Annotated in this window: 48 protein-coding genes and 1 riboswitch (2 of these 49 only partly in view); of the genes, 18 read left to right on the top strand and 30 right to left on the bottom strand. The window is 69.9% G+C overall.

The window, feature by feature from the left end; all coding sequences use genetic code 11:
• Positions 1-540, top strand: partial view of a DUF4832 domain-containing protein gene (locus tag LVB77_RS05695; protein WP_232909226.1) — the final stretch only. The gene continues 930 nt to the left of window position 1, outside the view; 540 of the gene's 1470 nt are visible here — the last part of the coding sequence; its start codon lies beyond the left edge, outside the window; its stop codon occupies positions 538-540.
• Between the two features lie 207 nt (positions 541-747).
• Here the strand turns inward: LVB77_RS05695 and LVB77_RS05690 are convergent, their stop codons facing one another.
• Both LVB77_RS05690 and aspS read right to left on the bottom strand, forming a co-directional pair.
• Positions 748-1281 (bottom strand): GNAT family N-acetyltransferase, encoded by a 534-nt coding sequence (locus LVB77_RS05690; RefSeq protein ID WP_232909225.1) that lies wholly within the window; start codon positions 1279-1281, stop codon positions 748-750.
• 351 nt (positions 1282-1632) lie between these two features.
• Positions 1633-3399, bottom strand: coding sequence for an aspartate--tRNA ligase (aspS, locus tag LVB77_RS05685; RefSeq protein ID WP_232909224.1), 1767 nt, complete (start codon positions 3397-3399; stop codon positions 1633-1635).
• A 247-nt stretch (positions 3400-3646) separates the two neighbouring features.
• Here aspS and LVB77_RS05680 point away from each other — a divergent pair, with 247 nt between their 5' ends.
• The gene (locus LVB77_RS05680; RefSeq protein ID WP_232909223.1) at positions 3647-4558 is read left to right on the top strand and encodes a DUF3011 domain-containing protein; all 912 of its coding nucleotides are present in this window, start codon (positions 3647-3649) and stop codon (positions 4556-4558) included.
• 85 nt (positions 4559-4643) lie between these two features.
• Here LVB77_RS05680 and LVB77_RS05675 read toward each other — a convergent pair whose 3' ends face one another.
• A complete protein-coding gene (locus LVB77_RS05675) occupies positions 4644-4955 on the bottom strand; it encodes a zinc ribbon domain-containing protein (protein WP_232910174.1) in 312 nt (103 codons plus the stop codon).
• A 2401-nt stretch (positions 4956-7356) separates the two neighbouring features.
• Between LVB77_RS05675 and LVB77_RS05670 the strand changes: the two genes are divergently transcribed.
• The gene (locus LVB77_RS05670) at positions 7357-9453 is read left to right on the top strand and encodes an NHL repeat-containing protein (protein ID WP_232909222.1); all 2097 of its coding nucleotides are present in this window, start codon (positions 7357-7359) and stop codon (positions 9451-9453) included.
• An 834-nt stretch (positions 9454-10287) separates the two neighbouring features.
• Here LVB77_RS05670 and LVB77_RS05665 read toward each other — a convergent pair.
• Positions 10288-12156, bottom strand: coding sequence for an ABC-F family ATP-binding cassette domain-containing protein (locus tag LVB77_RS05665; protein ID WP_232909221.1), 1869 nt, complete (start codon positions 12154-12156; stop codon positions 10288-10290).
• A gap of 286 nt (positions 12157-12442) precedes the next feature.
• On the opposite strand from LVB77_RS05665, the gene ybaL reads away from it, so the two are divergent.
• Both ybaL and LVB77_RS05655 read left to right on the top strand, forming a co-directional pair.
• Positions 12443-14134, top strand: a complete 1692-nt coding sequence (ybaL, locus tag LVB77_RS05660; RefSeq protein ID WP_232909220.1) for a YbaL family putative K(+) efflux transporter — start codon at positions 12443-12445, stop codon at positions 14132-14134.
• Positions 14135-14162: 28 nt separating this feature from the next.
• Positions 14163-14840 (top strand): DUF480 domain-containing protein, encoded by a 678-nt coding sequence (locus tag LVB77_RS05655; protein ID WP_232909219.1) that lies wholly within the window; start codon positions 14163-14165, stop codon positions 14838-14840.
• Between the two features lie 616 nt (positions 14841-15456).
• Here the strand turns inward: LVB77_RS05655 and LVB77_RS05650 are convergent.
• From LVB77_RS05650 to btuB, 13 genes are all read right to left on the bottom strand, one after another.
• A complete protein-coding gene (locus LVB77_RS05650) occupies positions 15457-16398 on the bottom strand; it encodes an AraC family transcriptional regulator (RefSeq protein WP_232909218.1) in 942 nt (313 codons plus the stop codon).
• 84 nt (positions 16399-16482) lie between these two features.
• The gene (locus LVB77_RS05645) at positions 16483-17226 is read right to left on the bottom strand and encodes an adenosylcobinamide-GDP ribazoletransferase (RefSeq protein WP_232910172.1); all 744 of its coding nucleotides are present in this window, start codon (positions 17224-17226) and stop codon (positions 16483-16485) included.
• Positions 17223-17795 carry a histidine phosphatase family protein gene (locus LVB77_RS05640; RefSeq protein ID WP_232909217.1) on the bottom strand — a complete coding sequence of 191 codons (573 nt, stop codon included), beginning with the start codon at positions 17793-17795 and terminating at the stop codon, positions 17223-17225. Before LVB77_RS05640 ends, LVB77_RS05645 begins: the two co-directional genes overlap by 4 nt.
• Positions 17792-18838: a nicotinate-nucleotide--dimethylbenzimidazole phosphoribosyltransferase gene (gene cobT / locus LVB77_RS05635; protein WP_232910170.1), complete on the bottom strand. Its 1047-nt coding sequence runs from the start codon at positions 18836-18838 to the stop codon at positions 17792-17794. The genes LVB77_RS05640 and cobT overlap by 4 nt, the downstream gene beginning before the upstream one ends.
• Before the next feature lie 23 nt (positions 18839-18861).
• On the bottom strand, positions 18862-19383 hold the full coding sequence (gene cobU / locus LVB77_RS05630) for a bifunctional adenosylcobinamide kinase/adenosylcobinamide-phosphate guanylyltransferase (RefSeq protein ID WP_232909216.1): 522 nt from the start codon (positions 19381-19383) through the stop codon (positions 18862-18864).
• Positions 19371-20861 carry a cobyric acid synthase gene (locus tag LVB77_RS05625; protein WP_232909215.1) on the bottom strand — a complete coding sequence of 497 codons (1491 nt, stop codon included), beginning with the start codon at positions 20859-20861 and terminating at the stop codon, positions 19371-19373. Before LVB77_RS05625 ends, cobU begins: the two co-directional genes overlap by 13 nt.
• Complete coding sequence (gene cobD, locus LVB77_RS05620) at positions 20858-21856, bottom strand: threonine-phosphate decarboxylase CobD (protein WP_232909214.1); 999 nt, start codon at positions 21854-21856, stop codon at positions 20858-20860. Before cobD ends, LVB77_RS05625 begins: the two co-directional genes overlap by 4 nt.
• A 44-nt stretch (positions 21857-21900) precedes the next feature.
• On the bottom strand, positions 21901-22839 hold the full coding sequence (gene cbiB, locus LVB77_RS05615; protein WP_232909213.1) for an adenosylcobinamide-phosphate synthase CbiB: 939 nt from the start codon (positions 22837-22839) through the stop codon (positions 21901-21903).
• Positions 22836-24134, bottom strand: coding sequence for a cobyrinate a,c-diamide synthase (locus tag LVB77_RS05610; protein WP_232909212.1), 1299 nt, complete (start codon positions 24132-24134; stop codon positions 22836-22838). The genes cbiB and LVB77_RS05610 overlap by 4 nt, the downstream gene beginning before the upstream one ends.
• A 4-nt stretch (positions 24135-24138) precedes the next feature.
• Positions 24139-24756: a cob(I)yrinic acid a,c-diamide adenosyltransferase gene (cobO, locus tag LVB77_RS05605; protein ID WP_232909211.1), complete on the bottom strand. Its 618-nt coding sequence runs from the start codon at positions 24754-24756 to the stop codon at positions 24139-24141.
• Positions 24753-25358, bottom strand: coding sequence for a hypothetical protein (locus LVB77_RS05600; protein WP_232909210.1), 606 nt, complete (start codon positions 25356-25358; stop codon positions 24753-24755). The genes cobO and LVB77_RS05600 overlap by 4 nt, the downstream gene beginning before the upstream one ends.
• Positions 25359-25370: 12 nt before the next feature.
• Positions 25371-25961 carry a hypothetical protein gene (locus tag LVB77_RS05595; protein WP_232909209.1) on the bottom strand — a complete coding sequence of 197 codons (591 nt, stop codon included), beginning with the start codon at positions 25959-25961 and terminating at the stop codon, positions 25371-25373.
• Positions 25962-26001: 40 nt separating this feature from the next.
• The gene (gene btuB / locus LVB77_RS05590) at positions 26002-27819 is read right to left on the bottom strand and encodes a TonB-dependent vitamin B12 receptor (RefSeq protein ID WP_232910168.1); all 1818 of its coding nucleotides are present in this window, start codon (positions 27817-27819) and stop codon (positions 26002-26004) included.
• A gap of 152 nt (positions 27820-27971) precedes the next feature.
• Positions 27972-28218, bottom strand: a riboswitch (cobalamin riboswitch).
• Between the two features lie 239 nt (positions 28219-28457).
• Here btuB and LVB77_RS05585 point away from each other — a divergent pair.
• The 4 genes from LVB77_RS05585 to LVB77_RS05570 all read left to right on the top strand — a co-directional run bounded on the left by LVB77_RS05585 (position 28458) and on the right by LVB77_RS05570 (position 34424).
• Positions 28458-30830, top strand: a complete 2373-nt coding sequence (locus tag LVB77_RS05585) for a TonB-dependent receptor (protein WP_232909208.1) — start codon at positions 28458-28460, stop codon at positions 30828-30830.
• Between the two features lie 203 nt (positions 30831-31033).
• Positions 31034-33088, top strand: coding sequence for an amidohydrolase family protein (locus tag LVB77_RS05580; RefSeq protein ID WP_232909207.1), 2055 nt, complete (start codon positions 31034-31036; stop codon positions 33086-33088).
• A complete protein-coding gene (locus LVB77_RS05575; RefSeq protein WP_232909206.1) occupies positions 33085-33402 on the top strand; it encodes a hypothetical protein in 318 nt (105 codons plus the stop codon). Before LVB77_RS05580 ends, LVB77_RS05575 begins: the two co-directional genes overlap by 4 nt.
• A gap of 263 nt (positions 33403-33665) precedes the next feature.
• The gene (locus LVB77_RS05570; protein WP_232909205.1) at positions 33666-34424 is read left to right on the top strand and encodes a carbonic anhydrase family protein; all 759 of its coding nucleotides are present in this window, start codon (positions 33666-33668) and stop codon (positions 34422-34424) included.
• Positions 34425-34475: 51 nt separating this feature from the next.
• Here LVB77_RS05570 and clpB read toward each other — a convergent pair whose 3' ends face one another.
• The 9 genes from clpB to rluD form a co-directional block, all read right to left on the bottom strand.
• Positions 34476-37061 (bottom strand): ATP-dependent chaperone ClpB, encoded by a 2586-nt coding sequence (clpB, locus tag LVB77_RS05565; RefSeq protein ID WP_232909204.1) that lies wholly within the window; start codon positions 37059-37061, stop codon positions 34476-34478.
• A gap of 468 nt (positions 37062-37529) precedes the next feature.
• Positions 37530-38060, bottom strand: a complete 531-nt coding sequence (gloA, locus tag LVB77_RS05560; RefSeq protein WP_232909203.1) for a lactoylglutathione lyase — start codon at positions 38058-38060, stop codon at positions 37530-37532.
• Between the two features lie 55 nt (positions 38061-38115).
• Positions 38116-39714, bottom strand: coding sequence for a hypothetical protein (locus tag LVB77_RS05555; protein ID WP_232909202.1), 1599 nt, complete (start codon positions 39712-39714; stop codon positions 38116-38118).
• An 88-nt stretch (positions 39715-39802) separates the two neighbouring features.
• Positions 39803-40246 carry a DUF3574 domain-containing protein gene (locus LVB77_RS05550; RefSeq protein WP_232909201.1) on the bottom strand — a complete coding sequence of 148 codons (444 nt, stop codon included), beginning with the start codon at positions 40244-40246 and terminating at the stop codon, positions 39803-39805.
• Positions 40247-40372: 126 nt separating this feature from the next.
• Positions 40373-40798, bottom strand: coding sequence for a thiol-disulfide oxidoreductase DCC family protein (locus LVB77_RS05545; RefSeq protein ID WP_232909200.1), 426 nt, complete (start codon positions 40796-40798; stop codon positions 40373-40375).
• On the bottom strand, positions 40788-41327 hold the full coding sequence (locus LVB77_RS05540) for a DUF4166 domain-containing protein (RefSeq protein ID WP_232909199.1): 540 nt from the start codon (positions 41325-41327) through the stop codon (positions 40788-40790). The genes LVB77_RS05545 and LVB77_RS05540 overlap by 11 nt, the downstream gene beginning before the upstream one ends.
• Positions 41328-41399: 72 nt before the next feature.
• The gene (locus tag LVB77_RS05535; RefSeq protein WP_232909198.1) at positions 41400-42221 is read right to left on the bottom strand and encodes a hypothetical protein; all 822 of its coding nucleotides are present in this window, start codon (positions 42219-42221) and stop codon (positions 41400-41402) included.
• Positions 42221-42994: a peptidoglycan editing factor PgeF gene (pgeF, locus tag LVB77_RS05530; protein WP_232909197.1), complete on the bottom strand. Its 774-nt coding sequence runs from the start codon at positions 42992-42994 to the stop codon at positions 42221-42223. Before pgeF ends, LVB77_RS05535 begins: the two co-directional genes overlap by 1 nt.
• Before the next feature lie 4 nt (positions 42995-42998).
• Entirely contained in the window at positions 42999-43973 is a 975-nt protein-coding gene (gene rluD, locus LVB77_RS05525) for a 23S rRNA pseudouridine(1911/1915/1917) synthase RluD (protein WP_232909196.1), read from the bottom strand.
• 80 nt (positions 43974-44053) lie between these two features.
• Here rluD and LVB77_RS05520 point away from each other — a divergent pair, with 80 nt between their 5' ends.
• On the top strand, positions 44054-44941 hold the full coding sequence (locus LVB77_RS05520) for an outer membrane protein assembly factor BamD (RefSeq protein ID WP_232909195.1): 888 nt from the start codon (positions 44054-44056) through the stop codon (positions 44939-44941).
• A gap of 269 nt (positions 44942-45210) precedes the next feature.
• On the opposite strand, the gene LVB77_RS05515 is transcribed toward LVB77_RS05520, so the two are convergent.
• From LVB77_RS05515 to LVB77_RS05500, 4 genes are all read right to left on the bottom strand, one after another.
• The gene (locus LVB77_RS05515; protein WP_232909194.1) at positions 45211-47394 is read right to left on the bottom strand and encodes a bifunctional (p)ppGpp synthetase/guanosine-3',5'-bis(diphosphate) 3'-pyrophosphohydrolase; all 2184 of its coding nucleotides are present in this window, start codon (positions 47392-47394) and stop codon (positions 45211-45213) included.
• Between the two features lie 373 nt (positions 47395-47767).
• A complete protein-coding gene (rpoZ, locus tag LVB77_RS05510; protein WP_055900332.1) occupies positions 47768-48067 on the bottom strand; it encodes a DNA-directed RNA polymerase subunit omega in 300 nt (99 codons plus the stop codon).
• Positions 48068-48324: 257 nt separating this feature from the next.
• The gene (gene gmk / locus LVB77_RS05505) at positions 48325-48945 is read right to left on the bottom strand and encodes a guanylate kinase (RefSeq protein WP_232909193.1); all 621 of its coding nucleotides are present in this window, start codon (positions 48943-48945) and stop codon (positions 48325-48327) included.
• 91 nt (positions 48946-49036) lie between these two features.
• Positions 49037-49912, bottom strand: a complete 876-nt coding sequence (locus LVB77_RS05500; protein ID WP_232909192.1) for a YicC/YloC family endoribonuclease — start codon at positions 49910-49912, stop codon at positions 49037-49039.
• Positions 49913-49980: 68 nt separating this feature from the next.
• Here LVB77_RS05500 and rph point away from each other — a divergent pair, with 68 nt between their 5' ends.
• From rph to LVB77_RS21255, 8 genes are all read left to right on the top strand, one after another.
• A complete protein-coding gene (gene rph, locus LVB77_RS05495; protein ID WP_232909191.1) occupies positions 49981-50733 on the top strand; it encodes a ribonuclease PH in 753 nt (250 codons plus the stop codon).
• Between the two features lie 11 nt (positions 50734-50744).
• A complete protein-coding gene (locus tag LVB77_RS05490) occupies positions 50745-51137 on the top strand; it encodes a VOC family protein (RefSeq protein WP_232910166.1) in 393 nt (130 codons plus the stop codon).
• Positions 51134-51739 carry an RdgB/HAM1 family non-canonical purine NTP pyrophosphatase gene (gene rdgB, locus LVB77_RS05485; protein ID WP_232909190.1) on the top strand — a complete coding sequence of 202 codons (606 nt, stop codon included), beginning with the start codon at positions 51134-51136 and terminating at the stop codon, positions 51737-51739. The genes LVB77_RS05490 and rdgB overlap by 4 nt, the downstream gene beginning before the upstream one ends.
• A gap of 116 nt (positions 51740-51855) precedes the next feature.
• Positions 51856-52401: a hypothetical protein gene (locus LVB77_RS05480; protein ID WP_232909189.1), complete on the top strand. Its 546-nt coding sequence runs from the start codon at positions 51856-51858 to the stop codon at positions 52399-52401.
• Between the two features lie 4 nt (positions 52402-52405).
• Positions 52406-53560 carry a radical SAM family heme chaperone HemW gene (gene hemW, locus LVB77_RS05475; RefSeq protein ID WP_232909188.1) on the top strand — a complete coding sequence of 385 codons (1155 nt, stop codon included), beginning with the start codon at positions 52406-52408 and terminating at the stop codon, positions 53558-53560.
• Positions 53561-53793: 233 nt separating this feature from the next.
• The gene (locus tag LVB77_RS05470) at positions 53794-56058 is read left to right on the top strand and encodes a DUF1631 domain-containing protein (protein WP_232909187.1); all 2265 of its coding nucleotides are present in this window, start codon (positions 53794-53796) and stop codon (positions 56056-56058) included.
• Positions 56055-56405 (top strand): PilZ domain-containing protein, encoded by a 351-nt coding sequence (locus LVB77_RS05465; protein WP_232909186.1) that lies wholly within the window; start codon positions 56055-56057, stop codon positions 56403-56405. Before LVB77_RS05470 ends, LVB77_RS05465 begins: the two co-directional genes overlap by 4 nt.
• Before the next feature lie 282 nt (positions 56406-56687).
• Positions 56688-56736, top strand: the 5' portion of a protein-coding gene (locus LVB77_RS21255) for a hypothetical protein (protein ID WP_255700566.1). The gene runs 80 nt beyond the window's last position; 49 of the gene's 129 nt are visible here — the first part of the coding sequence; its start codon is at positions 56688-56690; its stop codon lies off the right edge, out of view.

The following is a 56736-nucleotide window of genomic DNA, read 5'->3' as shown; positions in this document are numbered from 1 at the left end:
GATCAGAAGAAACTGTGGACCGATCGCACCGCCGACATCGTCAAGCTGGTGCGCGACTATCACTTCACCTGGCTGGGCCCGGCCGGGCAGCACGAAAACACCGGCACCGCCGCGTTTCGCAACAAACTGCTGAGCATCAAGCGCGCACTGGGCTACGAGTTCACCGTGCGGCGCGTGGCCTGGGCCGACCAGGCGACGGCGGGCACGGCCATGCCGCTGAGCCTGAGCATCGAGAACACCGGGGTGGCGCCGCTGTACCAGGTCTATCAGGCCGAACTGCATTGGCTGGACGCGGGCGGCGTGGTGCGCGCGAAGTCGGTGCTGGACTATCCGCTCACCGGGCTGCTGCCGGGCGCGGCGAACAGCCAGGAACTGCAGGCGAACGTCCCGGCGACGCTGACGCCCGGACGCTACACGCTGAAGCTGGCGCTGGCCGACAGCTGGCCGGGCCGGCGCGGCATCGCACCGCAGAACGCCGGCCGCGACAGCGCGGGGCGGCTGACGCTGGGCGCGGTGGACGTGGTGGCGGCGGCGCGCTGAGGCGGGCGCGATAGAGGCTGTTTCCTGTGGGAGCGGCGTAAGCCGCGATTGGGCGCCCCTATCGCAGCGTCTTCGCGCGTGGAGAAATCGCGGCTTACGCCGCTCCCACAGAAAGCGAGGCCGTGCGCGGGCGAACGAACTTACGATGCGTTCGCCGCATCGCGGTCGCGGCTTGCGCCGCTCCTACCCCAAGGCGTGGCGATGCGCTCAAGCCTGCGCCTGGCGTCGCAGGATGAACTCGTGGTCGCGGGTATCGCCGACCACGAATTCGTAGTCGCCGACATGGACGAAGCCATGGCGCGCATAGAAGCGCTGCGCGCCGTGGTTTTCCGACCACACGCCGATCCACAGCGTGCGCGGGCCGTCGCGTTCCAGCCAGGCCATCGCGGTATCGAACAAGCGCCCGCCCCAGCCCCCGTTCTGCGCTTCGCGCAACACGTACAGGCGCTTGAGTTCGCCATCGCCGGGCGCGACCTGCGCATGCGGCAGGCCGCAGGGACCGGCGGCGGCATGACCGATCGCGGTGCCGTCGCGTTCCAGCAACCAGACCGCGTAGTCCGGATGGCCCAGGATCGTGCGCTGCTTGTCCACCGCGTAGGCGTCGGCCAGGAAGGCGCGCAGGTCGGCGTCGGGGTAGAGGTGACCGAAGGTTTCGACGAAGGTGCGCTCGGCCAGGTTGGACAGCAACGCTGCGTCGGCGATGGTCGCGCGGCGGATGGCGTAAGCCGGGGTTTCACTCATCAGTGTGCTCCGAAGGTGGCGACTTGCCCGGGTCGTGGTCAGCCCGTCATTCCAGCGAAAGCCGGAACCCATTTTGCCTTTGCTCTGGGCGTCCAGGCTCCACGGCAGGCCGCTCGACCGGACTTAGGCTGTCACTCCACCCAATCCAGAACTCGCTCGCGCCGGTGTTGGATCGCCGATTTCAACTAGCGCCATCAACAGCCAATGGGTTCCGGCTTTCGCCGGAATGACGAACCTGGGGTTCGGCGATCACCGAGGTGGCCGCCCTCGTGGTTCCGGCCAGCGCCGGAATCACGACCTAGGATGTGCGCGGCGTTCGTCGGCCCTGGGACGAACGCCGCGGACCCGGCCTTAAGCCGGATCCTTCGGCCGCACCATCACGTGCACCTCGGCCAGTTGCGCGTCCGGAATCGGCGACGGTGCGCCGGTCATCAGGCACTGGGCGCTGGTGGTCTTGGGGAACGCGATCACGTCGCGGATCGATTCGGTGCCGGCCATCAGCGCGGCGATGCGGTCGATACCGAACGCGATGCCGCCGTGCGGCGGCGCGCCGTACTTCAGCGCGTCCAGCAGGAAGCCGAACTTGGCCTGCGCCTCTTCCGCGCCGATGCCCAGCAGCTCGAACACCGCCGACTGCATCTGCGGGCGGTGGATGCGGATCGAACCGCCGCCGATCTCGTTGCCGTTGAGCACCATGTCGTAGCCGCGCGACACCGCGGTCTTGGCGTTGGCGCGCAGGTCGGCGATGTCGTCCACCGCCGGCGCGGTGAAGGGGTGATGCAGGGCGACGTAGCGCTGCGCTTCCTCGTCCCACTCGAACATCGGGAAATCGGTGACCCACAGCGGCTTCCAGCCTTCGCCGACCAGGCCCAGGTCCTTGCCCAGCTTCAGGCGCAGCGCGCCCATGAAGTCGGAGGCGGTCTTGGTGTCGGCGGCGCCGAAGAAGATCGCGTCGCCGCTCTGCGCGCCGGCGGCCTCGACGATCCGCGCCAGCGTGGCGTCGTCGAAGAACTTGGCGATCGGCGAGTTGATGCCCTCGCGGCCCTTGGACGCGTCCTCGACCTTCATCCAGGCCAGGCCCTTGGCGCCGTACTTGGCCGCGTGCGCGCCGGCCTCGTCGATCTGCTTGCGCGACCAGCCCGCGGCACCCGGCGCGCGCAGCGCGATCACGCGGCCGTCGGCGTGGTTGGCCCAATCGGTGAACACCTTGAACTCGCAGGCCTTGACCAGTTCGGCGATGTCGACGAACTCCAGGTCGATGCGCAGGTCCGGCTTGTCCGAACCGTAGCGGCGCATCGCCTCGGCGTAGGTCATGCGCGGGAACTGCGCGTCCAGCTCGACGTCGATGGATTCCTTGAACACGACGCGGATCATGTCCTCGACCGTGTCCTGCACGTCGCGCTCGGAGACCCAGGCGAACTCCATGTCGAGCTGGGTGAACTCGAGCTGGCGGTCGGCGCGCAGGGCCTCGTCGCGGAAGCAGCGCGCGATCTGGTAGTAGCGGTCGAAGCCGGCCACCATCAGGATCTGCTTGAACAGCTGCGGCGACTGCGGCAGCGCGTAGAACTCGCCCGGGTGCATGCGCGCCGGCACCAGGAAGTCGCGCGCGCCCTCGGGCGTGGCCTTGGTCAGGATCGGCGTTTCGATGTCCTGGAAGCCGCGCGCGTCCAGCCAGCGGCGCAGCGACTGCACCAGGCGGATGCGCGTGCGCATCATCTTCTGCATTTCGGGACGGCGCAGGTCCAGGTAACGATAGGTGAGGCGGGTTTCCTCGCCGGCGTTCTCGTGGGCGTGGAACGGCAGCGGCTCGGCCTTGTTCAGCACCTCGATGGTCGCGGCCAGGATTTCGACGTTGCCGCTGCGGATCTTGTCGTTGGCGGCCTGGCGCGCGCGCACCGTGCCGGTCACGCGCACGCAGCTCTCCACGCTCAGATCGCTGGCGATCTTGAACAGCTCGGCCATGTCCGAATCGACCACGATCTGGACCACGCCCTCGTGGTCGCGCACATCGGTGAACACCACGTGGCTCTGGACGCGGTTGGTGTTGACCCAGCCGCACAAGGTGACGGTCTGGCCGATCAGCGCCTCATCGACGAGGCCGCAGAAGTGGGTACGCATGGAAACTCCGGGATCGAAACGGCGGCCGGCGGCGGGGCCGGCACGGTGGGGGGCGCCGGGCGGGGCCGGCGCGTCCGGGCCTGGGCCAGGAACACGCTATCTTAACGGCTCCGGCCGGTTACTTGTCCCGCTGCGAGGACGGCGGCTGGATTTCCGGCCTACGCAATGCGCCCATTCCGTCCGTCCCACCCGTCTTACCGGCCGCGGCCCGGTCCGCCGCGCGCTTCATCGGCTTAGGGGTCCGGCCATGCTGAAACTGCTCAAACCGCTGTCGCTGGCGTTGTGTCTGGCGGCGCTGGCCGCGCCCGTCCTGGTCCAGGCCCAGGTCCAGTCGCGCGCCTACGCGCCCGAAAATCTGCGCAGCCTCAACTACAACGACCAGGTCCGCGTGATCAGCCTGGAGTACTCCGAACAGTCCAACGGCCGCCGCATTCCCGACGACCAGCTGCGCTTCTACATCGACCAGGTCAACCGCTCCAACTGGACCTTCAGCCGCATCAAGGCCGACATTTCCCAGTCCCTGGCCGGTGGCGGCGGGATCGGCCCGCAGCCCGGCGGCAGCGTGCGCTGCGAAAGCACCGACGGCCGCCCGCGCACCTGCCGCGCCGGCTGGCCCGGCTATTCGCGGCTGATCCGGCAGCTGTCCAAGACGCCCTGCACCGAGGGCAGCACCTGGCAGTCGCGCGACGGCAACATCTACGTCAGCGGCGGTTGCCGTGGCGAATTCGGCCCCGGCCTGAACCCGCCGATGCCGCCGGTGGGCCAGGCCGTGCGCTGCGAAAGCACCGACAACCGCCCGCGCACCTGCGCCGTGCCCTGGTACGGGCCGAGCCGGCTGTCGCGCCAGCTGTCCAGCTCGGCCTGCGTGCAGGGACGGACCTGGCAGTCGCAGAACGGCCAGGTCTGGGTCAGCCAGGGTTGCCGCGCCGAATTCGTTTCCGGCGCCCAGATCCAGCCGCCGCAACCGGGCGCGCGCCGCGTGACCTGCTCCAGCGTGGACAACCGCACCACCACCTGCGCCTGGCCGCCGGGCTACGGCGTGCCGCGCCTGCTGCGGCAGATCTCCAAGCAGCCCTGCACCCAAGGCAATACCTGGGGCATCAGCTCGGCCACCGCGATCTGGGTCAGCCGCGGCTGCCGCGGCGAATTCGGTAACTGAGGGGCCGCGTGCCGGGCGCCGCTACGGCGCCCGTCGCGCTTCAAGCCTAAATCGACGCAGGCCCGGCCGACGCCGGGCGCCACGATCAATCCGAGGACGCCGCCGGCTTGGCGGCCGGCTTGGGCTCGCTCTTGACGGGCTCGGCCTTGGTTTCGGCGGGCTTGGCCGCGCCGGCCGTGCTGCCGCCGTCGACTAGGTTGCGCTTCTTGTCGCCGTCCTTTTTGAAGTCGGTCTCGTACCAGCCGCCGCCGGCCAGACGGAACTGCGGCGCGGTCAGCTGACGGCCGACCGCCTCGGCGCCGCAGGACGGGCAGACGGTGGGATCGGCGTCGGACAGTTTCTGCAGGCGGTCGAAGCTGTGCCCGCAGGCGCTGCATTGGAAGGCGTAGATGGGCATTGCGACTCGGGACGTTTTCGGACGGGCGATGGCAAACATGGGGATTTTAGCCGACGAATCAACCGTTGCCGGGGTCGCCAGCGGTTGAGGCGCCTGGATCGCGGGCAGACGCGCCGTCGGCGGCGCCGGCGGCGTCAGGCAAGCGCCGGCGGTGCAGCGGTAATGGTTGGGCCGCACGTCGATGCTGACGACATCGTAGGGGCCGGTGTAGCCGGGCGGCTTCTGCTCGAACTGGTAGTGCAGCTCTTCGATCCCGTACAGACCGTCGCCGACCCGCTTGAGCGGCCGGAAGTAGCGTACCCGCGAGGGCGCGCAGGTCTGCGCCCCGGCCGCGAACGCCGTGGCGCAATCGCGGACGCTGCGCTGGCCTTCCCTGCGATCGAACACGGCGCTGGTGAGGGTCTCGTAGACCCGGCCATCCACCGCCTCCCAGCGCAGGGTCGCGCTGCGCGGACCGCTGCCGTAGCCGTCCTCGCGCTGCTCGGCATCGCCACCGACGTCGCGCTGGACTTCCAGCGTGTAGTGCGGGTTCGGGTACATGGTCGCCGCGGTCCGCGCCGAGGCCGGGGTCCAGGTGCCGACGGCCTGCGCCGCCTCGAACGGCACGCTGTCGATCGCCAGCGACCCGCTCACGCCGGTCCAGGTCTGCCCGGCGGTGGCGCCGGAGTTACCGATGGCCAGGTAGACCACGGTGTCGACGGTGTCGTCGTCGCCGTCGATGCTCCAGTAGCGCAGCGTTGCCAGCGGCGTGCGCACCAGCAGTTGATCGCCCTCGACCGTCCAGTCGAAAGCGACGCCCGCGCCGGCGGCCTGGGGCCGCATATAACGGTCGACCTTGGGGCCGTGGTCCTGGGTCGCGCCGCTGCCGCCCGGGTCGAAGCGGTGCTGGACGAAATCGCAGGTTTCCAGTCGCTGGCGGCTACTGAAGGACGCGTACGACCTGGCGCAAGGCCAGGGCAAGGCGCGCCGGGTCGGCGCGGAGGTCCAAGCGCGGGTGCGCGTGACCTGCTGCAGATCGGACGCCGACCACAGACGGATCTCGACATAGGGCGCCAGCGTCGTTCCCGGGCGGTCGACGGAGGTTCGGCTCCACTGCTCGCGCGCCACCCACAATTCGTGACGGTCGCCGTCGAACAGGCGCCGCAGTACGACGCGATCCAGGCTCAAGCGCACGCGCTCGACCGCCTCGTAGCGCTCGAACACGCGCGGCGCCAGCGGCGACAGCAGCACATCCCCCGAGGCATCCAGTTCCACGCGATAGTTCACCGGCGCTTCCTCGGTCTCGCCCGTGTACCAGCGGTAGCTGCCATCGGTATTGCGCAGCAGCAGCTGCGGCGCGTTGGCGAACACCGGGTAGCTGTCGCGCTGGATCGTCGCCATCAGCAGCATTTGAGCCGGCAGCTCGGACAAGGCCGACAGCGGCGCGTGGCCGATCGGCTGGAACATCGCCTCGTCGCTGCCCGAGCGCCCGTTGAAACTGCGGATCCATTCGCTGTAAGCGGCTTCGTTCTCCAGCAGTTGCTGGCCGTCCGCATAGCCCTCGGGCAACACCGCCGCGCCGGACGCCGCACCGGCGAGCAAGGCACGCGCCTCGAACACGTCTTCTTGGAACAGGCTGCGGCTGACGTGCTCGAACTCCCGGTCGCTGACCGCGTCGCGGCCCTGCAGCGCGGTGCGCACCAGGAAGGCCAGCGCGCTGCTCAAGGGCGACACGCGCAAGGTTTGCAACTCGGCGGCGTCGACGCGGCGGTCGCCGCCGGCGTGCGCGATCAGTTTGCCGAAGCTGCCGACCACGCTGCGATAGCGCACGCGCTGGGAGGCGACCTCGACGCTGACCATCTCGGCGCGGTCCAGGGCATCGACCGTCGCCACATAGCCGCCGCCCTGGATCTGGCCGGCGAAGCTGCGGCCGCCGACGCGGATCAGGATCGAATCCGGCGCCGCGCCGGGCGCCAGGCCGACAATCTCGCCGGCGATCGTCAGGCTCACCGGCGTCAGCTTGGGCCGCGAACCTTGCATCTCGATCGGTTCGGCCGGATCGCCCGGTGCCGCCTGCGGCTGCATCTGCGGCGCCGTGACGCGGGCCAGCGCTAGTTGGAACGCCTGGCGAACTACCGGCGCCGCGAACGCCGCAACCACCGCCAACGCGGCGATCGCCGCGACCCAACCCTTGCTACGACTCATGCCCATCCCCTGTGGTGGCGCCGGCAGTTCCGGGCGCCGCGCGCGGCAATTTAAACCATGGAGCCCGACGGGGCGATGCGCCGTGGTGTACTCGCGCCCAACTTTGCGGTGAGAGACCGATCGCTGCGCCAAACCGGTCGGCTACGCGCGCGTCACCGCTAGAATTGCCGTTCATCAGATGCCGGCCGCAAGCACGCCGACGCAACCCAGGAACCGCATGTCCCGAAATCTCTGGCTCGGCCTGGCGATCGGCCTCACCGTCGCCGCGTTGGCCGCCACCTACGTCTACGAACCCAGCATCGTGCTGAAACCGGCCGCGCCCAAAGTCACGCCGCTGGGCTGGGCCGCGCAGGTGGAGCTGCGCGCCGGCGACGGCGTGCAGGGCTTGCGCGACGGCGCCGCCGCGCAGGCGCGCTTCGCCGATCCCTACGGGCTGGCGCTGGGCCGCGACGGCAGCTTGTACGTCGCCGATGCCGGCGACAACAACCGCATCCGCATCCTCCGCGCCGACGGCAGCGTGAGCACGTTGGCCGGTTCCGACGAAGGCTTCCGCGACGGCGTCGGCGCCGCGGCGGCGTTCGACACGCCGTCCGGACTGGCCCTGGACGCGGCCGGCAATCTCTACGTCGCCGACACCGGCAACCACGCGATCCGCAAGATCACGCCGCAGGGCGCGGTCAGCACCCTGGCCGGCGACGGCCAGGCGGGCTACCTCGACGGTCCGGGTGCGACCGCCCGCTTCAACGGCCCAACCGGCATCGCGGTAGACCCGCAGGGGCGGGTCTACATCGCCGACACCTACAACGACCGCATCCGCGTGATCGGCAACGACGGCCAGGTGCGCACGCTGGCCGGCGGCGACCGTCCCGGCTACCAGGACGGTCCCGGCGCGCTCGCGCGTTTCGATACCCCGACCGGGCTGGCGCTGGACCGCCACGGCCGCGTGCTGGTCGCCGACCTGCGCAACGACGCGATCCGGCGGATCGGCCTGGACGGCGCGGTCAGCACCCTGCTCGAAGGCACGCCCGAGGGTCCGCCGGATACCTTGCGACGTCCGCTGAGCGTGGCCGTCACCCACGACGGCGTGATCTACATCGGCGAAATGGCGCGCGGCCGCGTGCTGCAGCTGGGTATGGACCGCAGCGTGCACACCATAAACGGCGCGGGCACCTGGCAGCGTTTCGCGCGGCCGTCGGCGCTGGTGCTGGCGCCCGACGACAGCCTGTACGTGGCCGATGCGCTGGGCTACCGCGTGCACCGGCTGGCGCCGCTCAAGGCCGGCGTCGCGCCGGTCGCCAGCGCGGTCGGCCCGTCGCCGATGAACCCCCTGCCGCGCAGCGAAGGCCGCTGGCCGCTGGCGCCGCAGAACGCCTGGCACGAAGTGGTCGGCACCCTGGGCGAGGTGCGCGGCGACGGCAACGGCGAGGCGCGCCATCATCTGCACGACGGCCTCGACATCGCCGGCGACGTCGGCCAGCGCGTGCTGGCGATCGCCGACGCCAAGGTCAGCAGCCCGCACGCGACCTGGGGCCTGGGGCAGTTGGGCGAAGGCATGGGCCTGGACACGCTGAGCTACATCCACATGCGCGTCGGCCGCGACGCGCGCGGCGATTCGCTGGACCCGGTCCGCTTCCAGACCGTGATGCGCGAGGACGGCGAGCTGGGCCGCGTGCGGGTGTTGCGCGGCACGCGCTTCCGCGTCGGCGACGCCTTGGGCACGATCAACGCGATGGCCCATGTGCATTTGATCGTCGGCGTCAGCGGCTACCAGCGCAACGCGATCGGCCTGGGTTTCCTTGGCTATGCCGACCATCACGCGCCGCAGATCGAACGCGTCGCGCTGCTGGACGATGCGGCGCAACCGCTGGAACAGCGCGAGCAAGGCCGCGTGCTGGTATCGCGCGCCCTGCCCGGCGTGCAGATCGTGGTCGACGCCTGGGACCAGGTCGACCGCAACCAGGCGCGGCGCCGGCTAGGCCTGTACGCGCTGGGCTACCAATGGCTGGACGCGGCGGGCACGCCGATGCCGGGCTACGAAACGCCGCGCAGCAACATCCAGTTCGACCGCATGCCGTCCGAGGACGAGGCGACCAAGGTGGTCTACGCCGACGGCAGCGGCGTCACCGTGCACGGCAACGCGATCACCCGCTTCCGCTACGTGCTGACCAATACCGCGCGCGACGGCAAGCTCGCCACGGGCCTGTGGGTACCGACCGAGCTGCCGCCGGGGGATTACACGCTGCGCATCACCGCCAAGGATTACAGCGGCAATGTGGCGGGGGCAAAGCGCGATTTGGAAGTGCGTTTGCAGTGAGGGCCTAGGCTGCGAGACCGGAGCAGCTGCCCTTGCCCCGGCTGTCGCCGCTGCGGTTGCAGTTGCAGTTGCAGTTGCAGTTGCAGTTGCAGTTGCCACGGCATTCAAATCCAAAAGCCCCGCACTCACACGACCAACCGTAGACCCGGAGGGCGGCGCGCAGGACGCGCGCCGTTTTTCGATAGGACAGGGATGTCCTATCGAAAAATCCCGGCGCAAGCTCCGCGCTCGTACGGGAGGTTTGGTCACGCTAGCCCTTCTCTTTGGTTACTTTCTCTTGAGCTAGCAAGAGAAAGTGACCCGCATGCGCAGCAGGCGGAAGCCTTTGATATTCGACCAGAAGAGACGAAAGCAAAGCCAAAGCAAATCCTCCCCAACCCTCCTTTGATAAAGGAGGGAGCTAAAGGCGAAGGACCTGACTTACGTGCCGGAAGACGCTAAAGGCACTGGATCCCCGCCTTCGCGGGGATGACGGGCAACAGCAAGGGAAAGTGACCCGCATGCGCAGCAAGCGGAAGCCGTTGACCTTCGTGACAAGCTGGCGAAAGGAGAGCAACAGCAAATCCTCCCCAACCCTCCTTATAAAAAGGAGGGAGCTAAAGGCGAAGGACCTGACTTACGTGCCGGAAGACGCTAAAGGCACTGGATCCCCGCCTTCGCGGGGATGACGGGCAACAGCAAGGGAACGTGGCCCGCATTCGCAGCGCCGGTTTCCGGGTGGTTTGCGGGTGACGCTTCGCGGCTCACGCCGCTCCCACAGACAGCTACAGCATCGCCGCCGCCTTCTGTGGGAGCGGCGTAAGCCGCGATCGAATCAGCCGATCGCGGCGAAACTCAAGCCGCGTCGTACAGCGCCAACCACTCCGCCTCGGCCTGAGCCAACTCGGCCGCCACCGCCTCGCGCTTGCGCGCCAGCTCGGCGGCGTTGTCGCCGCCGCCGGCGTACTTGGTCGGATCGGCCAAGTCCATGTCCAGCGTGCGCAGCTTGGATTCCAACTCGGCCACGCGCGCCTCGGCCTGGGCCAGCTTGTGCGGATTGACCTTGGCGCGCGGCTTGCTCGGCGGCGTTTCCGGCACCACGTTGGCGGCCGCGGCGGCGATCGCCTTGGCCGCGGCCTTGCCGTCGTTGCTGCTGTCGCGGGTGCGCAGCCACACCGCGTAAGCGTCGAGGTCGCCGTCGAACGGCTGAGCGACGCCGTCGGCGACGCGCCAGAACGTGTCGCAGACCAGGCCGATCAGATGGCGGTCGTGCGAGACCAGCACGATCGCGCCATTGAAGCTGCTCAGCGCCTCGGCCAGCGCCTCGCGCATGTCCAGGTCGAGGTGGTTGGTGGGCTCGTCGAGCAACAGCACGTTCGGGCGGCGCCAGGCGATCAAGGCCAGCGCCAGGCGCGCGCGCTCGCCGCCGGAGAAGGAATCGACCTTCTCGAAGGCGCGATCGCCGGGGAAATTCCACTTGCCCAGGAAGTCGCGCAGCTGCTGCGTGGCCACGCCCGGCGCGATGTCGGCCAGATGGTCGATCGCGGTGGTGCCCTCGCGCAGCGATTCCACCGTGTGCTGGGCGAAGTAGCCGATACGCAGGTCCGGATGGCCGCCGCGCTCGCCGCTGAGCAACTCGATCTCGCCGACCAGCGACTTCACCAGGGTCGATTTGCCGGCGCCGTTCGGGCCCAGCAGGGCGACGCGGTCGCCGGCTTCCAGGATGAAGCCGACCTGGTCGAGCACGGTGTGGTCGCCATAGCCGCAGTCGGCATGCATCAGGCGCAGCAGCGCATGCGGCAGCTTCAGCGGCTCGGGGAAATCGATGCGCAGCACGCGTTCGGCGCGCACCGCCTCGGTGCCGGCCATCTTGGCCAGGCGCTTGACCCGCGACTGCGCCTGCTTGGCCTTGGCGGCGCTGGCGCTGAAGCGGTCGATGAAGCTCTGCAGGTGCGCGCGCTCGGCCTGCGCCTTTTCGTGGGTGATCTGCTGCAGGCGCAGATGTTCGGCGCGCTGGCGCTCGAACGCGGTGTAATCGCCGGTGTAGAGCTTGGCCTTGCCGTCGTGCAGGTGCAGGGTGTGGGTGGTGACCTCGTCGAGGAACTCGCGGTCGTGCGAGATCAGCATCAGGGTGCCCGGATACTTGAGCAGCCACTGCTCCAGCCACAGCACCGCGTCGAGGTCGAGGTGGTTGGTGGGCTCGTCCAGCAGCAACAGGTCCGACGGCGTCATCAGCGCGCGCGCCAGGTTCAGGCGCACGCGCCAGCCGCCGGAGAACTCCTTGACCGCGCGCTCGTGGGTGTCCGGCGAGAAGCCCAGGCCGTGCAGCAGCTTGCCGGCGCGCGCGGTGGCGTCGTAGCCGTTGAGCTCTTCCAGCCGGTGATGGGCCTCGGCCACGGCCTCCCAGTCCTCGCGCTCGACCGCGGCGCGTTCGGCCATCAACACCGAGTACACGTTGGCGTCGCCGGACAGGACGAAGTCCAGCGCCGGGTCGTCCAGGGCCGGGGTTTCCTGGGCCACGCTGGCCATGCGCACGCGCGCGGGCATGTCCAGGTTGCCCAGGTCGGACTCCAGCTCGCCCTGGATCGCCGCGAACAGCGAGGACTTGCCGGTGCCGTTACGGCCGATCACGCCGATGCGCCAACCCGCTTGCAGGGTCAGGTCGACTTTGGACAGGAGCAGGCGTTCGCCGCGCCGGAGGGCGAAATCACGGAAAGCAATCATGCGCATAGTGTAACGGGCCGGAGGCGCGTGCCGCCCGCGGCGATCGCATCCGATCCGCGCTCCGGGCCGAGCCGGCTGTCCGCGGGCGCTGTCGCGCCGCGGTCGCAGACCGCGGCCAGACTGTTCGCCGACAGGCGGCAAGGCATGCCGGATCGGCGTTCAGGCACGAAATTTCAGGCGATTTCGGCCACGCAATGCCGCTTGGAGCCCTTCGAACCGGACTCGGCGACTTGCATCGGCGGGGGGCGGCCCACATTCTTGGAGGCCGACACGACATGGAGATCCGATGCATCACACCTCCCTGATCGCGATCCTCGTCGCCGGTTTCGTGCTGGCGTTCGTCTTCGGCGCGCTGGCGCAACGCCTGCGGTTGTCGCCGCTGGTGGGCTATTTGATCGCGGGCATCATCGCCGGGCCGTTCACGCCCGGCTTCGTCGGCGACCAGACCCTGGCGCCGCAGCTGGCCGAGATCGGCGTGATCCTGCTGATGTTCGGCGTCGGCCTGCATTTCTCGATGCGCGACCTGCTGGCGGTGAAAGCCATCGCCCTGCCCGGCGCGGTGGTGCAGATCGGCGCCGCGGCGCTGATGGGCTGGGGCCTGGCGCGATTCCTGGGCTGGTCGCACGGCGCCGGCCTGGTGTTCGGCCTGGCCCTGTCGGTGGCCAGTACGGTGGTGCTGCTGCGCGCGCTGGAGGAACGGCGCCTGGTGGAAACCGCCAAGGGCCGGATCGCGGTGGGCTGGCTGATCGTCGAGGACCTGGCGATGGTGCTGGCGCTGGTGCTGCTGCCGGCGCTGGCCGGGCTGCTCAAGGGCGAGGCCGGCGACCCCAGCGAGGTCTGGGCGGCGCTGTTCAAGACCCTGGCCAAGGTCGGCGCCTTCGTCGCGGTGATGCTGATCGTCGGCCGCCGCGTCATTCCCTGGATCCTCGAACGCGTCGCCGGCACCGGCTCGCGCGAACTGTTCACCCTGTGCGTGCTGGCGATCGCGCTGGGCGTGGCGTTCGGCTCGGCCGAGCTGTTCGGCGTGTCGTTCGCGCTGGGCGCGTTCTTCGCCGGCATGCTGCTCAACGAATCCGAGTTCAGCCACCAGGCCGCCAACGAGACCCTGCCGCTGCGCGACGCGTTCGCGGTGCTGTTCTTCGTCTCGGTGGGCATGCTGTTCAACCCGATGATCCTGGTCGAGAAGCCGCTGGAAGTGGTGGCCACCTTCGCCATCATCGTGCTGGGCAAATCGATCGCCGCCTACGCCATCGTGCGCGCGTTCGGCAAACCCAATTCCACCGCGCTGATGATCTCGGCCAGCCTGGCCCAGATCGGCGAGTTCTCCTTCATCCTCGCCGGCCTCGGCCTGCAGTTGGAAATTCTGCCGCCGGAGGGCCAGGACCTGATCCTGGCCGGCGCGCTGCTGTCGATCGTGGTCAATCCGCTGCTGTTCGCCTGGCTGGACCGCAAGCAGGCGCGCGAAGCGGCCGCGCTGCAGGAAGCCAAGACCGATCCGGTGCAGCCGACCGTGCCGGCCGACATCGCCGGCCACGTGATCCTGATCGGCTACGGCCGCGTCGGCAGCGAGCTGGCGCGCCTGCTGACCGAACGCCAGGTGCCGGTGGTGGTCATCGACGGCGAGGACAGCCTGATCGCCAAGGCGCGCGCCGCCGGCCTGCCGGCGATCCTGGGCAACGCGGTCAACGAACGCGTGCTGCGCGAGGCCGTGCCCGAGCGCGCGACCACGGTGATGCTGGCGATCCCGCAGGCGCTGGAAGCCGGCGAGATCATCGCCAAGCTGCGCGCGATCAAGCCCGATCTGAGCATCGTCGCGCGCGCCCACAGCGACAACGAAGTGCGCCACCTGATCGAGCACGGCGCCGACGGCGCGGTGATGGCCGAGCGCGAGCTCGCGCACAGCCTGGCCGAAATGGTGCTGGCCGCGCCCGTCTATCGCGGCGCACGCCACCTGCCGCCCTCCACCGCGCTCACCTGAGCGCGGCCCGAACCCCCAGCGAGCGACCATGAGCGATACCGACCGCCCCACTCCCGCCAGCGACGCCGACGGCGCGCCCGAACCGCTGCTCAACGCGGTCGAGGCCCGCATCATCGGCTGCCTGATCGAGAAGGAAGCGACCACGCCCGACGTCTATCCGCTGACCCTCAACGCGATCGTCGTGGCCTGCAACCAGAAGACCGCGCGCGAGCCGACGATGCAGCTGGAGCAAGGCGAAGTCGGCAACGTGCTGCGCCGGCTGGAACCGCGCGGCTGGGTGAAGTCGCAACACACCGGCCGCTCGGAGCGCTATGCCCATCGTGCCGGCGCCCTGCTCGATCTGACCCGGCCGCAGACCGCGCTGCTGGCGCTGCTGATGCTGCGCGGCCCGCAGACCTTGAACGAACTGCTGACGCGCAGCGAGCGCATGGCCAAGTTCGACAACGTCGGCGACGTCCAGTACGCGCTGGAGCGCCTGGCCCAGCATTCGCCGCCGCTGGTGCGGCTGCTGGGCCGTCAGAGCGGCCAGCGCGAGGACCGCTATGGCCACCTGCTCAGCGGCGAGCCGGTCTGGAACGCCGTCGCCGGCGGCGACGCCGACGACGACCACCGCGGCAGCGCCGGCTCGCCCTTGAGCGAGCGCGTCGCCGCGCTGGAAGCGCGTATCGCCGAACTCGAAGCACGGCTGGACGCGGTCGGGGCCTGAGCCGACCGCTGCGCAGCGCCGCCTCCCAAGGCTGCAAGCCACCGACGGCAGCGCCAGCGTTGCCGCTGCGGTTGCGGTTGCGGTTGCGGTTGCGGTTGCGGTTGCGGTTGCGGTTGCGGTTGCCGCGGCATTGGAATCCAAAAGCACCGCACTCACACGACCAGTCGTAGACCCGAAGGGCGGCGCGCAGGACGCGCGCCGTTTTTCGATAGGACAGGGATGTCCTATCGAAAAATCCCGGCGCAAGCTCCGCGCTCGTACGGGAGGTTTGGTCACGCTAGCCCTTCTCTTTGGTTACTTTCTCTTGGGCTAGCAAGAGAAAGTGACCCGCATGCGCAGCAGGCGGAAGCCTTTGACCTTCGGTCAGAAGAAGCAGAAACAACAGCAAGAGCAAATCCTCCCCAACCCTCCTTTGTCAAAGGAGGGAGCTAGAGAGCGCGACGCCGGAATGTGGACGTCGTCAGAACCGAACTGACGCGGTCGCCGGGATTCACGGTCGCGGCTCCCGCCGCTCCTGCAGGTAGCGATTGCGTCGCATCGCTGCTCGGTCGCGAACCCATGTCGCAATTGAAGCTCGCGACCGCAACCCAGGCCGCCCCACACAAGTCGCCCTCGCCTACGCAACCTCGCGATCGCGCAACGGCAGAAAGATGTCGGTGCGCAGCAGCGCCGCCGGCGTTTCGTCGGGATCGTCCAGGTAGTGGTGATGCAGCGGCGCATCGCGCAGGCGCTCGCCGCTGTCGGGCAGCCACTGCGCGAGCAGCGCGTCGGTGAGCGCCTCCAGGCCGTCGAAGGGGCCGACATGGCGCAGCCGCGCATAGCGGCCGCCGCCGAGGATCTCGCGGCGGAATTCGTCGCCGTCGACTTCGAACGGCGCGTCCAAGGCGATCATGCAGTCGAAGGCGCAGTCCGGCGCGGGCACATCGCGGCGATCGTCCCAAGGCACGCCGTATAAGCCGCAGAGCTGTTCCATGCGTTCGCGCTCGGCCGCCCAGCCGAACAGGCGCACGTAGCCGTGGTTCTGCTGCGGGTAGCCACCGTTTACGCGCAAGGCCAGCACCTGCACCGGGTCGACATCGACCACCTCGACCTGCAGCGGCGCGCCGCTGTCCGCGGCGCCCGGCGGGCGCGCGAGACGCTCGATCTCGCGGCGCAGGCGTTCGGGCTCGGCGCGCAGTTCGCTGGGCGTTCCGCCCAGGCCCTGGCGGAACGCGCGGCTGAACGCCTGCGGCGTCTGATAGCCGACCGCGAGCGCGGTGTCGGTGATGCTGCCGGCGGCGCCCGCGAGCAGACGCAGGCTTTGCAGCAAGCGCAGCCGGGCCACGGTCTGGCCGCTGGTTTCGCCGGTCATGGCGCGATAGATGCGATGGAAATGGTACGGCGAGAACGCGGCCGCTTCGGCCAGGCGCGAAAGCTCGGGCGGTTCCTCGCCGTGCACGATCGCGCACTCGATCAAGGCCACCGCGCGTTCGATGCGGCGCCGATAGCTTTCGCGGGTGTCGGCGCGCACGCGATCGGCGGCAGGCGCGGGACGGTCGGAGTCGTCGACGAAGGCCATGGGGCGGGTCCTGGTTCGGGCGTCGTCGCCAGCATGTCGGTCGCCCGCGCCGGCGGCGGTTCCCATCTTGCGCTCTCGCGCCGCTCAGTGGCTCAGCGCCAGACTCACCAGCACCGCCGCTTCGACCATCTCGGCCAGGGCGCCGCAGGTGTCGCCGGTCATGCCCTGCAGGCGGCGCATGCAGGCGCGACGCCACAGCGCAAAGAGCGACAGCGCGACCACGACGGCCAAGCCGCCGCGCCAACCCGCGAGCGCACAGGCGGCGGCAGCGACCAGCAAACTGGCGATCGCCGCCGCGCGAGGTACCGCGACCAGGCCGCTGCCGAGGCCGCCGCTGCGCACGTAGGGCGTGCTGAGGAACGCCAGCGTCAGCGTCGCGCGCGCCAGCGTCGGCGCCAACAGCAGGGCCCACCAGGCCGGCGCGGGCAAGCTGGCCAGCGCGGCGAATTTCAGCAGCAGCGCCAGCACCAACGCGACCACGCCGGCCGGGCCGCTGCGCGGGTCTTTCATGATGTCCAAGGTGCGTTCGCGGCGCGCTTCCGGGGTCGCGCCCATGCCGCCGATCCAGGCATCGGCGCTGTCGGCCAGCCCGTCCAGGTGCAGCGCGCCGGTCAGCAGCACCCACGCCAGCAGCAGCAATGCCGCGGCCAGCAGCGGCGGCGCCGACTGCAGCGCCCAGGCCAGCGCGCACAGCAGCGCGCCGAGCAGCGCACCGACCCAGGGATACCAGACCAGCGAACGCGACTGCGCGCGCGCGTCGCCGAACGCCGAGGCCGGCACCGGCACGCGGGTCAGGAAACCGATCGCGTGCAGCAGCGCGCGCATCAGGCCAAGGCGGCGCGGCGCATGCCGCCGCTCCAATCCATGCGGTGCAGCGAGGCATGCGCGACGTCGATGCCGGCCATGTCGCCGTAGCCGCGTCCCTCGTACAGGCAGCGCAACAAGCGGATCGCGCCGCCGTGCGTGACCACCAGTACGCGTCGTGCCGGCCAGGCCGCGGCCGCCTCGTCCAGGGCCGCGATCAGACGCGCACCGAACGCGGCGAAAGTCTCCGCGCCCGGCGGCGGATGCGCAACCGGATCCGCCCAGAACCGACCCAGCGCCTCGCCCTGCTGCTCGGCCAAGGTCTCGATCGGCACGCCCTGCCACTGTCCGAAATCGTATTCGACCAGGCGCGCGTCGAAGTGCAGCGGCAGGCCACGCGCCTGCGCCAGCTCCTGGGCGAAATCGGCGCAGCGCCGCAACGGCGACGAGATCACCGCATCCCACTCGCGGCCGGCCACCGCGGCGCGCAGTTGCGCCCAGCCGACATCGAGCAGCGCATCGTCGAGCCGGCCGCGGTAGCTGCGCTGGCCGGTGTCGCCGTGCCGCAGCAGGTCGATGACCGTCGCCGTCATGCGCGTTCCGACACGCCGGCCTGGGCGAAGGTGGCCATGCCGCCGTGCAACGCGCAGGCCAGTCGCAGCAACGGCACCGCGGCGGCGGCGCCGCTGGCCTCGCCCAGGCGCATGCCCAAGTCCAGCAGCGGCTGCGCGTCCAGCGCCTGCAGCAATACGCCGTGACCGCGTTCGTGCGAGCGGTGCGCGAACAGCAGCCACTGACGCACGCCGGGATTGATCCGCACCGCGGCCAGCGCGGCGACGGTGGCGATGTAGCCGTCGACCAACACCGGCAGACCGGCCTGGGCCGCGGCGATGCAGGCACCGGTCAGTGCGGCGATCTCGAAACCGCCCAGGCGCCGCAGTTGTTCGCGCGCGTTGCCCGCGTCGGCGTGCAGGGCCAGGGCGCGTTCGATCACCGCGACTTTGTGGGCGATGCCGGCCGCGTCCAGTCCGGTGCCGGCACCGGCCAGTTCGGTGGGCGCGCGTGCGAGCAAGGCGCAGGCCAGCGCGGTCGCGGCGGTGGTGTTGGCGATGCCCATCTCGCCGCCGATGTAGAGCTGGGCGCCGTCGGCACGCGCCAGCCGCACGCTGTCGGCGCCGGCGTCCAGCGCCGCCTGCAGTTGCGCGGCGCTCATCGCCGCTTGTGCGCAGAAATTCGCGCTGCTGGGCGCGACGATCGCGCGGCGCACGCCGCCGATGTCGCCGGGATCGTTGACCGTGCCCAGGTTGACCACGTCCAGTTGCGCGTCCAAGGCGCGCGCGAGCACGCTGATCGCGGCGCCGCCGCCGGCGAAGTTGCGCACCATTTCGCCGGTCACCGCTTGCGGAAACGCCGACACGCCCTCCTCGGCCACGCCATGATCGGCCGCGAATACGCTGATCCAGACCCGGTCGACGCTGGGCAACGCGTTGCGCTGTAACGCCGCCAATCGCACCGCGATGGTCTCCAGCGCGCCCAGCGAACCCGGCGGCTTGGTCAGTTGCGCCTGGCGCGCCAGCGCCTGCGCTTCGCACTCCGCATCGGGGGCGACGCAAGCGTCCAGGGTCCAGTCGCGCAGCGGCGGCGCGGCGGCGGCATCGTTCAAGGCAGTTCTCCTTTGAGCGCCAGCGGCAGGCCCGCGGCGACGAACAGCACGCGCTCGCAGGGCGCGGCCAGGTGTTGGTGCAGGCGGCCGGCTTCGTCGACGAAGCGCCGCGTGAGTTCGCCCAGCGGCACCACGCCCAGGCCGACCTCGTTGCTGACCAGGACGATCTCGCCGGGCAACGTCGGCAGCGTGCGCAGCAGGTCGTCGCGTTCGCGCGGCCAATCCTCGACGGCGCGTTGTTCGTCCAGCAGATTGCTCAGCCAGAGCGTGAGACAGTCGACCAGCACGCAGCGGCCGTCGCGCGCGTGTTCGCGCAGCGCGGCGGCCAATGCCAGCGGCTCCTCGATCGTGCGCCACTGCGCGGGGCGGCGCTGGCGATGGTGGGCCACGCGCGCGGCCATCTCGCCGTCGCGCGCCTGCGCGGTGGCGATGTACACCACGTCCGCCTGGCGCGCGGCCAGCCGTTCGGCCAAGGCGCTCTTGCCCGAGCGCGCGCCGCCGAGGATCAGGGTACGCATGCCGAGACTCCGGTGGCGGCCGGCAGGCCGAGCAAGGCGGCCAGGCGGCCGGTGTCCAAATGAGCCTCGACGGCATCGGCGAGGCGGTCGATACCGGACTCACGCAACGCGTGCATGTCCAGCGTCTCGGCCCGATCCAGTCCGGCCCAGCGCAGCAAGGCGGCCAAGGCGGCGGGCTCGTCGAACAGGCCGTGCAGGTAGGTCGCGAACACCTGCCCGTCCTCGGAATACGCGCCGTCGTGGCGGCCGTCGTCCAACCGCGCGGTCGCACGCGCCAAGGCTGGGCCCTGGCTGAGGCCGCAGTGGATTTCGTAGCCGCGCACCGGCGCGTCGTCCAGCCTCAGCCGGCCGGCGACGTTGCGCAGTTGTTTGTCGGGTTCCAGCGTGGTCTCCAGGTCCAGCCAACCCAGGCCCGCGCTGGAACCGGGCGCGCCCTCGATGCCGAGCGGATCGTGCACCGCGCGTCCCAGCATCTGCAGGCCGCCGCAGATGCCGATCAGCTTGCCGCCGTAGCGCAGGTGGCGCGCGATCGCCGCTTCCCAGCCGTTCGCGCGCAACCAGGCCAGGTCGGCGCGCGTGGACTTGGAGCCCGGCAGCACGATCAGATCGCAGGCCGGCGGCGTTTCGCTCGGGCCGACATACAGCAGATCGACCTGCGGATGCGCTCGCAGCGGATCGAAATCGGTGTGATTGCTGATGCGCGGCAGCGCCGGCACCGCCACGCGCAGACGCGCGCCGGTCTTGTGCTCGCGCCCACGCGGCAAAGCATCCTCGGCGTCCAGATGCAGACCTTGCAGGTAAGGCAGCACGCCCAGCACCGGCTTGCCGGTCTCGCGTTCCAGCCAGTCCAGGCCGGGTTGCAGCAAGGCGATGTCGCCGCGGAAGCGGTTGATCACGAAGCCGGCCACGCGCGCGCGTTCGCTGTCCGACAGCAGCGCCAGGGTGCCGACCAGGTGCGCGAACACCCCGCCACGGTCGATGTCGGCGATCAACACCACCGGGCAATCCACCGCTTCGGCATAGCCCATGTTGGCGACGTCGCCGGCGCGCAGGTTGATCTCGGCCGGGCTGCCGGCTCCCTCGACGATCACCGCGTCGAAGCCGGCGACCAGACGCGCGTGCGAGGCCAGCACCGCCTGCATCGCCACGCGCTTGTAGTCGTGGTAGCCGCGCGCGTCCATGTTGGCGACGGCGCGGCCGTGCAGGATCACCTGCGCGCCGGTGTCGCTGTTGGGTTTGAGCAGCACCGGATTGAAATCGGTGTGCGGCGCCAGCCCGGCCGCCTGCGCCTGCACCGCCTGGGCCCGGCCGATCTCGCCGCCGTCGGCGGTGACGGCCGAGTTCAGGGCCATGTTCTGCGGCTTGAACGGCGCGACGCGCACGCCGTGCCGACGCAGCCAGCGGCACAGCGCGGTGACCAGAGCGCTCTTGCCGGCATCGGAGGTGCAGCCCTGCACCATCAGCACGCGCGCGCTCATGCCGGGCTCCGTTCGCTGCCGATTTCGGCCAACGCCGCATCCAGGCGCGCATAGGCCGCATCGTCGCCGGGCAAGCCGAAACGCACGCTGGCCGGCGCGTCGAACAGGCGGGTGAGGATGCCGCGCCGCGCCAATGCCTTGTGCAAGGCGGGTGCATCGTCGCAGCGATGCCACTGGAAAAAGGCGCAGCCCGCGGTGGGCGTGCGTCCGTGCGCGCCGAGCAGGGCCGCCAGACGTTCGCCTTGCGCGCGCAGTCGCGTGCGCGTGCGCGCCTGCCAGTCGCGATCGGCCAGGGCCAGTCGTACCGCGTGTCGCGTCGGCCCGCTCAAGGTCCACGGCCCCAGGCGCTCGCGCAGCGTGCCCAACAAAACCGGTTCGGCGCAGACGAAACCCGCGCGCGCGCCGGCCAGGCCGAAGAACTTGCCGACCGAACGCAGCACGATCAGGCCGGGGCGCGCGGTCTCGGCGCAGAGGCTGGCGTCCGGCGTCGCGTCCATGAAAGCCTCGTCGATCAGCAGCCAGCCGCCGCGTGCGGCGAGCCGCGCGTGCAGGTCGAGCAACACGGCGTGCTCGTAACGTTCGCCGCCCGGATTGTTGGGATGAATCAGCACCACGACGTCGTAGCGCTCTGCCTGCGCCAACAAATCCGACGACGCGCGCAACTCGACCGCGTGACCGGCCTGACGCCAGGCATGCGCATGCTCGGCATAGCCGGGCGCCAACACGCCCACGCGCGAAGGCGCGCGCAAGCCAGGCAAGGCCTGGATCGCGGCCTGCGAACCGGCGACGGCGAGCAGATCGGGCGCGCCGTAATAGTCGCGCGCCGCCGCATGCAGACCGTCGTCGTCCTCGGGCAGGCGGTGCCAGGCGCGCGCGGGTATCGACGGCAGCGGCCAGGATTCGGGATTGATGCCGGTCGACAGGTCCAGCCAGTCGGCCGGCGCGATGCCGTAGCGTTGCGCCGCACGCAGCAGGCGACCGCCGTGCTCAAGCATGCGAGCGCGCTCCGGCGAATCCCAGTCGCGACGCGCGTGCGCGTTCAGTCGAATCGAACATAAATCACCACCATCGCGACCAGGGTGAATGCTGTCAGCCACAGCCACACGCCGCGCCGGACCAGCGACTGCGCACGCACGATGGCGTCGGCATCCGGCGCGGCACCCTCGCCCAGCCAAGGACGCGGCTCCCACACGCCGTGATACGGCGCCGCGCCGCCCAGGCGCACGCGCAGCGCGCCGGCGCCCGCGGCCATCACCGGGCCGGCGTTGGGGCTGTCCCATGCCGGCGCCTGTCGGCGCCAGCAGCGCAGCGCCGCGGCGGCATTGCCGAGCACGGCATAGGTCAGCGCGGTCAGCCGCGCCGGCAGATAATTGAGCACGTCGTCGATGCGCGCGGCCGCCCAGCCGTAGCGCTGGTAACGCGGCGTGCGATAGCCCCACATCGCGTCCAAGGTGTTGGCCAGCCGGTACAGCACCGCGCCCGCCGGGCCGAGCAAGGCGAACCAGAACAAGGCGCCGAACACCGCGTCGTTGCCGTTCTCCAGCACCGATTCGGTCGCGGCCGCCGCCACGCGCTCAGCGTCCAGCGCCTGAGTATCGCGGCTGACGATGCGCCCGACCGCGGCACGCGCGGCGTCCAGGTCGTGCGCGCGCAAGGCGCGGGCCACCGGCTCGGCATGCTCGCCCAGGCTGCGCAGGCCGACGCACAGATACAGGACGCCCGCCGCATAGCTCGCGGCCAGCCAGGGCGAACAGCGCCAGGCCGCCCACTGCACGGCGGCGGCGAGCAACGTGAGCGGCAGCACCGCCAGCATCCACGCCGCCACGCCGCGCGCGCGGTCGTCGCAGTGCCAACGCCGCTCGATCGCCTGCGCGTAGCGGCCGAAACCGACCAGCGGGTGCGCGCGCCGCGGCTCGCCCAGCAGGCGATCCAGAACGAACGCGGCCCACATCGCGGCGACGGCGGCGACGACGCTCATGCCTGCAGCAGGCGCAAGGCCGCCGACGGATTCGACGGGAAATAGAAGTGGACGAAGCTCGCGGTCATGCGGCGATCGCGATACACCGCCTCGCGGCTGGGTCCGCCGTTGGGATTGCGCGCCTGCGCGATCGGCTCGGCCCGGATCTCGGCGCGTGCGTAATGGAAGGTGTGCCCGCGCAATTCGCCTTCGGGCAGTTCCACCGACTGCATGCCCAGGCCGGACAGTCGAGGTTGCAACGCAGCGCTGCCGGCTAGCAGGCCCGCCATGTCCGCGCGCGTGCCGTCCTTGTCGGCCAGCGCGTCCAGCAAGTACAGCAGGCCGCCGCATTCGGCCAGCAAAGGCTTGCCGGCGTCGCGATGCGCACGCAGCGCATCGCGCAAAGGCTCGTTGCGCGACAGCGCCTGCAGGTGCAGTTCCGGATAGCCGCCGGGCAGCCACACCGCGTCGCAATCGGGTAAGGAATCGCCAGCCAAGGGCGAGAAGTAGCGCAGCTCCGCACCGGCGCGCCGCAACAGATCCAGATTGGCCGGATACAGGAAACAGAACGCGGCATCGCGCGCGATCGCGATGCGATGCCCGCGCGGCAAGTTCGCCGTCGCCGCGCGCGCGACCGGTGCGAACGCGACCGGCGCCGGCAGCGCGGCGTCGGCGTGCGTGGCCCAGGCGTCGGCCAGCGCATCCAGGCGCGCGTCCAGATCGCCGAGTTCGCCCGCCGCCACCAACCCCAGATGCCGCTCCGGCAAGGCCAGCGTCGGATCGCGCGGCAGCGCGCCCAGCCACTGCAGCGGGGCCGGCAGGCTCTCGCGCAGCAATTGCGCGTGATAGGCGCTGCCGATGCGGTTGGCCGCCACGCCGTAGACCTGCAGACCTTCGCGATAACGCGCCAGGCCCAGCGCCAGCGCGCCGAAGGTCTGCGCCATCGCGGATCCGTCGATGACCGTCAGCACCGGCACACCCAGCGTCAGCGCCAGATCGGCGCTGGAGGGCTGGCCGTCGTACAGGCCCATCACGCCTTCGATGAGGATCAGGTCGGCCTCGCCCGCGGCCTCGTACAGGCGCGCGCGTACCTCGTCCTCGCCGCACATCCACAGATCGAGCTGATAGGCCGGCGCGCCGCTGGCGCGCTCGTGCACCATCGGATCGAGAAAGTCCGGCCCGGTCTTGAACACCCGCACCCGCCGCCCCTGGCGCGCATGCCAGCGCGCCAGCGCGGCGGTCACACTGGTCTTGCCCTGGCCCGAGGCCGGCGCCGATACCAGCAGCGCCGGGCAATGGCGAAGCGCGCCGCTCACGGCCTCACAGCTCCACACCCTTCTGCGCCTTGATGCCGGCCTGGAACGCATGCTTCACCACCCGCATCTCGGTCACCGTGTCGGCGGCCTCGATCAGGCGGTCGGGCGCGCCGCGGCCGGTGATGACCACGTGCTGCAACGGCGGGCGCGCGGCCACCGCGGCCAGCACCGCGTCCAGTTCGACGTAGCGGTGCGCGAGCGCGATGTTGAGCTCGTCCAGCAAGACGAAATCGCAGGACGCATCGGCCAGCATCGCCGCGGCCTTGGCCCAGGCCGCCTGCGCGGCGGCGATGTCGCGCGCCTTGTCCTGGGTTTCCCAGGTGAAGCCCTCGCCCATCACGTGATACGCGAGCTGGTCGCCCTCGAAGCGGCGGAAGAACGCCTCCTCGCCGGTCGAGAAGCTGCCCTTGATGAACTGCACCACGCCGCAGCGGAAGCCGTGCCCCAGCGAGCGGGCGAGCATGCCGAAACCGGAAGAACTCTTGCCCTTGCCGTTGCCGGTGTTCACCACCAGCACGCCGCGCTCGATGGTGGCGCGCGCGATCTTGCGGTCCACCAGTTCCTTCTTGCGCTGCATGCGCTCGCGATGGCGCGCTTCCTGCGACGGGACCGTATCGTTCATGCGCGGGCTCCTTGCTGGGCGGCGCGGACCGCGGTCAGCGCGCGCGCCCCCGCCAGCAGCGCGAACGCGACGCCGACGTAGCCGGCCAGCGTGCCCAGGTTACGCGGATAGTACTGGGCGATGCGTGCCGCGAAGCCGGTCAGGGTCGGGTCCGGATAACGTCCGGAGAAGAAATAGAAGCCGCCGCCGGAAAACACGTAGGTCAGCAAGGCCGCGACCGCCAGCACCGCCGCCAGACGCGGCAGCGTCGCCCAGCGATCCTGGTGGATGCGCGCATAGAAATGGCCGGCCAACCACAAGCCCGCATAGGCCGGCGCCAGCGCCCAGTACGCGGGCGACAGGCACCAGTCGCCGATCGTGCCCGAAGCCAAGCTGACGATGTCCAACAACGAGGCCAACACGAACAGCAGCGGCAGCATCCACATCGGACGCAGCAGCGCGCCGGCGAGGAAGAAGATCGCCCACGACGCGCTGGGCAGGCGGTCGATGGTGGCGAAGTGCTGGCCGCGCGTGGCGATCATCAGCGCGGCCAGCGCGACGCCGACGACGATCTGCAGGCGCGGCGATTGCAGCGGCAGGGAGGGAGAGACGGTAGCGGTCATGGTCGGCGTCCTTCAGGCTTGCGCGGCGTTCGGGGCGACGCGCGTCGAGGCGACGCGCGCGATCAAGGCGTAGGCGATCAGGCCCACGGCGATGTAGCTCAGGGTGGTGCGCACGAACAGCGGGCCCCACTGCCACACGCGGGCCAGGTACTGGCTCAGATGAGGGTCTTCGTAGCGCCCGCCCAGCCAGTAGAAGGCACCGTTGGAAATCAAGAACGACACCGTCGCCGCCGCCAGGCCCACGCCCAGCGCGCCGAACCATGCGCGCGGCGTGGCCCGCAGACGCGGCGCGTACCAACGCCCGCCGTACCACAGGGCCGCGTACGCCAGCAGCAGGAAGGCGTACGACGGGGTCACGCAGTAGTGCTCGAAGAAGCTCTTGCCCTGGGCCTGGATCGCGATCCAGTCGATCGCCACCGCCATGACCAGATAGGCGACGAAACCCAGGTGCTTGCGCAGCCACAGGCCGCCGAGGAAGAACACCGCCATCGACGCATCGGGCAGATGCAGCGCGTCGCCGAAGTGATGGAAGCGGGTGGCGACCATCATCGCGGCGAGCGCGGTGAACAGGCTGTAGTAGACGGGTCGGCTGGGCGGATTCATCGGCGGCCTCGTGGACGGGTCGGTGGCGGGAACGCGGCGATCAGTTCGCCGCGCGGTAACGCAGGGTCAGCAGGTAGTTGCGGCCGGGCTGGTTGTAGTAGCTCGCGGTCTCGTAGCGCTGGTTGAACACGTTGTTGGCCGCCAGCTGCAGGCTCCAGGCATCGTTGAAGCGGAAGCCCAGGCGCAGATCGCTGGTGGCGTAGCCGTCGAGGCGGCGGGTGTTGGCCAGATCGTCGTAGCGCTGGCCGGCGATGTAGACGCTGCCGCCGAGACTGAAACGGCCGAACCGGCGATCGGCATCGACGCGTCCGCTTTCGCGCGCGCGACGCGGCAGGATCTTGTCGCGGCTGGCGCCGCGGCTGTCGTTGCGCGGATCCAGCCAGGTCGCGCTGGCGCGCAGGTCCCAGCCGGCCAAGGTGGTATCGACCGATGCCTCGACGCCCTGGATCAACGCACGATCGATGTTGCCCGGCAGACCGATCGACGCGTCGAACGCGATCAATTCGTCGACGCGGGTTTCGTAGGCGTTGAGCGACCAGCCGCCCCAGCTCTGCTCGCCGCGCAGGCCGAGTTCGAAGCTGCGCGATTCCTCCGGCTTGAGCGCGGCGTTGCCGAAACCGGGGAAGTACAGCTCGTTGAAGGTCGGGGCCTTGAACGCGGTGCCGTAACTGGCGGTCAGGCGCAGCTGTTCGCTGAGGTTCCAGCCCCACAGCGCGCTGCCGGTGGTCTGGCCGCCGAACTGGCTGTCGTCGTCGCGGCGCAGGCTGGCCTGCAGCGAATGGGCGCCGAAATCGCGCTGGTATTGGCCGAACAGCCCACGGTTGATGCGATGGTCGCGCGCGTAGACCGTGCTGCTCTCGATTTCGTCCTGCTGCCAGTCGTAGCCCAGGCTGAGCAGACCGCCGGCCAGGCCGAAATCGCCCTGCAGCGAGCCCAGCTTGCGGCGCGTGTTGAAGGTGCTGGAGTAGACGCCGTTGCGATAGGTGTCGCTGAGGTCGCTGCTGCGGCCCAGGTTGAGCGTCAGCGTCGCGCGTTCGCTGGGCGCGTAGCGCAGGCGGCCGCCTGCGACCTGCTGCACAGTGTCGGCCTGGTTGTTGGTGCTGCCGTCGTACTCGTTGCGGCCTTGCGCGCGGAACACGCGCGCCTCGGCGTCCCAAGCGTCGCTGAAGCGGTAACCGCCTTGCGCGGTCAGCGACAGGTTGCGGTAGCCGTCGCGGTCGGGCGAGTTGGTGAAGCAGCCCGCGCCGCCCGGCGAGGGCTTGCCGCGGCAGGCGTTGATGCCGTCGGTGTCTTCGCTGGCGGCGTTGATCGAGTACCAGCCGTTGCCGCTTTTACCGCCCACGCCGAGCGTGCCGCGGCGCGTCTGCCAGCTGCCGATCGAGGCGCTGGCGTGCGGCGCGAACGCGCCCTGCGGACGACGGGTGAAAATCTGGATCACGCCGCCCAGCGCCTCGGAGCCGTAGAGGCTGGAGAACGGACCGCGCACGATCTCGATGCGCTCGATCTGCTCGACCGGTATGTCCTGCAGCGAGGCGCCGCCGCTGGTGGCCGAACCGATCTTGATGCCGTCGATCAGCACCAGCACGTGGTCGGATTCGGTGCCGCGCAGGAACAAGGACGTCTGCTTGCCGGGGCCGCCGTTGTTGGCCATCGACAGGCCGGGCGTGCCGCGCAGCAGGTCGGGCAGGTTGAGCGGCTGCAGCCGTTCGATGTCCTCGCGGTCGATCACGGTGACCGAGGCCAGGGTCGCGTCCTGGGTCTGCGCGGTGCGGGTGGCGGTGACCACGACCTGGTCCAGGTCGGTGGCGGCATCGGCGGCCCACAGCGGGGCGGCGACAGACAGCAGCGCCGTCGCCAGCGCGGTGCGGCGAAGCGGGAAAACGGGGAAATTCAAAGCATGGCTCCTGGCCCGCGCCTACCCGCGCGGACAACGATGGGTCGGAGACACGCAGGGGGAGAGGACGAGGCGGCGACGCGCGGACGCAGGCAGCCCCATGACAGCGCCCACCGCGTGTCGGGTCAGCCTCAGGCCGGTCTCCGGGCTTGCAAGCGAGGGCCTCCAGCCCTCCGGTCCGCGCCTTCCCATGCCTGCGCACAGTGGCTCGCTGCGGATCGTTCGTCTTACTTACCGTTGCGGGGGCAGCTCCGGATTTGCCGTCGCGCCAAACGGAGGATTCTCCGCTCGGACGACCGGCGCACCGGATTCCCGTTTCAATCGCCGGCGGGGCCGGCAATCACCTCAAGCCCGCGCATGGTAGCAGCCCAGCGGCCGCGCACCGGCATGACGGATCGGCATGAGGGCGGTGGGCGGCGCCCGTCGGCGGCCTGCGGCTCGCGGTGCGGATGCCGCTGGCATGCGCCATGGCACACCTAATGTTCGAAACCATGACGTACGGCTATTTCTGCATGCGTCTTTGCGTTTGACCCGATTGTTATGAACGTGTTAAACCAAAATGACATCGCTACCAATCCCCCTGCCGCAAGGAGCCGCGCACCATGTCCGTCGCTTTCCGTGCCGTCCGTCGTCCGCTCGCACTCGCCCTGCTCGCCGCCCTCGCCGCTCCCGGCTACGCCCAGGACGCACCCGCCGACGCCTCGGCGCATAACCTGGACCAGGTCATCGTCACCGGCACCCGCGTCAGCGACCGCACCGTCGCCGAGTCCAGCGCGCCGATCGACATCATCACGCCCGAGGCGCTGGAGGCCACCGGCACGGTCGAACTGGCCACCGCGCTGTCGCGCGCCCTGCCCTCGCTGAATTTTCCGCGCCCGGCGATCACCGACGGCACCGACGCGGTGCGTCCGGCGCAGCTGCGCGGCCTGGCGCCGGACCAAGTGCTGGTGCTGGTCAACGGCAAACGCCGCCACACCACCGCCCTGATCAACCTCAACGGCAGCCAGGGCCGCGGCTCCTCGCCGGTGGACCTCAACGCGATTCCGATCGCCTCGATCGAACGCGTGGAAGTGCTGCGCGACGGCGCCTCGGCGCAGTACGGCTCCGACGCGATCGCCGGTGTGGTCAACGTGGTGCTCAAGGGCAGCGATCACGGCGGCAGCCTGGCCGCGCGCTACGGCCAGTACAGCGCCGGCGACGGCGAGCAGTACCAACTGTCCGGCGACGCCGGCTTCAAGCTGGGCGAGAACGGCAAGCTGCACCTGGCCGCGCAGGGCGGCCATCAGGATCAGACCAATCGCGCGCGGCCGTTCCAGGGCGTGGTCGAGCAGCGCTACGGCGATCCCGAGATCGATCAGGGCGCGGTGTCCTACAACGGCGAGTACGACGTCGCCGATTATCTGACCTTCTATTCCTTCGGCAGCTACAGCAAGCGCGACGTGCTCTCCAACGGCTATTTCCGCTTCGCCGCCGACCCGCGCAACATCCCGTCGATCTATCCGAACGGCTTCCTGCCGCAGATCCACAACATCAGCAAGGACCGCGCCGCGGTGGTCGGCCTGCGCACGGAAACCGCGGGCGGCACGCAGATCGATTTGAGCTACAACTACGGCCACAACGAGCTGAGCTTCGACATCGAGCACACGCTCAACCGCAGCCTGGGCCCGACCTCGCCGACCCAGTTCTACGCCGGCGCGCTGGAAGTCACCCAGCACGTGTTGAACCTGGACTTCGCGCGTCCGGTCGATTTCGGCTGGCAATACCCAGTGACCTTCGCCTGGGGCGCGGAATGGCGCGGCGAGGAGTTCAGCCAGCACGCCGGCGAACCGCTGTCCTACGCCAACGGCGGCGTGCCGGCCTCCAACGGCCAGATCATTCCGGGCGCGCAGGTGTTCTCCGGCTTCCGCGCCAGCGATGCCGGCGACTTCGACCGTCACAGCTATTCGCTCTATGCCGACGTCGAGGCCGACCTGACCGACAAGTTCTCCGCCGGCATCGCCGCGCGCTTCGAGAGCTACAGCGATTTCGGCGACACCACCTCGGGCAAGCTGTCGGCGCGTTACGCCTTCACCGACAAGGTCGCGCTGCGCGCCACCGCGTCCACCGGCTTCCGTGCGCCGTCGCTGCAGCAGCAGTTCTTCCAGTCGATCGCGACCAACTTCATCAGCGGCGTGCCCTACGAGATCGGCACCTTCCGCGTCGACAACCCGGCGGCGATCGCGCTGGGCTCGGAATCGCTGAAGGCCGAGGAGTCCACCAACTACAGCCTGGGCCTGGTGCTGCAACCGCGCGACGGCCTGTACATCACCGTCGACGCATACCACATCAAGGTCGACGACCGCATCCTGCTGTCGGAAAACCTGACCAGCACCGCGGTGCGCAACTACCTGCAGGCCAATGGCTATCCCGGCATCGGCGGCGGCCGCTACTTCACCAACGCCGTCGACACCAAGACCCAGGGCGTGGACCTGATCGCGACCCAGGCGTTCGCGCTGGCCTCGGGCAGCTTCGACCTGACCCTGGGCTACAACTACTCCAAGACCGAGATCGAGCGCATCGCGCCCAATCCGGCGCGGCTGGCGGCGATCGACCCGGCGGCGGTGCGCATCGGCCGCACCGAGATCGGCCGCATCACCAAGGGCGCGCCCAAGGACAAGTTCTTCCTGGCCGGCGACTGGAAGACCGGCAACTGGCGCTTCAACGCCACCGCCACGCGCTACGGCGAGTTCACCGAACTGCACGCCACCAATCCGCTGCTGGATCAGACCTTCAGCGCCAAGTGGACGCTGGACCTGGCGGCGACCTACCAGCTCGGCAGCTGGGACTTCACCGTCGGCGGCGACAACGTGCTCGACGAGTACCCGGACGAGTCCAAGCTGGTGCTGGGCACGCGCAACTACCTGCCCTACAACACCGCCTCGCCGTTCGGTTTCAATGGCGCGTTCGCGTACGTGAAGGTGGGCTACAAGTGGTGAGTTGATTCGCTTCCAGTGCGAACGACGACGGCCCGGGATTCCGGGCCGTCGTCGCCGTCGCTGCACGCGCGGCCACCGCCACTCGCCATTCGCCGCGCATTCGCGCCGCCCGGGATCGGCTATAAGGGGTGACCCAGCCGCGCCGGCCTCCGCCAGACCGGAGCCGTCCGCGGTGCCGACGTCCGCGCCCAAGGAGGGCCGCCATGCGCTTAGCCGGATCGCTGCTGCTGTCATTCGCCCTGCCCGCCGTACTCGCGCTTTCCATTTCCGACGCCCTCGCCGCCCGCCGCGAACAAGTGGTGCTGATGCAGGGCAACGTCGCCGGCAAGCAGATCGTCGAGACCGCCGCCGACGGCAGCGTCCAGGTCGAGTACCACTACACCGACCGCGGCCGCGGCGACCGCAGCAAGACCCGCTGGCGTCTCAACGCCGACGGTACCCTGGCCGACTACAGCGGCAGCGGCAACGACTACCTGCTCAATCCCTTCGAGGAGCGCTACCGCGTCGATGCCGGCCGCGCGAGTTGGAAGAATCCCAGCGAACAAGGCGAGAAGGCGCTGAGCGCGCCAGCCTTCTTCCTGCCATTGCAGGCCGCGCCGGAAATCGGCGGCACCCTCGCGCGCGCGCTGTTGCGCGCGCCGGAGCGCAAGCTGGCGATCCTGCCCGCGGGCGAGGCCCGCATCGAAACCCTGGGCGAGCACGAGGTGATCGGCAAGAACGGCCCGGTCAAGCTCACGTTGCAGCGCGTGTCCGGCCTCAACTTCACGCCGCAGTCGCTGTGGCTGCACGCCGACGGCTCCACCGCCGCGACCCTGTATGCCTCGGGCTGGTTCGCGGTGATCGACGCCGAGCTGCAGGACGCGCTGCCCAAGCTGTTGGAACTGCAGGAGCGCTCCGACGCGGCCTGGGGCGCGCAACTTGCGCAGCGCCTCACCCATCCCGCCCAGGGACCGCTGCTGATCCGCAACGCGCGCGTGTTCGACCCGCGCGATCTCAGCGCCAGCGCCGGCACCAGCGTGCTGATCGAGGGCGAGCGCATCGTGCGGGTGGCGCCGGACGCGCAACTCAAGGCGCCGGCCGGCGCCGAAATCGTCGACGCGCGCGGGCGCTTCCTGATGCCGGGCCTGTGGGACGTGCACAAGCACTACTCGTCCATCGAGGACGGCGCGCTGGACATCGCCGCCGGCGTTACCAGCGCGCGCGACGTGGCTAACAACTTCGATACCTTCCCCGAGCGCGTGAAGCGCTTCGAGGCCGGCACCGAGGTCGGCCCGCGGGTGATGATGGCCGGCTTCATCGACGGTCCCGGCCCCTACGCCGGCCCGACCAAGATGTTGGTCGATACGCCGGAGGAGGCGATCAAGGCGGTCGACTTCTACGCCGACCGCGGCTACATGCAGATCAAGACCTATTCCTCGCTCAAGCCCGAACTGTTCCCGCTGATCGCCGACCGCGCGCACGCGCGCGGGCTGCGCGTGAGCGGGCACGTGCCGGCTTTCATGTCGGCCCGGCAGTTCATCGAGGCCGGCGCCGACGAGCTGCAGCACTTCCTGTTTGTCGAACTCAACTTCATGTACCCGCGCGTGCAGGACACCCGCACCAAGGCGCGCCTGACCGAGGTCGGCGAGCACGCGCACGAGTTCCCGCCGTCCAAGCCGGAAGTGCGCGAGTTCGTCGACTTCCTCAAGCGCCACCACACCGTGCTCGATCCGACCATGGCCTTGGCCGAGGATCTGTACGGCGGCGATCCCGACGCCAAGACCCCGCCGGGCCTGCGCGGCGTCGCCGAGCGATTCCCGCCTCAGGCGCAGCGCAACCTGAGCTGGGGCGCGCTCAAGCCGCCGCACGGCAAGGAAGAGGCGTACCAGCAAGCGCTGCCGACCATGCTGCAGCTGCTCAAGGCCGTGCACGAGGCCGGCGTGACCATCCTGCCCGGCACCGACGCATTGGCCGGCTACATGCTGCACGCCGAACTGGAGGTCTACTCGCGCGCGGGCATCCCCAATGCCGAAGTGCTGCGGCTGGCGACGCTGACGCCGGCGCAGGTGATGGGCGTGGACAAGGACCGCGGCGTGATCGCGCCGGGCAAGCTCGCCGATCTGGTGCTGATCGACGGCGACCCGTTGGCCGACATGCGCGACATCCGCAAGGTCGACCTGGTGTTCAAGGGCGGCAAGCGTTTCGACCCGGCGGAGATCGAACAGGCGCTGGGCATCGTGCCGCGTAAGCAAGCGGCAGCCTCGCCGAGCGCGCTATGAGCGGGACCGAGTTCGACCTGGATTGGGCGCTGATGGACTACCTGCGCCAGGACCGCCACAACGGCAGCCGCATGGTGGCCATCGACGACATCGTGCAGGCGCTGATCGCCAAGCATGGCCGCGCCGTGACGCCCGACGAGATCGTCGCGACCGCGCGGCGCACGCGCTACATGCAACGCGCCGCCGACGGCCGCGTCACTCGCATTCCGCCTTATCACTACGGCGGTCGGCAAGACCAAGGCGTGACGCACAGCCTGCAGCTGACGGCGGACGCATACGAGCACGGCGCCACGTACGGCATCCCGGACCGTTGAGGCGGTAACACGGGTTTGCGAGCCGCCAGGTCGCAGCGCCACGCCGGCGCCGCGGCCTCGCGGCGCAACCGCAAGCTGCATCGACACAGGTGGTATGGCCGCCCGGTTCGCTGGCGTGCGTGCACCGTTCGTCGCCTGCGCGGCACCGAAGGCGCCGGCGATCACAGATGGATCGTGCGCTGCGCCCAGCGCCGCCCGATGCTGCGACGCGGCAATGGCTAGGGTCGTGCGCTCCCCCGCACCACCCAACCTGGAACCGCCACATGAACGTGCGATTTCCGCAGCGCGCCGTCGCACTCGCGTTGCTCTTGCTCAGCGCCCCGGCCGCCGCGACCGAATGGAGTTACGAACACGGCACCGAAGGCTGGAGTGCGCTGGACCCGGCCTTTTCCGCCTGCTCGGCCGGCAACCAGCAATCTCCGATCGACGTGATCCCCGGCCGGGCGACTACCGCGAACCTGTCCGCACTGAGTTTCAACTACTCCACCAACACCGCCTTCCCGATCGAACACCTGGGCCACACCGTGCAGGCCAATCTGCCGGCCGGCAACACGCTCAGCATCGGCGGCAAGGTCTATCAACTGGTGCAGTTCCACGTGCACACGCCCAGCGAAAATTTCCTCAACGGCGAGCAGTACCCGCTGGAGCTGCATCTGGTGCATCGTGCCGCCGACAATTCGTTGGCCGTGGTCGGCGTGTTCTTCGACGAGGGAGCGGTCGACAGTCAGCTGCAGAAAATCGTGTCGGTACTGCCCGATGAAGAAGGCGAGCACGGCAACGTCGCCGCCTTCAACCTGCGCGCGCTGGTGCCGTCTGGGCGAATCTATCGCTTCAAGGGTTCGCTGACCACGCCGCCGTGCAGCGAAGGCGTGTCCTGGCATGTGGTGGCCACGGCCAAGACCGCGTCGCTGCAGCAGCTGGCCGCCTTCACCGCGCTGTTCTCGGGCCCGCAGTTCCCTGGCGGCAACCGCCGTCCCGTGCAATCGCTCAACGGACGCCCGGTGAGCTATCGCGGCGACTGAGTCGCAATGCCCTCGTGGCGGGCACGGCGCCCGCCACGAGTTAGCTCGCGATCAGCCCTTGCGGAACACCAGGTGCCCGGCTTCGGCCTCGACCTGGATCGTATCGCCGCTGACGAATTCGCCGCCCAGGATCTTCTGCGCCAGCGGATTCTCCAACTGCTGCTGCACCGCGCGCTTGAGCGGGCGCGCGCCGTAGACCGGATCGAAACCGACGTTGCCGATCAGCGCCAACGCGGTGTCCGACAGGGAGAGCTTGAGGCCACGCTCGGCCAGCCGCTTCTCCAGACCGTGCATCTGGATCTTGGCGATCTCGCGGATTTGGGTCTTGTCCAACGGATGGAACACGACGATGTCGTCGAGGCGGTTGATGAACTCCGGGCGGAAGTGCGCTTGCACCACGCCCATCACCGCCGCCTTCATCTGGGTGTAGCTCTCGGCGCTGTCGTCGGCGCTCAGCTCCTGGATCATCTGCGAGCCCAGGTTGCTGGTCATCACGATCACGGTGTTGCGGAAATCCACCGTACGGCCCTGGCCGTCGGTGAGGCGGCCGTCGTCCAGCACCTGCAGCAGGATGTTGAACACGTCCGGATGCGCCTTCTCGACCTCGTCCAGCAGGATCACGCTGTAGGGACGACGGCGCACGGCCTCGGTCAGGTAGCCGCCCTCTTCGTAGCCGACGTAGCCCGGAGGCGCGCCGACCAGGCGGCTGACCGCGTGCTTCTCCATGAACTCGCTCATGTCGATGCGGACCATCGCGTCGCTGGAATCGAACAGGAACTCGGCCAGCGCCTTGCACAGCTCGGTCTTGCCGACGCCGGTCGGGCCCAGGAACAGGAACGAACCGCTGGGACGTTCGGGATCGGACAGGCCCGCGCGCGAGCGGCGCACGGCATCGGACACCACCCGGATCGCCTCGTCCTGGCCGACCACGCGCTGGTGCAGCGCCTGTTCCATCTTGAGCAGCTTCTCGCGCTCGCCTTCCAGCATCTTCGACACCGGGATGCCGGTCCAGCGCGCGACCACCTCGGCGATCTCCTCGGCGGTGACCTTGTCCTGCAACAGCTTGAAGCCCTGGGTCTCGGCCTCCTGCGCGGCCTTGAGCTGCTTCTCCAGCTCCGGCAGCGTGCCGTACTGGATTTCGCTCATGCGCGCGTAGTCCTGCTGACGCTGCGCGGCCTCCAGGTCGAGCTTGGCCTGCTCGATCTGTTCCTTGATCTTGGTCGCGCCCTGCAGGGTCGCCTTCTCGGCCTTCCAGACTTCCTCGAGGTCGTTGAAGTCGCGCTCCAGCGTGGCGATCTCGGCTTCGAGATCGGCCAGGCGCTGCTTGGACTCGGCGTCCTTCTCCTTCTTCAGCGCCTCGCGCTGGATCTTGAGCTGGATCAGGCGGCGTTCCTTGCGGTCGAGCTCCTCGGGCTTGGAGTCGATCTCCATGCGGATGCGCGAGGCGGCCTCGTCCATCAGGTCGATGGCCTTGTCGGGCAGCTGGCGGTCGGCGATGTAGCGGTGCGAGAGGGTGGCCGCGGCGACGATCGCCGGGTCGGTGATCTCGACGCCGTGGTGGACCGCGTAGCGCTCCTTGAGGCCGCGCAGGATGGCGATGGTGTCCTCGACCGAAGGCTCGCCCACGAACACTTTCTGGAAGCGGCGTTCCAGCGCGGCGTCCTTCTCGACGTACTTGCGGTACTCGTCCAGCGTGGTCGCGCCGATGCAGTGCAGCTCGCCGCGCGCGAGCGCGGGCTTGAGCATGTTGCCGGCGTCCATGGCGCCTTCGGCCTTGCCGGCGCCGACCATGGTGTGCAGCTCATCGATGAACAGGATCACCTGGCCCTCGTTCTTGGCCAGGTCGTTGAGCACCGCCTTCAGGCGCTCCTCGAACTCGCCGCGGAACTTGGCGCCGGCGATCAGCGCGCCCATGTCCAGCGACAGCACGCGCTTGCCGCGCAGGCCCTCGGGCACTTCGTTGTTGACGATGCGCTGGGCCAGGCCTTCGACGATGGCGGTCTTGCCGACGCCGGGTTCGCCGATCAGCACCGGATTGTTCTTGGTCCGGCGCTGCAGCACCTGTACGGTGCGGCGGATTTCCTCGTCGCGGCCGACCACCGGATCGAGCTTGCCCGACTCGGCACGCGCGGTCAGGTCGATGCAGTACTTCTCCAGCGCCTGGCGCTGTTCTTCCGCGTTTTCCGATTGCACGCTCTCGCCTCCGCGCAGTTTGTCGATCGCCGGTTCCAGCTTGGCTTTGTTCGCGCCGGCGGCCTTGAGCGCGCGGCCGGTTTCGCCGCCGTCGTCCAGCGCGGCCAGCAGGAACAGCTCACTGGCGATGAAGGCATCGCCGCGCTGTTGCGCGAGCTTGTCGGTGACATTGAGCAACCGCGCCAGGTCGTTGCCCAGCGAGACGTTGCCGGCCTGGCCGCTGACCTTGGGCAGTTTTTCCAGCGCCTCGCCCAGGCGTTCGCGCAGCAGCGGCACGTTGACGCCGGCCTGCGCCAGCAGGGGCCGCGTGCTGCCGCCGCTCTGATCCAGCAGGGCGCTGAGCAGGTGCACGGGTTCGATCACGCTGTGGTCGCGACCGACCGCCAGCGATTGTGCGTCCGCCAGCGCCTGCTGGAAACGCGAGGTGAGCTTGTCCATCCGCATGGAGGGTTCTCCGAAAGGTGTGGCGGCCCGGCGCGAGTGTCGCGCTAAGGCCGCGAATGACCTGTTAATGCGGGCTGGGGCGGGTGTTTCAAGAGTTGGCGAGACGCGGTGGGCGGCGGTCTTCAGGCTGTGGACGGCCGGCGGCGAAACGTCGCCACTTTGAAAAGTCGCCCCCGTTGGAAAAGGGGGCCGGCGCCGAGGATGGGCGATGCAGGTGGGTGTAGCTGCGCGGGGGATTCGCTGTTTGCGTGGGCAGAAGCAAATCCCCCCTGGCCCCCTTTTCAAAGGAGGGAATAGAAGCATCGCCCCCTTCGAAAAAGGGGGCCGGCGCCGAGGATGGGCGATGCAGGTGGGTGTAGCTGCGCGGGGGATTTGCTGTTGCGCGGGCAGAAGCAAATCCCCCCCAGCCCCCCTTTTTCAAAGGGGGGAACAGATCAACAAAGGGGGAGCGGATCAACGGCCGGCAGATCAAACCCGGCTGGTCGGCTGCAGAATTTCGACCCAATAGCCATCCGGATCCTTGATGAAGGCGATGTCCTTCATGCGGCCGTCGCTGAGGCGCTTCTGGAACGCCACGCCCAGTCGTTCGAAACGCGCACACGCGGCCTCGACGTCGGGCACCGACACGCAGATGTGGCCGAAGCCGCGCGGCTCGCTGTTGCCGTGGTGATAGGCGAACGCGGCGTCGTGCTCGGTGCCGTGGTTGTGGGTGAGTTCCAGCACGCCGCGCTGGCTCAGCAACCACTCGCCGCGCGCGGGCTCCTCGGCCGGGATCTGCGCCGGGTCGGACACCAGCACCAGGAAGTACAGGCTGAACTGCGCCTCGGCGAAATCGCGCTTGCGCACCAGGGTGTAGCCGAGCACGCGGGTGTAGAAATCCAGCGACTTGGCCGGATCCTTGACGCGCAACATGGTGTGGTTGAACACATAGTCGCGGGTGGCGGCATCGGGCCGGGCGGTCACGCCGGGCACGGCGTCGAGTTCGGTCTGCAGGGACATGGCGGGGCGGGATTCGAAAGGGGTGAAGTCAATATGAGGACGCGCGGCGCCGCGCTCAAGCCGCGGTGTCGTCCGTCCGCGGCGGACGCTGCAGCGACAGCAGCGCCATCAGCGCGGCCAGGGCCAGATACGCGCCGATGAACTGCCAGGCGATCACGCGCGGCAGGCCTTCCAGCGCCCACGGCAGGTAGATGCCGCCGCGCGGATCGACCGAATGGATGATGCCGAACAGCGACAGCGCCGCGCCCGCCAGCAGGAAGGCCGAGGCGCGCAGCAGCCGCCCGTCGACCATCGCCGCCACCGCCGAGGTCCAGATCATCGAGGTCATGATGAAGCCGTTGCCCAGGGTCACGATCACCGCCAGTTCCGGCAGGCCGTGGCCGTCCAGCGCGCTCATCAGCTGGGCGTGGTGCTCCGGCGCGATCCAGCCCGGATTGCCGGTCTTGATCGCCAGCATGTAAGCCACCGACGGCAGGAAGCCGAACACCATCGCGGTGGCGTGCTTGGACGGCGTGGCCTGGAAGGCCTGGGTGGTGATGTCCAGCGCGACATAGACGATGATCGGCGCCAGCACCGCCAGCGGCAGCCATTGCACCAGTCCCGAGACGATGCCGAGCATGCCGCCCAGGCCGACGAACAAACCGGTCAGCAGGGTATAGCCGCTGCGCGCGCCCATGTGCTTGTAGGCGGGCTGGCCGATGTAGGGCGTGGTCTGGGCGACGCCGCCGCAGAAGCCCGCGACCAGGGTCGAGAACGCTTCCGCCAACAGGATGTCGCGGGTGCGGTAGTCGTCGCCGGCGGCGCGCGCGCTCTCGCTGACGTTGATGCCGCCGACCACCATCAGCAAGCCGAACGGCAGCAGCAGCGGCAGGTAGGGCACGGTCGCCGGCAGGCCTTCGATGAAACCCAGGCTGGGCCACGGCAGCACCAGCGTAGGCGGCACCGCCTGCGGCCAATGGAAGCCCGGCGCGCCCAGGCCGAGCGCGCCCAGGCCGTAATAGAGGACGGTGCCGAACACGAAGGCCACGAACACGCCCGGCAGCTTCACCGGCAGGCGGCCCTTGGCGATCAGCACGTACAGCAGCAGGCCCAGCGTGACGAAACCGACCACCGGCGAGCGCAGGGTTTCGATCAGCGGCAGGAAGCCCATCAGCACCAGCGCCACGCCGGCGATCGAGCCGAGCAGGCCCGCGCGCGGGATCAGGCGCGTGACCGCGTCGCCGGCGAACGACAGCACGAACTTGAGCACGCCCATCACCACCAGCGAGGCCATGCCCAGCTGCCAGGTCGCGATGGCGGCGGCCTGCGGGTCCAGGCCCGACTGTTTGTAGGCGACGAAAGCCGGGCCCAACACCAGCAGGGCCATGCCGATGCTGGTCGGCGCGTCCAGGCCCAGCGGCATCGCGGTGACGTCGTTGCGTCCGCTTCTGGCCGCCAGGCGGCGCGCCATCGCGGTGTAGATCAAGTTGCCGACCAGCACGCCGAAGGCGGTACCGGGGAACATGCGCGTGTACACCACCTCGGCCGGGAAGCCGAAGATGCCGATCAGCGCCGCGGCGATGAACCCCAGGATGGACAGGTTGTCCACGACCAGGCCGAAGAAGCCGTTGAGATCGCCGGCGACGAACCAGCGGCGTGGGGAGGAAGCGGTCATCGGCGGATCCTGGGCGGGCGCGGTGAAGGGGTGCGACGTGGATGCAGCGATTGTGCGGGCAGCGGCGGCCGCGCGAACAGCGCCAGGGCTAGAACGAAACGTCCGCCCGCTGCCGCGACCACAGCACCGACTGGTGACCGCTCATGCGTTTCCAGGCGACGCGGATGGCCTCGATGTCGGCCACGCGCGCGGGCGTGTCCTCGTGCAGCACCACCAGCACCTTGGCGCGCTGGCGTTCGGGCGCGGCGGCACCGCGGAACAGCCACTGGCCGTAGCCTTCGAACACGGTCAGGCCGTCGGGAAAACGCGGCGTGACTTCGCGGTCGAGGAAGGCGCGCCACTGCGCCTCGTCGATCTGCGTCCCAGCCTGGCCCTCGGTGCCGACGCTGAAGTACAGCTCGCTGCGGATCCAGGCCTGCGCGGCTGCGGGACGCGCGGCATCGCCGTGCAGGGCCGGATCGACGGCGGCCGGCGCGGTGACGCAAGCGCTCAGCAGCAAGCACAGCGACAGCAGCAGGGCGCGATGCGGCATGGACGGGCTCCGTCGGTGATCGATGCCATGGTTGCCGCGGATGCGGGGCGGCGCAAGCTTGGACGGATGCCCGCTCCGCCCCACAGCCCGCGGACCCGCAAGCGCCCACACACAAACCCATCCCAATCAATCCAAAAACCGCGCCCGCTGCTCCGGCGTCGGCAACAGACACCGCTCGTACCGCCCGAACCAGCGATAGCGGTTGCGCGCGACCCACCGGTACAGCGGATCGCGCAGCGCACGCGGCAGCCAGCGCAGCACCGCTGCCAGGCGCCATACGCCGCCCAGGCCGGACAACACGCGCGCGATCGCGTCGGTATCGGTCCAGGCACGGCCGTTCTCGATCAGCAGGAACGACATCGGATCGTCGGGGTCCAGGCCGTTCGCCGACAACAAGGCGCGGCCGCGTTCGCCCTGCATCGCCGCGTAGCGGTAGCGCTGTTGCCGGTCGTGACGCAGCAGGAAGCGCACCCAGCCGTTGCACAGCGCGCAGACGCCGTCGAACACGATGATCGCGTCCCCGTCGGCCGCCGTGTGCGCTTCAGCCGACATCGAGCCAGCCCCAGTACTGCACCAACAGGCCGGCCAGCGGCAGCTCCGCGCGCACGTCGAAGCGGTAGCGGCCCTCGCTCTCCGACTCCATGGCGGTTACACCGTCGAACCAGCGTTGGGGCAGCGCGATGCCCAAGGCATGCACGCCATGCACCCGCCACAGCACCGCGCTCTCGTCCGCCTCCAGCACGAACGCGAACCGCAGCAGGCCCAGCCGTTCGCACAGCAATCCCTGCTGCGCCCACAGCCGCGACGGCATGGCGTGACCGTCGAAGCGGCGGACCCAGCGCTCGCCATGCGCGTCGGCGTCGATCTCGACCTCGATGGCGCCCTGCGTCTGCGGCGGCAGCCGCGCGGCCCAGGCGCACAGGCGCGACAGCCAGGAACGGCCGCGCACGACGCTGGCTTCGCCGCGATAGCGCTGCAGGCCGGCGCGGTCGTGCATGCGGCGCACGCTGGCCGGCAGGCGGTCGCAGCGCTCGCCCAGCAAGGTGCGGTACAGCGTAGGCGCGGCGCCCACAGCGCTCATCGCGACGATGCGCCGGGCTCGCGCGCGCAACGCGCGACGCAGTGGCGAAGGCCCCGTGCGCAGCGCATGCCGCTAATCCAGCCCGCTCAAGGCGGCCGGCACGACGTACTCGCGGCCGTCGTAGCGCAGGCGTTCGCGGGTTTTGCGCGGCGGGCTTTCGGAGCTGTCGCACTGGCGGTCGTCGCCGAACGCGTTGCGGCTGGCCGTGGTGGTGCTGGCCACCGACAGGCCGGCATAGCCGTTGTCGCGCTTGGCGTCGATCGCGACGGTGCGTTGCACAGCCTCGAATTCGCCCGCGCATTCGGTGTCCCACTCGCCGCGCTCCAGCGCGACCTGCAACCGGCGCAGCACCGGGCGCAGTTGGGCGCCATCGGGCACGAACAGGCTCAGTGAGGTGCTGCTGTAGGGATTGGCACGCGAGGAGCCGCTGTAGTTCACACGCAGGCCGAACGCCGTGGTGCGCTCGTCCAGGCGGTAGCGCGCGGTGTCCAGGACCAGCCCGCTGACCCGGATCGCGTCGGAATCCAGCGCATGGGCCTCGCGGTAGCGCTGCAGGATGCGGTCGCTGGCGCTATCGGCGATCAGCAGTTCCAGATCGGCCGGCTCGACGTCGCCGCCGCTGGCGGCCTCGTATTGCAGCTTGAACGCCAGCAGGGTCTTGTCCGGCGACGCCGGCCAAACCTTGCACACCACCTCGCCCAAATTGATCCAGCGCGCGCCGGGCAGGCGCAGCAGTTCGCCGTCGTCGCCGGTCTCGCTTTCGGCTTGCGGATAGGCGGCCTTGAGCAGGTCGTACACGCGCGATCGGCAGTCGGCGGCGAAGGCCGGCAGCGCGCAGGCGGCGAGCGCCAGCGTCAGGCAGGCACGCAGCACGGCAGGTGTCGAAACGCGCATCAGGCCATCCAGATCAGGGTCGCCATGCGCCCGCCGCGCTGGTCGCGGCGATGCGAATAGAAACGTTGCGGGTCGGAAATCGTGCACAGCCCGCCGCCATGCACCTGCGCGGGCGCGATCCCGGCCGCGGCCAGGCGCCGGCGCGCCAGCGCGTACAGATCGACGCGCCAATGCTGGGGCCGGGTGGCGACGAAGGCGGTGGCGGCGTGCGGGTCGTGGTCGACGAAGGCCGCGTGCACCTCGGCGCCGACTTCGTAGGCCTGCGGTCCCGCCGCCGGTCCCAGCCAGGCGCGCAGCCGCGCCGGCGGGGTGCGCATGGCCGCGACCGTGGCCTCGAGCACGCCGGCGGCCAGGCCGCGCCAACCCGCATGCGCGGCGCCGATCTCGCTGCCGTCGTCAGCCGCGAACAGCACCGGCAGGCAGTCGGCAGTGAGAATCGCCAGCACCGTGCCGGGCGTGGCGCTGACCGAGGCGTCGGCTTCGGGTTCCTGGTCGGGCGGCACGGGATCGGACGGCGGCGCGCCGTCGAAGCGCCGCACCGCGACGCCGTGCACCTGGCGCAGCCAACGCGGCGGCGACGGCAGTCCCGCGCGTTCGATCAGGGCCGCGCGGTTGTGCGCGACCGCGTCGGCGCCGTCGCCGGCGCGGTAGCCCAGGTTGAAGCGGTCGAACGGCGGCGCCGACACGCCCGGCCCCTGGCGCAGGGTGGTGAAACCGCGCACGCCGGCGGGCGCGGGCCAGTCGGCGTGCAGCCAGGCATCGTCGTCGCGCATGCGCTCAGCGCGCCTTGTCGGCGGCGGCGACGGTGTCGTCGTGCAGGGTCTGGATCAGCGCGCGCATGTCGGCCGGCACCGGCGCGCTGCAGCGCACCGGCTCGCCGCTGACCGGATGGGCGAACTCCAGCGTCTCGGCGTGCAGGGCCTGGCGGCGGAAACCGCGCAGCGCATCGACCAGTTCAGTGGTCGCGCCGCGCGGCAGCTTGAGCGGGCCGCCGTACAGCGGATCGCCGACGATCGGGTGCTTGAGGTGGGCCATGTGGACGCGGATCTGATGGGTGCGTCCGGTCTCGAGCCGGCACTCCAGCAAGGTGTGGGCGCGGAAGCGCTCGCGCAGACGGTAATGGGTGACCGCGTCGCGGCCGTCCTCGCGCACCGCCATGCGGATGCGGTCGCGCGGATGGCGGTCGATCGGCAGATTGGCGGTGCCGCCGGAGACCAGCGCGCCCACCACCACGGCCAGGTACTGGCGGTGCACTTCGCGCGAGGACAACTGCTCGACCAGCGCGGTGTGCGCCGGCAGGGTGCGCGCGACCACCATCACCCCCGAGGTGTCCTTGTCGAGCCGGTGCACGATGCCCGCGCGCGGCAGCACGTCCAGGCCCGGATCGCGGTGCAGCAGCGCGTTGACCAGGGTGCCGGCCGGATTGCCGGCGCCCGGGTGCACCACCAAGCCGGCCGGCTTGTCGATGACGAACACCTGATCGTCCTCGTACAGCACGTCCAGCGCGATGTCCTCGGGCTCGGAATGGGTCTGGACGTCGAGCACGGCGGTCAGGGTCACGGTCTCGCCGCCGCGCACCGGGTCGCGCGGGCGGACCTCGCGGCCGTCGAGGCGGGCGTCGCCGGACTTGATCCAGGCGGCCAGGCGGGAGCGCGAATAGTCCGGGAACAACTCGGCCAGGACCGCGTCGAAGCGGCGCCCGGCGGCGCTGTCGGGCACGGTGGCCTGGAGGGGGTTTACGGACTCGTTCATCGGATGGGCAGGATTCAGGGGCTGGGCGCGGGGACTGCTATTATCGGCGCTTCGTGCCTCCGGCGCCCGCGAACCTTGCCATGACCCTTCGTTTCGCCCGTTCACACCGTCTCGTCCGCCTGCTGTCCCTGCTGCTGATCGTGGTACTCGCCGGCACCGGCTGCGGCCGGCTGGGCAAGATGTTCAAGGACAAGGACGCGGACGAGGGCCAGCCGGTGGAGGCGCTGTACGACAAGGCCCACACCTCGATGACCAACGGCAACTGGGCGGCCGCCGAGACCACCTTCAAGCGCCTGGTCGCGCAGTACCCCTACGGTCCGTACACCGAGCAGGCCCTGGTCGAGACCGCCTACGCCCAGTTCAAGTCCGGCAAGCACGACGACGCGGTCAGCAGCATCGACCGCTTCATCCGTACCTACCCGACCCACCGCTACGCCTCGTACATGTACTACCTGCGTGGCCTGGTGAACTCCAGCCGCGACACGGTGTTCCTGCAGCGCGTGTGGCGCCTGGACTCCAGCCGCCGCGACCTGGCCACGCCGATGCAGGCCTACAACGACTTCGCGATCGTCGCCGACCGTTACCCGAACAGCCGCTACGCCGCCGACGCGCGCCAGCGCATGATGGCGCTGCGCGACACGTTCTCGCGCCACGAGCTCGACGTCGCCCTGTACTACCTGCGCCGCACCGCCTACGTGGCCGCGGCCGAGCGCGCCAAGTACCTGCTGGAGACCTACCCGCAGAGCAAGTACCAGAACGACGCGGTCGCGACCCTGGCCGTGGCCTACACCGGCCTGGGCAACGACACCCTGGCCGCCGACGCCAAGCGCGTGCTGCAGCAGAACGATCCCACGCATCCCTACCTGCAGGGCGGCGACTGGCCGGACTATCCGGGCAACTGGCGCAAGCTCAACCCGTTCGCGGGCGAGAAGTCGGCGCTGGACAACCAGGACCGCGACACCAAGTAAGCCTGCGTCCGCGCAGCGCCGCTCCAGACGCCGCCTTCGGGCGGCGTCTGCGTTTGTGGGGTTCGAGTACGCGACGCGTGACGATGCGAGCTCGGACGCCGGTCGTGCGAGCCGGTCGAACCATAGAGCAGGAACCCCGCGGCCCCAGGGAATTCCGGCGGCTGGCGCAGCATGCCGCTGAAGCCACTGGATCCCCGCCTACGCGGGGATGACGAATCGGGACACCGCCGATCGCCGCTTTCTTATCCGAACCGCATCGCGGCCGCGGCTTACATCCGCTGCACGCCCAGCACCACGTTGAGGCGGCGGACCTTGCGCATCACGTCGGCGAGGTGGCGGCGGTCGCCGACCTCGATGGAGAAGCGCATCACCGCGATGTTGGAGTCGCGTTCCAGGTACTCGACGCGGTCGATGTTGGACTCGGCCTCGGCGATGGCCGCGGCGACCTGGGCCAGCGCGCCGGGGCGGTTGTCCACTTCGATGCGCAGGGCGGCGCTGAAGTCGCCGCTGACCTGGCGGTCCCAGCCGATCGGCACCCAGCGGTCGGGCGACTTGCGGTAGTCGGCGACGTTGGGGCAGTCCATGCGGTGCACCACGATGCCCTTGCCGGCGGTGTGGTAGCCCATGATCTCGTCGCCGGGCAACGGCAGGCAGCAGTTGGCGAAACTGATCACGCCGCGCTCGGCGCCGGTGATCAGGATCTTGTCCTCGGTCAGGCGCGGGCGGTCGATCGCGCGGCCGCGCGGCTTGCCCGGGGTTTCGCGCGCCAGCGCCAGCGCGACCTGGTTGGGCATGCGGTTGCCCAGCGCGATGTCGGCCAACAGGGCCTCCAGGCGCGGATAGCGGCTGTCGCTGAGATAGGTTTCCAGGCGCAGCGCGGGCACGCGGTCCAGCGAGGTTTCCAGGGCCTCCAGCGCGCGATCGAGCATGCGATGGCCCAGTTGCACCGCGTCCTCGTGCTCGAGCTGCTTGAGCTGCTGGCGGATCGAGGTGCGGGCCTTGCCCGAGACCACGAACTCCAGCCATTGCGGCTTCGGCGTCGAGGACTTGGCGGTGATGATCTCCACGCGCTGGCCGCTGGCCAGCTTGGTGCGCAGCGGCACCAGCTTGCTGTCGACGCGCGCGGCCACCGCACGGTTGCCGACGTCGGTGTGCACGGCGTAGGCGAAATCCAGCGCGGTGGAATTGCGCGGCAGCGAGAGGATGTCGCCCTTGGGTGTGAACAGGTAGACCTCGTCCGGGAACAGGTCGACCTTGACGTTTTCCAGGAACTCCAGCGACGAACCGGTCGAGCGCTGCGATTCCACCAGGCTGGCGATCCAGCTGTGGGCGCGGCTCTGCGCGCTGTTCGGGCCTTCGCCGCCGTGCTTGTACGACCAGTGCGCGGCGATGCCGCGCTCGGCGATCAGGTCCATTTCCTCGGTGCGGATCTGCACTTCCACCGGCGAGCCGTAGGGGCCGAACAGCACCGTGTGCAACGACTGGTAACCGTTGGCCTTGGGGATGGCGATGAAATCGCGGAAGCGCGAGTCCAGCGGCTTGTAGGCCGCATGCACCACGCCCAGGGCGTGGTAGCAGTCGGGCACCGAACGCACCACCACGCGGAAGCCGAACACGTCCATGACCTGGGTGAAGCTCTTATGCTCGGCGCGCATCTTGGTGTAGATGCTCCAAGGCGACTTCACCCGGCTGATCAGGCGGTGCAGCAGCTTTTCCTTGGTCAGGCGCTGGGCCAGCTGGGCCTCGATCTGCACCAGCGACTCGCGCCGCACCACCGGCTGGGTGCGGATGCGCTTTTCGATCACCGCATGGCGCCAGGGGTGCAGGGCGCGGAAGCCCAGGTCCTGCAGCTCGGCCTTGATCAGGTTCATGCCCAGGCGCTGCGCGATCGGCGCGTAGATCTCCAGCGTCTCCAGCGCGATGCGCTCGCGCGCCTCGGCGCTCTGCGCGCCCAGGGTGCGCATGTTGTGCAGGCGGTCGGCGAGCTTGATCAGGATCACGCGCAGGTCGCGCGCCATCGCCAGCAGCATCTTGCGGAAGCTTTCGGCCGCCGCTTCCTGGCGATCGCGGAACTGCAGCTTGTCCAGCTTGGTGACGCCGTCGACCAGCTCGGCCACGGTCTCGCCGAACTCGGTCGCCAGGCCCTCGCGGGTCAGCGGCGTGTCCTCGATGGTGTCGTGCAGGATCGCCGCGATCAGCGTCTCCACGTCCAGGCCCTGGTCGGCCAGCACCTTGGCCACCGCGACCGGATGGGTGATGTAGGGCTCGCCGGATTTTCGGGTCTGGCCGGCGTGAGCGGCCGCGCCGATCGCCCAGGCGCGACGCAGCAGCGCGCGCTGCGCCTCGGGCAGGTAAGCGGCCGATTGCTCGAACTCGCGCACATAGTCCGGCAGGTCCGCCTCGTCGTGGACGGATACCGGATAGGACTGAAGCGCGGGCTCGGCGGGGGTCATAAAGGGGAATCTACGCGGGCGGCGGCGCGGCTTGCAACGCGGGGGCGCGGGTTTCCGCGGCCGGAAACATGAATATGGTGACGATTATCGGAATCCGTATGCGCCCGGCGGGCATCCGACAGCGGCAGGCAGGCGATTGCGAGCACGATTTTCTGCGGCCGTGAAGGATTTCACCTGCTTTCTGTAGGAGCGGCGTGAGCCGCGACCGAACCCCGAGCTGGGACCGCGCAATCGCGGCTCACGCCGCTCCCACAGAATGCTGAAGCCGATGGAGGTCGCGGCAATGCGCGGCTCCCTCCCCCGCATACGAAAACGGCCCCGCCGAGGCGGAGCCGTTCGGTGTCGCGGCGCGGCCCGCAGGCCGCGGCCGGGATCAGTCGTCGCCCTTGGACAGGTCGTCGTCGGCGACCACTTCGGCGGCGGCCCATTCCAGCGCCTCGCGCTCCTTGCGCTCGCGCTCGGACTTCTCGACCGCGTCGATGTATTCGGGGTTGATCTGGCGCGCGGCGATTTCGCGCAGCGCCAACACGGTCGGCTTGTCGTTGGCTTCGCTGTTGTCCAGCTGGGGCTCGACGCCGTTGGCCAGCTGACGGGCGCGCTTGGCGGCCAGCATGACGAGTTCGAAGCGGTTATCGACCACTTCCAGGCAATCTTCGACGGTGATGCGGGCCATGGGGCTCCTGGCGGCCGGTGCGGCCGTCTTTACAGCGGATGGGGGCCGGGAAGTTTAGCGGGGGCCGCGGAGCAGAGCAAGTTTCCGGAGCGTTCCGCCTTGAAAATCAAGCAGATAGGCGGGTTGACCGCACCAGATCAGGGCCTGCAAAGGCGTACGCAGCCTTATGGAGGGGCGTACGGGCCCCGGAGCACCGTCGTAGCCCAGTGGCGCATCGCGGCTTAGGCCGCTCCTACCCCAAGGCTGCGGGCGCCGCTTCAGCCCTCGTCGGCCAGCAGCGCGGTGATCAGGCGCGAGTGGCGCGCGACCTGCGGGTCGCGGCGCAGGCGGCTGGCGACGAAGATCGCGCACATCTCGTCGACAGCGGTGTCGAAGTGCTCGTTGACGATCACGTAGTCGAACTCGCCGTAATGCGACATCTCCTCGCGCGCAGCCGCGAGCCGCTGCTGGATCACTTCCTCGCTGTCCTGGCCGCGGGTGCGCATGCGCGATTCCAGCGCCTGCCGCGACGGCGGCAGGATGAACACGCTGACCGCGCCGGGCACCTTGTTGCGCACCTGGCGCGCGCCCTGCCAGTCGATCTCCAGCAGCACGTCGCGGCCGCTGGCCAGCTGCGGTTCCACCGATTGGCGCGCGGTGCCCTTCCAGTCGCCGTGCACGCGCGCGTGCTCGAAGAAATCGCCGGCCTCGACCATGCCCTCGAATTCCTGGGCGCTGACGAAGTGGTAGTGCTCGGCATGGCGCTCGCCCGGGCGCGGCTGGCGCGAGGTGAACGAGATCGACAGGCTGATGTTGGGATCGCGGGCCAGCACCGCGTTGACGATGCTGGATTTTCCGGCGCCCGACGGGGCTGCGACGATGTAGAGGGTTCCGCGCATGAATCGATCGGGTCCGTGGATGGTGGCGCTAGGAGTGAAAAGAGAGAGGTGAGGAGCGAGCGCTTGCTCGCCTCTCGCTGCTCCAGGCTCACTACTCGATATTCTGGATTTGCTCGCGGACCTGATCGATCAGCACCTTCAGCTCCACCGCCGCCGCCGAACTGCGCGCGTCCACGGACTTGGAACCCAGGGTGTTGGCCTCGCGGTTGAACTCCTGCAGCAGGAAATCCAGGCGGCGGCCGACCGCTTCGCGCAGCTTGAGCACGCGCCGCGCCTCGCCGACGTGGGCGTCGAGGCGGTCCAGCTCCTCGTCCACGTCCAGCTTCTGCAGCCACAGCACCAGTTCCTGCTCGACGCGGCCGGGATCGAAGCCGCCGACGCCGCTGGACTGCGCCAGGTCGGCCAGGCGGTTTTCCAGCTTGGTGCGCTGGCCGCTGCGAATGCCCGGCATCATGCCGCGCACGTCCGCGGCGATCGCGGCGATGCCGTCGACGCGTTCGGAGATCACCGCCGCCAGTTTGGCGCCCTCGCGCTCGCGCGCGGCCAGGAATTCGTCGAGCACGCCGTCCAGCAGCTCCAGCGCCGCGGCCTGCAGCGCGGCCGGGTCGGATGTCTGGGCCTGCAGCACGCCCGGGAATTGCAGCAGATCGGTCAGTTCGGTGCGCAGGCCCGGGAAACGCGTCTGCAGATCGGAGGCCAGATCGCCCAATTCGCGCAGGCGGGCCGGATTGAGCTGCAGCGCGGCGGCGCCCTCGGGCGCGCGCAGGCGCAGCACGAAATCGAGCTTGCCGCGGCTCACGCGTGCGGCGATGCGCTCGCGCAGCGCCGGTTCCAGCGCGCGCAGCTCATCGGGCAGGCGCACGCCCAGCTCCAGGAAGCGGTGGTTGACCGAGCGCAGCTCGCAGCCGAGCGTGCCCCATTCGGTGACGCGTTCGCCGCTGGCGAAGGCGGTCATGCTGCGGATCATGCGGTGGTCCAAGGCCTACAGGGAGCGAATGGTAAACTCGCCGGCCACCAAAACGGTAACCCATGGCCATGACCGGCACTTCCGCCGCCCCCACCGACGCTTTCGCGCGTCCCAGCGGGCGCACGCCCGGGCAGATGCGCGAAGTCCGCATCGAACGCGCTTACACCGCCCACGCCGAGGGCTCGGTGCTGGTCAGCTTCGGCCAGACCCGGGTGCTGTGCACCGCCAGCGTCGAAAACAAGGTGCCGCCGTTCCTGCGCGGCAAGGGCGAGGGCTGGGTCACCGCCGAGTACGGCATGCTGCCGCGCGCCACCCACACCCGCAGCGACCGCGAGGCCGCGCGCGGCAAGCAGGGCGGCCGCACCCTGGAAATCCAGCGCCTGATCGGCCGCGCCCTGCGCGCCTGCATCGACCGCAAGGCCCTGGGCGAGCGCACCATCACCCTGGACTGCGACGTGCTGCAGGCCGACGGCGGCACCCGCACCGCCGCGATCACCGGCGCCTACGTGGCCCTGGTCGATGCGGTGCGCTGGCTGCAGGCGCGGCGCGAGATCAACAAGGATCCGATCTTCGGCGCGGTCGCCGCGGTCTCGGTCGGCGTCTACCGCGGCGTGCCGGTGCTGGACCTGGACTACGCCGAGGACAGCGACTGCGACACCGACATGAACGTGGTCATGAACGACGGCGGCGGTTTCATCGAGCTGCAGGGCACGGCCGAGGGCCACGCCTTCCGCCGCGAGGAACTCGACGGCCTGCTGGCCCTGGCCGAAGCCGGCATCGCCGAGCTGGTGGCCGCGCAGCGCGACGCGCTGGCGCGATGAGCGAGGCGGCGATGCGGCGCTCGCTGGGCAGCCTGACCCTGGTGGTGCGCGACTACGACGAGGCGATCGCCTACTACACCGGCGCGCTCGGCTTCGTCCTGCTCGAAGACCTCGACCAGGGCGGCGGCAAGCGCTGGGTGCGCGTGTCGCCGTCGCCGGGCAACGAGACCGCGCTGCTGCTGGCGCAAGCGGTAGGCGACGAGCAGCAGGCCGCGATCGGCCGCCAGACCGGCGGCCGGGTCGGGTTCTTCCTGCACACCGACGATTTCGCCCGCGACCATGCCGCGATGTCGGCGCGCGGGGTGCGCTTCATGGAAGCGCCGCGCCACGAGCCCTACGGCACGGTGGCGGTGTTCGAGGATCTGTACGGCAACCGCTGGGATCTGCTGGAGCTGAAGCGATGAAACTGGTGCTGGCGAGCAGCAATCAGGGCAAGCTGGTCGAACTGCGCGAACTGCTGGCCGACACCGGTATCGAGCTGGTCGCGCAGAGCGATCTGGGTGTGGACGACGCCGAGGAAACCGCCAGCACCTTCGTCGAGAACGCCCTGCTCAAAGCCCGCCACGCCAGCGCCGTCACCGGCCTGCCGGCGCTGGCCGACGATTCGGGCATCTGCGTGGACGCGCTGGGCGGCGCGCCGGGCCTGTATTCGGCGCGCTATTCGGGCGTGCACGGCGATGCCCAGGCCAACATCGACAAGCTGCTGCTGGCGATGCAGGACGTGCCCGACGGCCGCCGCGCCGCGCACTTCTACGCGGTGATCGTGCTGCTGCGCCATCCCACCGATCCGCAGCCGATCATCGCCGAGGGCGTATGGCCGGGCCGGATCATCCGCGAACGCCGCGGCAGCAACGGCTTCGGCTACAACCCGGTCTTCCTGGATCCCGATTACGGCCTGACCGCGGCCGAGATGGACACCGACCTCAAGAACCGCCTCAGCCACCGCGGCCGCGCGCTGGCGGCGCTGCGCGAAAAGCTGCTCGAGGCGGTACGCGCGGGCGCCTGAGGCCGCGCCAACGCACGCCGCATCACCGGCCGCGGCCGCGGGCGCGGGCGCGCGTATCCTGTGGACGCCGCAGCGCCTCGCGCGGCCACCCGTCCCCCACACCCGAAGCGATCCGCATGCCGCACCCCTTCCCCCTCCGTCGCGCCGCGCTGGCCTTGACCGGCGCGCTGGCCCTGGCCGGCTGCAGCAGCTTCGACGGCCTGTCGTCGCCGCTGACCTGCAGCCGCAACGAAATCCGCGAACTGGGCGACGCCACGCCGGCGCAGCGCCGTTACGCGTTCCCGTTCCGCATCGAGTACGAGCAGGACGGCCGCCGCGCCGTGGTCGAGAACAGCCTGATCTGCGCCTACCGCGGCCGCGACTACCTGGGCGATTGCGAAAGCAGCAACCGCTGGAGCGCGTCGCTGGCGCACGGCCGCGGCCTGCAGGTGCCGCTGGGCGCGATGCGTCGCGATCGCCAGGTCGCGTTCGACCCGGGCGATTGCGAACTGCTGGTCAATCACGGCCAGGACCAGCCGGCCTATCTGGTGATCGGCCCCGATGCCGGCGAGGCCGACGATGCGGCCGTGCTGGACCCGCTGTCGATGCGTCGCGACTACGGCATCCGCATCGTCGACTACCGCATCGACCTGAGCGCGCGCCGCCCGCAGGCGGCCCGCTGACGCCATGCTGTCGCTGCCGCCCCTGTCGCTGTACGTGCACCTGCCCTGGTGCGTGCGCAAATGCCCCTACTGCGACTTCAATTCGCACGAGGGCCGCGGCCCGCTGCCGTTCGCGGACTACGTCGACGCCCTGCTGGCCGATCTCGACCACGACCTGCCGCTGGTCTGGGGCCGCACGGTGCAGACGGTGTTCTTCGGCGGCGGCACGCCCAGCCTGTTTCCGCCCGAGGCCATCGACCGGTTCCTGCAGGCGGCCAGTGCGCGTTTGCGCTTCGCGCCGGCCTGCGAGATCACCCTGGAAACCAACCCCGGCACCGCCGAGCACGGCCGCTTCGAGCTGTACCGCCAGGCCGGCGTGAACCGCTTGAGCTTCGGCATCCAGAGCTTCGACGACGGCTGCCTGCGCCGCCTGGGCCGCATCCACGACAGCTTTGATGCCGAAGCGGCGGTGAAGCTGGCCCAGGACGCCGGCTACGACAATCTCAATCTCGACCTGATGTATGCCCTGCCCGAGCAGAGCCTGGCGATGGCCGAACGCGACCTGGAGCGCGCGTTCGCGCTGCAGCCCGCGCACGTCTCGCACTACCAGCTCACCCTGGAACCCAACACCGTGTTCGCCGCGCGCCCGCCGCAGGGCATCCCCGACGACGACGGCGCCTGGGACATGCAGGAGCACTGCCAGGCCCTGCTGGCCGCGCACGGCTATGCCCAGTACGAAGTCAGCGCCTACGCGCGCCCCGGCCGGCGCTGCGCCCATAACGTGAACTACTGGCGCTACGGCGATTACCTGGGCATCGGCGCCGGCGCCCACGGCAAGATCACCCTGGGCGCCGAGCAGGCGGTGCTGCGGCGCTGGAAGATCAAGCACCCCACCCAGTACCTGGCCCGCGCCGGCCAAGCCGAGGCGATCGGCGGCGACGACCGCATCGGGCCCGAGCGGCGCCCGTTCGAGTTCATGCTCAACGCGCTGCGCCTGGTCGACGGCTTCGCCGCCGGCGATTTCGAGGCCCGCACCGGGCTGCCGTTGGACACCATCGCCGCACCCCTGCGGGCCGCCTACGGGCAAGGCTGGCTGGAGCGCGACGGCGAGCGCGTGCGCCCGACCGAGCTCGGCCGGCGCTATACCAACGACGTGGTCGCGCTGTTCCTGGAAGACTGAGCTGGAAAACTGAGCTGGAGCACCGAGCGCGCGCCCCGGCCCGCGTTTCGCGCAGCCGTCCTGCTGTCCCGCAGCATCGCGCCCCACCGCCCGCCAACGCGTGCTGGCCGCGCCGCGCCCCTGGCCGCGTTCGAATCGGTGGTCGCTCCATTCCGGCCGCTTGGCAGCGACAGGGCTGGCGGGTCTCAAGGGGGCGTGATTAGATCGCCCGATCCGGTATTGGTGAGTCCTGCATGTCCGCGACGTTCGAACCGCTAGGCAAATCGTTCCCGCGGCCCACCCTGGCGTCCGCGGCGATGCCCAAGCGCGTGCGGCGGGTGCTCGAGCACCTGTACGCCCTGGTCTCCGACGAGATGGCGCGCGCGCTGGACCTGATGCTGATCGAGTACGAGCAGCAGCTGTTCCGCCAGGCCGACCAGGCGCGCAACGCCAGCCTGCAGTCGGTGTACCTGGAAACCCTGCGCCTGGTGCGCTTGAACCGCGTCGACCTGGTGCCGCGCTATCTGGTCGGGTTGGAGACCGCGCTGACCAAGGTGCGCGAGCCGGTGGCGACGCCCGACGATCCGCAGGCCCTGCCGACCTTCCGCGACCTGCGCCTGGTCGAGGACACCGAGATCGACGAGCACACCGCCTTGCGCGCGATCGCCACCCGCCAGGAAGCCCGCGCAGGCCTGCCGCTGATGCTGCTGGGCCAGCGCTTCGGCGTGCTCGCCGGCGCGCCCGCCTACGACGCCGAGCGCCTGCCGCTGGGGCCGCACAGCCTGGGCCGGATCCTGGCCGAGGCCTGCTCGGTGCTGCAGATCGGCCAGGAAGCCAAGCTGGACCTGTACCGCGTCTACGACCAGCACGTGATGACCGGCTACGCGCAGTTGGTGGAAACTATGAACGCGCTGCTGGCGCGCGAGAACGTGCTGCCCAGCCTGTCGTTCGTGCCGATCCGCGCGCGCCCGACCGCGCAGAACGTCGAACGCGGCGAGGATCCGCGCCGCGAACGCGACGACAACGGCCGCACCCCGCGCGGCGCACGGCCCTACACCGCCTGGACCGGCCAGGCCGATGCCGCCGCGGTCGCCGCCGGCGGCGACGAGCAAGGCGACTACGCCTCGCTGCAGCAACTGCTGTCCGGGCGCCGCGACCTGCTCGGCAAACTGCGCCCCGGCGCGCAAGCGGCGGCGCGCCCGTCGCTGGCCACCCACGACCTCATCGACGCGCTGCGCACGCTGCAGGCCGCGCCCGCGCAGGCCGCGCCGGCGCAGCGCAGCGTCGCCGACCTGCGCCAGACCCTGCTGGCCCAGGCCCGCCAGCAACGCGGCGAAGCGGCGACGCTGTCGCGCGAGGACAGCGACGCCTTCGAACTGCTGGACCTGTTCTACGGCGAGATCGAGCGGGAGCTGCGCGGCGACGCCGGTACCAGCGGCCTGCTCGGGCGCCTGCAGGTGCCGTTGCTGCGGCTGGCGCTGCAGGACCGCGCCTTCTTCGTGCGCAGCCAGCATCCGGCGCGGCAGCTGTTGAACGCCGTCGCCGAAGCCGGCGCCAACTGGATCCCGAAAGAAGAATCCGACCCGCAGCTCAACGACCAGCTGCGGCGCGCGGTCGATCACGTGGTCGAGCACTACGACGGCGACGCCGGGGTGTTCGAGGCCGCCAACCAGAGCCTGCAGGACCACCTGCGCGCGATGGCGCGCAAGGCCGAGGTGGCCGAACGCCGCCACGTCGAGGCCGCGCGCGGCAAGGAAAAACTGGAAATGGCCAAGCACCAGGCCAGCGACGCCATCCAAGCCGCGGTGCACGGCCAGTCGCTGCCCAAGTTCGTGCAGGCGCTGCTGAGCCAGGCCTGGTCCGACGTGCTGACCCTGACCCTGCTGCGCCACGGCGAGGACTCGGACGAATGGCGTCGCCAGGTCGAAGCGACCCGGCAGATCGTCGCCGCCAACGTGGTCGGCGCCAGCGAGCGCGCGCCCGGCGGCCTGGACGGCGACATCGAGCATGCGCTGACGCTGGTGGGCTACCACGCCGACGAGGCCAACGCGATCTCGCGCCAGCTCACCGTCGGCGCCGCGGCCGCCAACGACGACGTCGCCTCGCGCACCGAACTGGCGATGAAGCTCAAGGCGCGCGCGCGTCTGGGCGAGGACGGCGTCACGGCCAAGCGCGACCTGCCGCCGCGCAGCGAGCAGGAACAGGCCTGCTGGGAGCACATCCGCACCCTGCCCTTCGGCACCTGGTTCGAATTCGTGACCAACCAACAGGGCGACGCGGTGCGCAGACGGCTGTCGTGGTTCAGCACCATCACCGACAACGCCCTGTTCGTGAACCAGCGCGGCCAGCGCATCGGCGAACAGTCGCTGGACAGCCTGGCGCGGATGATGGCGCACGGCCAGGCGCGCGTGGTCACTGCCGAGAAGGGCCGCCTCGTCGACCGGGCCTGGAACGCCGCGCTTAGCGTGCTGCGCGGCTTCGTCGCCGGCGGCCAGAAGAACGAGGAGGCGCAGGCATGAGCGAGGAATTCCGCCGCGTGCGCCGCCGCCGCGTCAACGACACCGTGCAGGTCGTCGACACCATGACTGACGTGGTGATCGGCCAGCTCAGCAATTTGTCCGAGACCGGAATGCTGCTGATCGCCAACACGCCGCTGGCCGACGATGCCCTGTACCAGTTGCGCTTCAGTCTGCGCGACGCGCCACACCACACCTCGCCGATCGAGGTCGGCGCGCACCTGCTGTGGCAAGACCGCACCAGCATGCCCGGCCAGACCTGGACCGGCTTCCGCTTCATCACCATGCTGGAAAGCGAGATGCTGCAGCTGCGGCAGTGGTTGGACTCGCCGGGCGGCACTTACGAATAAACGCACTCGCGTCGTCGCCATGGCGCGATAGTGCGGCTCGCTCGGTTCGCCGCATCCTACGTTCCCGTGAATCGACGAAGTAGGATGCGGTGACAACCGCATCGTCGCCATGCCCAATACCGACCACTCCACGTGGTCGCGCCGCACCTTCACTTTCGCGATCGCGGCTTACGCCGCTCCCACAGAAAGCGACCGCTCCACCTGTAGGAGCGGCACACGCCGCGTCCGCGTACTGAGCAACGACGCTAGCCGCAGATCCTCCACAGGCGCTAGCTCTAGCCGTTGCCGTTGCCGTTGCAGTTGCCGTTGCAGTTGCCGTTGCAGTTGCAGT

This window comes from Lysobacter sp. 5GHs7-4, from assembly GCF_021284765.1.
Classification (GTDB): domain Bacteria; phylum Pseudomonadota; class Gammaproteobacteria; order Xanthomonadales; family Xanthomonadaceae; genus Lysobacter.
Note: the sequence above shows the minus strand (reverse complement) of the source record. Positions and strands in the feature narration are given on the sequence as shown.

Excerpts from the sequence above, each read along its gene's own strand:
- LVB77_RS05690 (WP_232909225.1), bottom strand. The coding sequence starts at position 1,281 with ATGAGTGAAACCCCGGCTTACGCCATCCGCCGCGCGACCATCGCCGAC.
- aspS (WP_232909224.1), bottom strand. The coding sequence starts at position 3,399 with ATGCGTACCCACTTCTGCGGCCTCGTCGATGAGGCGCTGATCGGCCAG.
- LVB77_RS05680 (WP_232909223.1), top strand. The coding sequence starts at position 3,647 with ATGCTGAAACTGCTCAAACCGCTGTCGCTGGCGTTGTGTCTGGCGGCG.
- LVB77_RS05675 (WP_232910174.1), bottom strand. The coding sequence starts at position 4,955 with ATGCCCATCTACGCCTTCCAATGCAGCGCCTGCGGGCACAGCTTCGAC.
- LVB77_RS05670 (WP_232909222.1), top strand. The coding sequence starts at position 7,357 with ATGTCCCGAAATCTCTGGCTCGGCCTGGCGATCGGCCTCACCGTCGCC.
- LVB77_RS05665 (WP_232909221.1), bottom strand. The coding sequence starts at position 12,156 with ATGATTGCTTTCCGTGATTTCGCCCTCCGGCGCGGCGAACGCCTGCTC.
- ybaL (WP_232909220.1), top strand. The coding sequence starts at position 12,443 with ATGCATCACACCTCCCTGATCGCGATCCTCGTCGCCGGTTTCGTGCTG.
- LVB77_RS05655 (WP_232909219.1), top strand. The coding sequence starts at position 14,163 with ATGAGCGATACCGACCGCCCCACTCCCGCCAGCGACGCCGACGGCGCG.
- LVB77_RS05650 (WP_232909218.1), bottom strand. The coding sequence starts at position 16,398 with ATGGCCTTCGTCGACGACTCCGACCGTCCCGCGCCTGCCGCCGATCGC.
- LVB77_RS05640 (WP_232909217.1), bottom strand. The coding sequence starts at position 17,795 with ATGACGGCGACGGTCATCGACCTGCTGCGGCACGGCGACACCGGCCAG.
- cobU (WP_232909216.1), bottom strand. The coding sequence starts at position 19,383 with ATGCGTACCCTGATCCTCGGCGGCGCGCGCTCGGGCAAGAGCGCCTTG.
- LVB77_RS05625 (WP_232909215.1), bottom strand. The coding sequence starts at position 20,861 with ATGAGCGCGCGCGTGCTGATGGTGCAGGGCTGCACCTCCGATGCCGGC.
- cobD (WP_232909214.1), bottom strand. The coding sequence starts at position 21,856 with ATGCTTGAGCACGGCGGTCGCCTGCTGCGTGCGGCGCAACGCTACGGC.
- cbiB (WP_232909213.1), bottom strand. The coding sequence starts at position 22,839 with ATGAGCGTCGTCGCCGCCGTCGCCGCGATGTGGGCCGCGTTCGTTCTG.
- cobO (WP_232909211.1), bottom strand. The coding sequence starts at position 24,756 with ATGAACGATACGGTCCCGTCGCAGGAAGCGCGCCATCGCGAGCGCATG.
- LVB77_RS05600 (WP_232909210.1), bottom strand. The coding sequence starts at position 25,358 with ATGACCGCTACCGTCTCTCCCTCCCTGCCGCTGCAATCGCCGCGCCTG.
- LVB77_RS05595 (WP_232909209.1), bottom strand. The coding sequence starts at position 25,961 with ATGAATCCGCCCAGCCGACCCGTCTACTACAGCCTGTTCACCGCGCTC.
- LVB77_RS05585 (WP_232909208.1), top strand. The coding sequence starts at position 28,458 with ATGTCCGTCGCTTTCCGTGCCGTCCGTCGTCCGCTCGCACTCGCCCTG.
- LVB77_RS05580 (WP_232909207.1), top strand. The coding sequence starts at position 31,034 with ATGCGCTTAGCCGGATCGCTGCTGCTGTCATTCGCCCTGCCCGCCGTA.
- LVB77_RS05575 (WP_232909206.1), top strand. The coding sequence starts at position 33,085 with ATGAGCGGGACCGAGTTCGACCTGGATTGGGCGCTGATGGACTACCTG.
- LVB77_RS05570 (WP_232909205.1), top strand. The coding sequence starts at position 33,666 with ATGAACGTGCGATTTCCGCAGCGCGCCGTCGCACTCGCGTTGCTCTTG.
- clpB (WP_232909204.1), bottom strand. The coding sequence starts at position 37,061 with ATGCGGATGGACAAGCTCACCTCGCGTTTCCAGCAGGCGCTGGCGGAC.
- gloA (WP_232909203.1), bottom strand. The coding sequence starts at position 38,060 with ATGTCCCTGCAGACCGAACTCGACGCCGTGCCCGGCGTGACCGCCCGG.
- LVB77_RS05555 (WP_232909202.1), bottom strand. The coding sequence starts at position 39,714 with ATGACCGCTTCCTCCCCACGCCGCTGGTTCGTCGCCGGCGATCTCAAC.
- LVB77_RS05550 (WP_232909201.1), bottom strand. The coding sequence starts at position 40,246 with ATGCCGCATCGCGCCCTGCTGCTGTCGCTGTGCTTGCTGCTGAGCGCT.
- LVB77_RS05545 (WP_232909200.1), bottom strand. The coding sequence starts at position 40,798 with ATGTCGGCTGAAGCGCACACGGCGGCCGACGGGGACGCGATCATCGTG.
- LVB77_RS05540 (WP_232909199.1), bottom strand. The coding sequence starts at position 41,327 with ATGAGCGCTGTGGGCGCCGCGCCTACGCTGTACCGCACCTTGCTGGGC.
- LVB77_RS05535 (WP_232909198.1), bottom strand. The coding sequence starts at position 42,221 with ATGCGCGTTTCGACACCTGCCGTGCTGCGTGCCTGCCTGACGCTGGCG.
- pgeF (WP_232909197.1), bottom strand. The coding sequence starts at position 42,994 with ATGCGCGACGACGATGCCTGGCTGCACGCCGACTGGCCCGCGCCCGCC.
- rluD (WP_232909196.1), bottom strand. The coding sequence starts at position 43,973 with ATGAACGAGTCCGTAAACCCCCTCCAGGCCACCGTGCCCGACAGCGCC.
- LVB77_RS05520 (WP_232909195.1), top strand. The coding sequence starts at position 44,054 with ATGACCCTTCGTTTCGCCCGTTCACACCGTCTCGTCCGCCTGCTGTCC.
- LVB77_RS05515 (WP_232909194.1), bottom strand. The coding sequence starts at position 47,394 with ATGACCCCCGCCGAGCCCGCGCTTCAGTCCTATCCGGTATCCGTCCAC.
- rpoZ (WP_055900332.1), bottom strand. The coding sequence starts at position 48,067 with ATGGCCCGCATCACCGTCGAAGATTGCCTGGAAGTGGTCGATAACCGC.
- gmk (WP_232909193.1), bottom strand. The coding sequence starts at position 48,945 with ATGCGCGGAACCCTCTACATCGTCGCAGCCCCGTCGGGCGCCGGAAAA.
- LVB77_RS05500 (WP_232909192.1), bottom strand. The coding sequence starts at position 49,912 with ATGATCCGCAGCATGACCGCCTTCGCCAGCGGCGAACGCGTCACCGAA.
- rph (WP_232909191.1), top strand. The coding sequence starts at position 49,981 with ATGACCGGCACTTCCGCCGCCCCCACCGACGCTTTCGCGCGTCCCAGC.
- LVB77_RS05490 (WP_232910166.1), top strand. The coding sequence starts at position 50,745 with ATGCGGCGCTCGCTGGGCAGCCTGACCCTGGTGGTGCGCGACTACGAC.
- rdgB (WP_232909190.1), top strand. The coding sequence starts at position 51,134 with ATGAAACTGGTGCTGGCGAGCAGCAATCAGGGCAAGCTGGTCGAACTG.
- LVB77_RS05480 (WP_232909189.1), top strand. The coding sequence starts at position 51,856 with ATGCCGCACCCCTTCCCCCTCCGTCGCGCCGCGCTGGCCTTGACCGGC.
- hemW (WP_232909188.1), top strand. The coding sequence starts at position 52,406 with ATGCTGTCGCTGCCGCCCCTGTCGCTGTACGTGCACCTGCCCTGGTGC.
- LVB77_RS05470 (WP_232909187.1), top strand. The coding sequence starts at position 53,794 with ATGTCCGCGACGTTCGAACCGCTAGGCAAATCGTTCCCGCGGCCCACC.
- LVB77_RS05465 (WP_232909186.1), top strand. The coding sequence starts at position 56,055 with ATGAGCGAGGAATTCCGCCGCGTGCGCCGCCGCCGCGTCAACGACACC.